The 55,033-nt window shown below is 68.0% G+C and carries 54 protein-coding genes, 1 pseudogene and 2 riboswitches (1 of these 57 only partly in view); of the genes and pseudogenes, 38 read left to right on the forward strand and 17 right to left on the reverse strand.

What is annotated here, in order from left to right:
- Positions 1-9: 9 nt before the first annotated feature.
- Both AC0GNO_RS14940 and speB read right to left on the reverse strand, forming a co-directional pair.
- Positions 10-1,320, reverse strand: a complete 1,311-nt coding sequence (locus AC0GNO_RS14940) for an NAD(P)/FAD-dependent oxidoreductase (RefSeq protein WP_472904509.1) — start codon at positions 1,318-1,320, stop codon at positions 10-12.
- A gap of 3 nt (positions 1,321-1,323) precedes the next feature.
- Positions 1,324-2,268, reverse strand: coding sequence for an agmatinase (speB, locus tag AC0GNO_RS14945; RefSeq protein ID WP_472904510.1), 945 nt, complete (start codon positions 2,266-2,268; stop codon positions 1,324-1,326).
- 221 nt (positions 2,269-2,489) lie between these two features.
- Here speB and gstA point away from each other — a divergent pair, with 221 nt between their 5' ends.
- The 3 genes from gstA (at position 2,490) to AC0GNO_RS14960 (ending at position 3,983) form a co-directional block, all read left to right on the forward strand.
- The gene (gene gstA / locus AC0GNO_RS14950) at positions 2,490-3,098 is read left to right on the forward strand and encodes a glutathione transferase GstA (protein WP_472904511.1); all 609 of its coding nucleotides are present in this window, start codon (positions 2,490-2,492) and stop codon (positions 3,096-3,098) included.
- A gap of 133 nt (positions 3,099-3,231) precedes the next feature.
- Positions 3,232-3,531, forward strand: coding sequence for an AbrB/MazE/SpoVT family DNA-binding domain-containing protein (locus tag AC0GNO_RS14955; protein ID WP_472904512.1), 300 nt, complete (start codon positions 3,232-3,234; stop codon positions 3,529-3,531).
- Complete coding sequence (locus tag AC0GNO_RS14960; RefSeq protein WP_472904513.1) at positions 3,528-3,983, forward strand: putative toxin-antitoxin system toxin component, PIN family; 456 nt, start codon at positions 3,528-3,530, stop codon at positions 3,981-3,983. The genes AC0GNO_RS14955 and AC0GNO_RS14960 overlap by 4 nt, the downstream gene beginning before the upstream one ends.
- Before the next feature lie 8 nt (positions 3,984-3,991).
- Here the strand turns inward: AC0GNO_RS14960 and AC0GNO_RS14965 are convergent, their stop codons facing one another.
- The 4 genes from AC0GNO_RS14965 to AC0GNO_RS14980 form a co-directional block, all read right to left on the reverse strand.
- A complete protein-coding gene (locus AC0GNO_RS14965; protein WP_472904514.1) occupies positions 3,992-5,239 on the reverse strand; it encodes a YbfB/YjiJ family MFS transporter in 1,248 nt (415 codons plus the stop codon).
- 56 nt (positions 5,240-5,295) lie between these two features.
- Positions 5,296-5,811, reverse strand: coding sequence for a hypothetical protein (locus AC0GNO_RS14970; protein ID WP_472904515.1), 516 nt, complete (start codon positions 5,809-5,811; stop codon positions 5,296-5,298).
- Between the two features lie 251 nt (positions 5,812-6,062).
- Entirely contained in the window at positions 6,063-6,659 is a 597-nt protein-coding gene (locus AC0GNO_RS14975) for a hemerythrin domain-containing protein (RefSeq protein ID WP_472888929.1), read from the reverse strand.
- Between the two features lie 163 nt (positions 6,660-6,822).
- On the reverse strand, positions 6,823-9,390 hold the full coding sequence (locus AC0GNO_RS14980) for a heavy metal translocating P-type ATPase (RefSeq protein WP_472904516.1): 2,568 nt from the start codon (positions 9,388-9,390) through the stop codon (positions 6,823-6,825).
- A gap of 126 nt (positions 9,391-9,516) precedes the next feature.
- Between AC0GNO_RS14980 and AC0GNO_RS14985 the strand changes: the two genes are divergently transcribed.
- The 6 genes from AC0GNO_RS14985 to AC0GNO_RS15010 all read left to right on the forward strand — a co-directional run bounded on the left by AC0GNO_RS14985 (position 9,517) and on the right by AC0GNO_RS15010 (position 16,389).
- On the forward strand, positions 9,517-9,717 hold the full coding sequence (locus AC0GNO_RS14985; RefSeq protein WP_472888927.1) for a heavy-metal-associated domain-containing protein: 201 nt from the start codon (positions 9,517-9,519) through the stop codon (positions 9,715-9,717).
- Positions 9,714-10,178 carry a Cu(I)-responsive transcriptional regulator gene (cueR, locus tag AC0GNO_RS14990; RefSeq protein ID WP_472904517.1) on the forward strand — a complete coding sequence of 155 codons (465 nt, stop codon included), beginning with the start codon at positions 9,714-9,716 and terminating at the stop codon, positions 10,176-10,178. The genes AC0GNO_RS14985 and cueR overlap by 4 nt, the downstream gene beginning before the upstream one ends.
- 242 nt (positions 10,179-10,420) lie before the next feature.
- Positions 10,421-11,086, forward strand: a complete 666-nt coding sequence (locus tag AC0GNO_RS14995) for a Spy/CpxP family protein refolding chaperone (protein WP_472904518.1) — start codon at positions 10,421-10,423, stop codon at positions 11,084-11,086.
- 102 nt (positions 11,087-11,188) lie between these two features.
- Complete coding sequence (ubiM, locus tag AC0GNO_RS15000; protein WP_472904519.1) at positions 11,189-12,403, forward strand: 5-demethoxyubiquinol-8 5-hydroxylase UbiM; 1,215 nt, start codon at positions 11,189-11,191, stop codon at positions 12,401-12,403.
- A 342-nt stretch (positions 12,404-12,745) separates the two neighbouring features.
- A complete protein-coding gene (locus tag AC0GNO_RS15005) occupies positions 12,746-13,672 on the forward strand; it encodes a histone deacetylase family protein (protein WP_472904520.1) in 927 nt (308 codons plus the stop codon).
- 38 nt (positions 13,673-13,710) lie between these two features.
- Positions 13,711-16,389, forward strand: coding sequence for a bifunctional acetate--CoA ligase family protein/GNAT family N-acetyltransferase (locus tag AC0GNO_RS15010; protein ID WP_472888922.1), 2,679 nt, complete (start codon positions 13,711-13,713; stop codon positions 16,387-16,389).
- A 712-nt stretch (positions 16,390-17,101) separates the two neighbouring features.
- Here AC0GNO_RS15010 and AC0GNO_RS15015 read toward each other — a convergent pair.
- Positions 17,102-17,989, reverse strand: a complete 888-nt coding sequence (locus tag AC0GNO_RS15015) for a UbiA family prenyltransferase (protein WP_472904521.1) — start codon at positions 17,987-17,989, stop codon at positions 17,102-17,104.
- Positions 17,990-18,307: 318 nt separating this feature from the next.
- Here AC0GNO_RS15015 and minC point away from each other — a divergent pair, with 318 nt between their 5' ends.
- From minC to infA, 7 genes are all read left to right on the forward strand, one after another.
- On the forward strand, positions 18,308-19,102 hold the full coding sequence (gene minC, locus AC0GNO_RS15020; protein ID WP_472904522.1) for a septum site-determining protein MinC: 795 nt from the start codon (positions 18,308-18,310) through the stop codon (positions 19,100-19,102).
- Between the two features lie 50 nt (positions 19,103-19,152).
- On the forward strand, positions 19,153-19,968 hold the full coding sequence (gene minD / locus AC0GNO_RS15025; protein ID WP_305361873.1) for a septum site-determining protein MinD: 816 nt from the start codon (positions 19,153-19,155) through the stop codon (positions 19,966-19,968).
- A 2-nt stretch (positions 19,969-19,970) separates the two neighbouring features.
- Complete coding sequence (gene minE, locus AC0GNO_RS15030; RefSeq protein ID WP_472888919.1) at positions 19,971-20,231, forward strand: cell division topological specificity factor MinE; 261 nt, start codon at positions 19,971-19,973, stop codon at positions 20,229-20,231.
- Positions 20,232-20,294: 63 nt separating this feature from the next.
- Positions 20,295-21,995, forward strand: a complete 1,701-nt coding sequence (locus AC0GNO_RS15035) for an ABC1 kinase family protein (protein ID WP_472904523.1) — start codon at positions 20,295-20,297, stop codon at positions 21,993-21,995.
- A gap of 333 nt (positions 21,996-22,328) precedes the next feature.
- Entirely contained in the window at positions 22,329-22,784 is a 456-nt protein-coding gene (locus AC0GNO_RS15040) for a hypothetical protein (protein WP_472904524.1), read from the forward strand.
- Positions 22,785-23,179: 395 nt separating this feature from the next.
- Positions 23,180-23,491, forward strand: a complete 312-nt coding sequence (locus tag AC0GNO_RS15045; protein ID WP_472888916.1) for a hypothetical protein — start codon at positions 23,180-23,182, stop codon at positions 23,489-23,491.
- Between the two features lie 16 nt (positions 23,492-23,507).
- Positions 23,508-23,762, forward strand: a complete 255-nt coding sequence (gene infA, locus AC0GNO_RS15050; protein WP_056265133.1) for a translation initiation factor IF-1 — start codon at positions 23,508-23,510, stop codon at positions 23,760-23,762.
- Positions 23,763-23,834: 72 nt separating this feature from the next.
- Here the strand turns inward: infA and AC0GNO_RS15055 are convergent, their stop codons facing one another.
- The 5 genes from AC0GNO_RS15055 to AC0GNO_RS15075 form a co-directional block, all read right to left on the reverse strand.
- The gene (locus AC0GNO_RS15055; protein WP_472904525.1) at positions 23,835-24,638 is read right to left on the reverse strand and encodes an SDR family NAD(P)-dependent oxidoreductase; all 804 of its coding nucleotides are present in this window, start codon (positions 24,636-24,638) and stop codon (positions 23,835-23,837) included.
- Between the two features lie 166 nt (positions 24,639-24,804).
- The gene (locus AC0GNO_RS15060; RefSeq protein ID WP_472904526.1) at positions 24,805-25,911 is read right to left on the reverse strand and encodes a 3-deoxy-7-phosphoheptulonate synthase; all 1,107 of its coding nucleotides are present in this window, start codon (positions 25,909-25,911) and stop codon (positions 24,805-24,807) included.
- A 37-nt stretch (positions 25,912-25,948) separates the two neighbouring features.
- Positions 25,949-26,419, reverse strand: coding sequence for a C40 family peptidase (locus AC0GNO_RS15065; RefSeq protein ID WP_472904527.1), 471 nt, complete (start codon positions 26,417-26,419; stop codon positions 25,949-25,951).
- A 43-nt stretch (positions 26,420-26,462) separates the two neighbouring features.
- Positions 26,463-27,095 (reverse strand): 3'-5' exonuclease, encoded by a 633-nt coding sequence (locus AC0GNO_RS15070; RefSeq protein ID WP_472904528.1) that lies wholly within the window; start codon positions 27,093-27,095, stop codon positions 26,463-26,465.
- On the reverse strand, positions 27,092-27,445 hold the full coding sequence (locus AC0GNO_RS15075) for a zinc ribbon domain-containing protein YjdM (RefSeq protein ID WP_472904529.1): 354 nt from the start codon (positions 27,443-27,445) through the stop codon (positions 27,092-27,094). The genes AC0GNO_RS15070 and AC0GNO_RS15075 overlap by 4 nt, the downstream gene beginning before the upstream one ends.
- 192 nt (positions 27,446-27,637) lie before the next feature.
- A riboswitch (guanidine-I (ykkC/yxkD leader) is annotated at positions 27,638-27,738 on the forward strand.
- A 52-nt stretch (positions 27,739-27,790) separates the two neighbouring features.
- Between AC0GNO_RS15075 and AC0GNO_RS15080 the strand changes: the two genes are divergently transcribed.
- From AC0GNO_RS15080 to AC0GNO_RS15120, 9 genes are all read left to right on the forward strand, one after another.
- Positions 27,791-28,831, forward strand: a complete 1,041-nt coding sequence (locus AC0GNO_RS15080) for an ABC transporter substrate-binding protein (protein ID WP_472904530.1) — start codon at positions 27,791-27,793, stop codon at positions 28,829-28,831.
- A gap of 88 nt (positions 28,832-28,919) precedes the next feature.
- Complete coding sequence (locus AC0GNO_RS15085) at positions 28,920-29,933, forward strand: fatty acid desaturase family protein (protein WP_472904531.1); 1,014 nt, start codon at positions 28,920-28,922, stop codon at positions 29,931-29,933.
- Positions 29,934-29,935: 2 nt separating this feature from the next.
- Positions 29,936-30,715: an SDR family NAD(P)-dependent oxidoreductase gene (locus AC0GNO_RS15090; RefSeq protein WP_472904532.1), complete on the forward strand. Its 780-nt coding sequence runs from the start codon at positions 29,936-29,938 to the stop codon at positions 30,713-30,715.
- Positions 30,712-31,473 (forward strand): SDR family NAD(P)-dependent oxidoreductase, encoded by a 762-nt coding sequence (locus AC0GNO_RS15095; RefSeq protein ID WP_472904533.1) that lies wholly within the window; start codon positions 30,712-30,714, stop codon positions 31,471-31,473. The genes AC0GNO_RS15090 and AC0GNO_RS15095 overlap by 4 nt, the downstream gene beginning before the upstream one ends.
- A gap of 2 nt (positions 31,474-31,475) precedes the next feature.
- Positions 31,476-32,393, forward strand: coding sequence for a DMT family transporter (locus tag AC0GNO_RS15100; protein WP_472904534.1), 918 nt, complete (start codon positions 31,476-31,478; stop codon positions 32,391-32,393).
- Position 32,394: 1 nt separating this feature from the next.
- Positions 32,395-33,189, forward strand: a complete 795-nt coding sequence (locus AC0GNO_RS15105; RefSeq protein WP_472904535.1) for a creatininase — start codon at positions 32,395-32,397, stop codon at positions 33,187-33,189.
- Positions 33,186-33,857 carry a cysteine hydrolase family protein gene (locus tag AC0GNO_RS15110; protein WP_472904536.1) on the forward strand — a complete coding sequence of 224 codons (672 nt, stop codon included), beginning with the start codon at positions 33,186-33,188 and terminating at the stop codon, positions 33,855-33,857. The genes AC0GNO_RS15105 and AC0GNO_RS15110 overlap by 4 nt, the downstream gene beginning before the upstream one ends.
- Positions 33,854-34,654 (forward strand): hypothetical protein, encoded by an 801-nt coding sequence (locus tag AC0GNO_RS15115; protein WP_472904537.1) that lies wholly within the window; start codon positions 33,854-33,856, stop codon positions 34,652-34,654. The genes AC0GNO_RS15110 and AC0GNO_RS15115 overlap by 4 nt, the downstream gene beginning before the upstream one ends.
- On the forward strand, positions 34,651-35,436 hold the full coding sequence (locus tag AC0GNO_RS15120) for an MBL fold metallo-hydrolase (RefSeq protein ID WP_472904538.1): 786 nt from the start codon (positions 34,651-34,653) through the stop codon (positions 35,434-35,436). Before AC0GNO_RS15115 ends, AC0GNO_RS15120 begins: the two co-directional genes overlap by 4 nt.
- Positions 35,437-35,440: 4 nt before the next feature.
- Here AC0GNO_RS15120 and AC0GNO_RS15125 read toward each other — a convergent pair whose 3' ends face one another.
- Positions 35,441-35,989, reverse strand: a complete 549-nt coding sequence (locus AC0GNO_RS15125; protein ID WP_472904539.1) for a DUF6036 family nucleotidyltransferase — start codon at positions 35,987-35,989, stop codon at positions 35,441-35,443.
- Positions 35,970-36,647: a helix-turn-helix domain-containing protein gene (locus AC0GNO_RS15130; RefSeq protein ID WP_472904540.1), complete on the reverse strand. Its 678-nt coding sequence runs from the start codon at positions 36,645-36,647 to the stop codon at positions 35,970-35,972. Before AC0GNO_RS15130 ends, AC0GNO_RS15125 begins: the two co-directional genes overlap by 20 nt.
- Before the next feature lie 117 nt (positions 36,648-36,764).
- On the opposite strand from AC0GNO_RS15130, the gene AC0GNO_RS15135 reads away from it, so the two are divergent.
- The 7 genes from AC0GNO_RS15135 (at position 36,765) to atzF (ending at position 46,569) form a co-directional block, all read left to right on the forward strand.
- Positions 36,765-37,388, forward strand: a complete 624-nt coding sequence (locus AC0GNO_RS15135; RefSeq protein ID WP_472904541.1) for a DUF6198 family protein — start codon at positions 36,765-36,767, stop codon at positions 37,386-37,388.
- A 115-nt stretch (positions 37,389-37,503) separates the two neighbouring features.
- Positions 37,504-37,622, forward strand: a riboswitch (guanidine-I (ykkC/yxkD leader).
- A 57-nt stretch (positions 37,623-37,679) separates the two neighbouring features.
- Positions 37,680-38,558, forward strand: a complete 879-nt coding sequence (locus tag AC0GNO_RS15140) for an ABC transporter permease (RefSeq protein ID WP_472904542.1) — start codon at positions 37,680-37,682, stop codon at positions 38,556-38,558.
- A gap of 4 nt (positions 38,559-38,562) precedes the next feature.
- Positions 38,563-39,405, forward strand: coding sequence for an ABC transporter ATP-binding protein (locus tag AC0GNO_RS15145; protein WP_472904543.1), 843 nt, complete (start codon positions 38,563-38,565; stop codon positions 39,403-39,405).
- Between the two features lie 150 nt (positions 39,406-39,555).
- Positions 39,556-40,254 carry an urea amidolyase associated protein UAAP1 gene (locus tag AC0GNO_RS15150; protein ID WP_472904560.1) on the forward strand — a complete coding sequence of 233 codons (699 nt, stop codon included), beginning with the start codon at positions 39,556-39,558 and terminating at the stop codon, positions 40,252-40,254.
- 32 nt (positions 40,255-40,286) lie between these two features.
- Positions 40,287-40,931 (forward strand): urea amidolyase associated protein UAAP2, encoded by a 645-nt coding sequence (locus AC0GNO_RS15155; RefSeq protein WP_472904561.1) that lies wholly within the window; start codon positions 40,287-40,289, stop codon positions 40,929-40,931.
- An 80-nt stretch (positions 40,932-41,011) separates the two neighbouring features.
- Positions 41,012-44,695, forward strand: a complete 3,684-nt coding sequence (uca, locus tag AC0GNO_RS15160) for an urea carboxylase (RefSeq protein ID WP_472904544.1) — start codon at positions 41,012-41,014, stop codon at positions 44,693-44,695.
- Between the two features lie 32 nt (positions 44,696-44,727).
- The gene (atzF, locus tag AC0GNO_RS15165) at positions 44,728-46,569 is read left to right on the forward strand and encodes an allophanate hydrolase (protein WP_472904545.1); all 1,842 of its coding nucleotides are present in this window, start codon (positions 44,728-44,730) and stop codon (positions 46,567-46,569) included.
- Positions 46,570-46,612: 43 nt separating this feature from the next.
- On the opposite strand, the pseudogene AC0GNO_RS15170 reads toward atzF, so the two are convergent.
- Positions 46,613-46,687 (reverse strand): annotated as a pseudogene (locus AC0GNO_RS15170) (VOC family protein); the annotation flags it as partial.
- A 357-nt stretch (positions 46,688-47,044) separates the two neighbouring features.
- Between AC0GNO_RS15170 and AC0GNO_RS15175 the strand changes: the two are divergent.
- Genes AC0GNO_RS15175 through AC0GNO_RS15185 form a run of 3 tightly spaced genes read left to right on the forward strand, consistent with a single transcriptional unit; the run spans position 47,045 to position 50,257 of the window.
- Positions 47,045-48,292, forward strand: a complete 1,248-nt coding sequence (locus AC0GNO_RS15175; RefSeq protein ID WP_472904546.1) for an efflux RND transporter periplasmic adaptor subunit — start codon at positions 47,045-47,047, stop codon at positions 48,290-48,292.
- Between the two features lie 13 nt (positions 48,293-48,305).
- Complete coding sequence (locus AC0GNO_RS15180; RefSeq protein ID WP_472904547.1) at positions 48,306-49,526, forward strand: ABC transporter permease; 1,221 nt, start codon at positions 48,306-48,308, stop codon at positions 49,524-49,526.
- A complete protein-coding gene (locus tag AC0GNO_RS15185) occupies positions 49,523-50,257 on the forward strand; it encodes an ABC transporter ATP-binding protein (protein ID WP_472904548.1) in 735 nt (244 codons plus the stop codon). Before AC0GNO_RS15180 ends, AC0GNO_RS15185 begins: the two co-directional genes overlap by 4 nt.
- Before the next feature lie 267 nt (positions 50,258-50,524).
- On the opposite strand, the gene AC0GNO_RS15190 is transcribed toward AC0GNO_RS15185, so the two are convergent.
- Positions 50,525-52,435, reverse strand: a complete 1,911-nt coding sequence (locus AC0GNO_RS15190; RefSeq protein WP_472904549.1) for an FAD-dependent monooxygenase — start codon at positions 52,433-52,435, stop codon at positions 50,525-50,527.
- Positions 52,436-52,592: 157 nt separating this feature from the next.
- Between AC0GNO_RS15190 and AC0GNO_RS15195 the strand changes: the two genes are divergently transcribed.
- Complete coding sequence (locus AC0GNO_RS15195; RefSeq protein WP_472904550.1) at positions 52,593-53,012, forward strand: MarR family winged helix-turn-helix transcriptional regulator; 420 nt, start codon at positions 52,593-52,595, stop codon at positions 53,010-53,012.
- A gap of 50 nt (positions 53,013-53,062) precedes the next feature.
- On the opposite strand, the gene AC0GNO_RS15200 is transcribed toward AC0GNO_RS15195, so the two are convergent.
- The gene (locus tag AC0GNO_RS15200; protein ID WP_472904551.1) at positions 53,063-53,308 is read right to left on the reverse strand and encodes an ATP-binding protein; all 246 of its coding nucleotides are present in this window, start codon (positions 53,306-53,308) and stop codon (positions 53,063-53,065) included.
- A gap of 20 nt (positions 53,309-53,328) precedes the next feature.
- Between AC0GNO_RS15200 and AC0GNO_RS15205 the strand changes: the two genes are divergently transcribed.
- Both AC0GNO_RS15205 and AC0GNO_RS15210 read left to right on the forward strand, forming a co-directional pair.
- A complete protein-coding gene (locus tag AC0GNO_RS15205) occupies positions 53,329-53,796 on the forward strand; it encodes a CoA-binding protein (RefSeq protein WP_472904552.1) in 468 nt (155 codons plus the stop codon).
- Between the two features lie 4 nt (positions 53,797-53,800).
- A protein-coding gene (locus tag AC0GNO_RS15210) for an O-acetylhomoserine aminocarboxypropyltransferase/cysteine synthase family protein (protein ID WP_472904553.1) crosses the window boundary here: on the forward strand, positions 53,801-55,033 show its 5' portion. Its footprint extends 51 nt past the window's final position; the window shows 1,233 of its 1,284 coding nt (coding positions 1-1,233); the start codon lies at positions 53,801-53,803; its stop codon lies beyond the right edge, outside the window.

Consider the following 55,033-nt stretch of genomic DNA (forward strand, 5'->3'; position numbering starts at 1 on the left):
CACCGGCCCTCAGAACGCGTCGCGCAAGCGGTACCAGAGCATGCCCAGCGCCAGGCTGGGCGTGCGCAGCAGGGAGCCGCCGGGAAACGGGCGGTGCTGCAGGCGGCTGAAGACATCAAAACGGCCCGCCTGCCCGGCCACCGCCTCGGCCACGAGCTGGCCCGCCAGCCCGGTGAGCGCCACGCCGTGGCCGCTGAAGCCCTGCAGGTAATACAGGTTGTCGCCGAGTCGGCCGAAGTCGGGCGCACGGTTCATGCTGATGTCCACGAAGCCGCCCCAGACGTATTCGATCGGGACGCCCTTCAAGGCCGGGAACACGGCGCACAGGCGCCGCGCCATCACGCCCTTCAGGTCGTGCGGCGTCATGGTCGTGTAGCTCACGCGCCCGCCGAACAGCAGTCGGTGGTCGGCGCTGAAGCGGAAATAGTCGAGCACGAAGTTGTTGTCGCAGACCGCCGCTTTGTGCGCGATCAGGCGCTCGCACAGGGCCGGGTCCAGCGGCGCGGTGCCCACCATGTAGGTGCCCACCGGCATCACGCGCGGCGTGATCTCGGGCGCCACCTGCGGGCCGTACTCGGGCAGCATGCAGTTGCCCGCCAGCACACCAAAGCGCGCCGTCACCTGCCCGTGCGCGGTCGTGGCCACCAGCGCCGGGCCGCGGCGCAGGGCGGTCACCGGCGTGTTCTCGAACAGGCGCACGCCCGCCGCCTGCGCCACCCGCGCCAGACCGAGCGCGTACTTCAGCGGGTGCAGATGACCGGAGCGCCGTTCGTACGCCGCGGCCACATAACGCGGGCTGTCGATGAGACGGCGCACATCGTCGCCGGTGGCCACATCACAGGCCACGCCGCGCCGCTGCAGATCGTCCACCTCGGCCTGCAGCGCGCGCGCCTTTCGGGCCGATTCGGCCACATAGGTGTAGCCGCGCTGCCAGTCGCAGTCGATGCCGAGTGCCAGGGACCGCTGCTCGATCAGGTCCACCGCCTCGACCGACATGTCCCAGGCACACTGCGCATCGGCCTCACCCAGCTGCGCTTCAAACGGCCCCTGCCCGCTGGCATAACCCACGATGGCCTGACCGCCGTTGCGCCCGCTCGCGCCGCTGCCCACGCGGTCGGCCTCCAGCACCACCACGCTCAGGCCCTGCTGCGCCAGCTCCAGCGCCGCGCTCAGGCCCGCAAAACCCGCGCCAACCACCACCACGTCGGCCTGCACCGCGCCGTACAGAGGCGCATTCGGCAAGGGCCGGACCACGCTGGCTTCGTAATAACTCTGCTGGTTGAGCTGGGTGTCGGAGCCCAGCAAGGAGCGCGAGAACATGGTTCAGCCCCCTTTCGACGCTTGGGCCACTTTGGCGATCTGGCCACACAGGTAGGTCCAGACAAAGTTCGCCGCGGCGTTGCTGGTGAGCTCGGCGTGGTCGTAGGCCGGGGCCACCTCCACGCAGTCCATGGCGATCCAGTTCAGCCCGGCCAGCTCCTCGATGAAGCTCAGCACCTGCGAACTGGTCAGCCCGCCGGGCTCGGGCGTGCCGGTGCCGGGCGCAAACGCCGGGTCCAGCACATCGATGTCCAGCGTCAGGTAACAGGGCCGCTGGCCGATGCGGGCGCGGATCGCGTCGATGGCGGGCCGCAACCCCGCACCGTCCAGACCGCGCAGCGCGCGCGCGGTGAAGATCTGCCCGCCCTGGTGTGCCACGTACTCGCGCGCGGCGCGCTCGCCGCTGGAGCGGATGCCAATCTGCACCGTGTGCGCCGGGCTGATCAGCCCCTCCTGCAGCGCTTCATAGGTCCAGGTGCCGTGGCCCGAGGGTTCGCCGAAGTGATCGCTCCAGGTGTCGCAGTGCGCGTCGAAATGCACACAGGCCAGCGGCTCGCCGCCGCCGTATTGCGCCTTCGCCGCGCGCAGCAGCGGGAGCGTGACCGAGTGGTCGCCGCCGAGGAACACGCTGTGGTGCTTCGCCATCAGCGCCGCGGCCTGCGCCTCGATGGCGCGGCGCACCTCGGGCAGCGGCGAGGCGTTCGGCAGGCGCATGTCCAGCGCATCGCCCAGCTGGCCCAGCGGCGACACGTCAAACACCGGGTGGATGCCGTCGCACAGCATCAGGCTCGCCGCGCGGATCGCCTGCGGGCCGAAACGCGCCCCCGGCCGGTTCGTCACCACGCCGTCGTACGGCACACCGGCCACGGCAAACGGCTGTGCGCCCAGTTCGGGCGCGGCCAGAAAGCGGTTGGTGTTGTTGGCGTAGGCAAACTGTCCCGTGGCCATGGCGGTCCTTGGTGTGGCAAAGCTCGAAATTGGAACCTCAAGATACCAACAACTTAACAGCCTCATGAGTCCAATTGACGCACCGACCCACCGTCCACCAGGCCACACAGCGCCAAAGCCCTCGCGCCCAGCAGAAAACCGGCCCGTCCGCTAGCATCCCGCCACCCGGTGCCCCGCTCCGGGCCGGCCACCACACCAGAAACACCCGAGGCAACCACCCCATGAAGCTCTATTACTCGCCCGGCGCCTGCTCGCTGTCGCCCCACATCGCCCTGCACGAAGCCGGCCTCGCCTTCGAAGCCGTTGCTGCGCCCACCAAGACCCACAAGCTGCCCGACGGCAGCGACTACTACCTCGTCAACCCGCTGGGCTACGTGCCCTTCCTCGCGCTCGACAGCGGCGAGACCCTGCGCGAAGGCCCGGCCATCGTGCAGTACATCGCCGACCAGGCGCCCGAGAAAAACCTCGCCCCCGCCAACGGCACCCTGGCCCGCTACCAGCTGCAGTCATGGCTCAACTTCATCGGCACCGAACTGCACAAAGGCGGCTTCAGCCCCCTGTTCAACCCCGCCCAGCCCGCCGAAGCCAAGCAGATATTCAAAGACCGCCTGCTGCAGCGCCTGACCTGGGTGGATGGCCAACTCGCCGGCCAGCAGTACCTGATGGGTGACCAGTTCACCGTGGCCGACGGCTACCTTTTCACCGTCACCAACTGGGCCAAGCCGCTGGGCCTGGACGTGAGCGGCCTGGCCAACCTCGCCGCCTACCGCGAGCGCGTGGCGGCCCGCCCGGCGGTGCAGGCCGCGATGAAGGCCGAGGGTTTGATCTGACGCCTGCAGCGTTCTGAATCACGACAAGGGGCTCTACGGAGCCCTTTTTCATGGGGACCCGATCGCAGCAAACCACTGGCGCATCCGGACGGTGTTTGCTAGAGTAAGGATTCCTTGTTTCCGGAAAATCCAGATGCTGGCAAAAATCACCGCCAAAAACCAGCTCACGCTGCCCAAGAGCGTGATGAAACAACTCGGCTCGCCCGATTACGTGGACGTGCAGACCCGCGACGGACAGATCGTGCTCACCCCCGTGCGCATCCAGCGCGCCGACGAAGTGAGGGCCAAGCTCGCCCAACTCGGCATCACCTCTGACGACGTGAGCGATGCCCTCGTCTGGGCGCGCACCCAGGCACCCGCCACCGCGGTGGCCGCTGAACCCAGCCCGCGGTACAAGGCCGCCCCCGCCAAACGCAGCAAAAAATCCGCATGAGCCCGACCGCGGGCGAAACCAGCCCCCTGCGCGTCGTGCTCGACACGAACGTCGTGCTGTCTGCGCTGGTGTTCAACAGCGCCACATCCCGGCAACTGCGGGCCGCCTGGCAAAGTGGCCAGCTGCTGCCCTTCGCCTGCACGGCCACCGTGCAAGAGCTGATGCGGGTGCTGGCCTACCCCAAGTTCAAACTGACGCCCACCGAACAGCGCGAACTGCTGGCGGACTACGTGCCGTTCGTGGCCGTGGTCCAGAGGCCCGACCCTCCACCCGGCGTGCCGGCTTGCCGTGACACGCAGGACGAGGTTTTCATGCAGCTGGCGCTGGTGGCAGGCGCTGAGGCCCTGGTTTCCGGTGATCAGGACCTGTTGGCGCTGGCGGGCACCATGGAGCGCGAACTGGGCTGTCCGATCTGGACCGTGCAGCAGATGCTCCAGCGCATCCCTGGCTGAGCATCAGCTCACAGCGCCCGCTGCCGCAGCGCCAGCGCCGCCCCCACCCACAGCGCCAGCGCTGAAAACACCAGCCCGCGCGCCAAGCCGCCCGGGCCGTCGGCGATGAGGCCGACCACCGTGGGGCCGACGATCTGCCCGGCGGCGAAGATGACGGTGAAGGCGCTGATGCCAGCGGCCCATTGCGCGGGTGGCAGGTTGTGCCGCACCAGCGCCGTGGTGGACGCGACCACCGAGAGGAACACGCCACCAAACAACACGCCCGAGGCGATCACGAGCGGCCAGGCGGTGGTGAGCGCGGGCAGGATGGCGGCCACGCCGAGCAGGGCGTTGAGCCGCGCCAGCGCCTGGCCGCTTTGGTGGCGGTCGAGCAGGCCGGCCCAGATGCGCGAAGAGGCGACGACCGCGACGCCGAGCAGCGCATAAAACAGGGTGATCGCGCCGGGGCTGCTGCCTTGCTCACGCAGCAGCGCGATCACGAAGGTCATGTAGCCGATGTAGCCGACGCCAAAACCGGCATAGCCCGCCAGCGCGAAGGCGAAGTCGCGCATGCGGAACACGCGGCTGGCGGGCGGGCCTGCGGCTTGCCCGGAGGACGCGGCCACGGCCGGGCGGGCGGCTTCGCTGGCCGCGAGCACGCGCGCGGGCCAGGCCAGCAGCGCCGTCGCCAGCGCGCACACCAACGACAGGCCCCACCACGCCCAGGCCCAGCCGTGGGGCTGGCCGGCCGCGCGCTCCAGCAGCCAGGGCACGCCGAGCGCGGAGACCACGATGCCCAGGCCGGTGCCGCCGTAATACAGCCCGAGCAGGAAACCACTCCGGTGCGGTTGGCGCGCGCCCAGCCGCGCGGCCAGCAGCCCACCGGTGCTGAACACCAGGGCGCTGGCCACGCCCGCCAGGCCACGCTGCAGCAGCAGCGCCGTGGCGCTGGTGAAAAACCCGCTGGCGGCCATGAACAGCGTGGCCAGCACCGAGCCCGCCAGCAGCACACGCATGGGCGACAGGCGTTTGAGCAGCCACGACATGGCCAGCGCACCGATGAGGTAGCCGACCGCGTTGGCGGTGTTCATGGCGCCAGCCAGGGTGTAGCTCCAGCCCAGGTCGTCGCGCATGGGCGGCAGCAGCAGGCCGTAGGCAAAACGCGTGATGCCCAGTGACACGGCCGCGCCGAGTGACAGCGCGAGCGCCAGGCGCAGATAGGGCGTGCGGTCGGGCGCGTCAGACGCCAGGGAAGCGGGCAAGGGGTGGCGGGACATGGCCGGCCATTGTGGGCCAAAGCCCGCCCACGCTGGCGGGTGGCCGACGCGCCGGTTCAGGCAGCGGGGGGCATGGCGGGTTCAGCGCCATCTGACCGCTGGTTCGGGTAGGCATCGGGCTCGTTGGCCGCAGCCCGGTGTTCCGCGCCAACCTGCCCCAGCCGCAGCGTCCAGAACCGGTTGAGTGGGTTGATATCGACCGCGGCGACTCGCTGGCTGCGCGCCGTTGCGACGGCCAGCACGGGCACATCCGACACCTGCCAGAACAGGCGCAGGTGCCGGTCCAACAGCCGCCGCAGCGTCGCCGTCAGCTGGGTGCGACGCTCGCCGTCCAGAAAGCCGTGGGCCCGCAACAATGGCAGCAGATCGGAGACCAGTGGATCGTTTTGCAGGGGCTGGCGCTCCAGTTGGGCAACGGCCAGCATGACCAAGGCATCGGCGCCCGGCCGCTGCTCGGGGATCGCGGCACAGACGTCGACCAGCCCCGCCCGCAGGACGTCGAAAAAAGCGGCGTGCCCACCCTGTCCCCGGGTGTCGGGCACCCGCTGAAACCATTGCACCAGGGTGTGCAACTGCCGTGAGAGCTCATGGGATGCGTCGAAGCGAGGAAGCAGGACAGGATGTGACATGGCGAGCCCGCATCTGGCGGGAACTGGTACTGGACAGTTCCCAGCATCCCCGATCGGACCGCGGCGGGCATTGACCCTGGTCACGCAAACACCACTCTGGTGTTCATCCTCAGCCGTCAAACCACCGCCCTCGCACACCACGTTACGCTGTTTCACCGGTGGCGGTACCGCCACCACGCCCCGGAGAACGGCGATCAGCCCTGACCCAGGCCCACCGGCGCGGGTGCACGCATCACGATGCGGGTGAACAGGCGGTCGAACTGCGGGTCGCGCGGTACGCGGCTGTTCAGGGGGTCCTGGTTGGTGGCGAACGCGGCGTTGAGCGCGTGCCAGTCGGCGTCGGTCAGGCTCTTTTCGGCTTCCGGCAGGATCACCGACTCTTCCAGCCGCATGTGCTCCAGGTAGAAATCCACATAGCGGGTCACCTCGTCCTCGAACGCCTGGCGCCGGGTTTCGCCCAGCAGTTCCCAGGCCATCAGCAAATGCATGAGTTCGCGCACACGCAATTCACCCTGCATGTGGTCGCGCTCGAGCTGGTCAATGGCGGCCATGGTGTGCGGCGCCACGCGCGCCACGCGGGGAAACAGCAGGTCCGATTCCTTGGGGTGGTGGTGCTTCTCGGGAAACTCGTCGATGTAGAACAGCATCGCCCGCAACACGTCAAAAAACAGCTCGGTCTGGCCGGTGCCTTCGGGATCGGGACCGCGCCGGACCATCTGCATCAGCGATTGCAGCATCGCCGCCAGCGAGGCGTGTTCGTCGCGGATGACCCGCAGGGCTTCGTGATTCATGGTGTTTGTCTCCTCAGGGATCAAAACCAACCCAGCGGTCGGTTAACTCGCCCCAAGACTATCACCGAACACGGCGCGAACCAGATTGACGCAAATCAACCCTGACCACCAAGTAGCAGCGCCCGGACGGCAGGCGACGCACAGCCGCCCACCCCACGGCGTTTCACCGCTGCACTGGCGGCTTCCAGCGCTTGAGCAACAGGGCGTTGCTGACCACGCTCACCGAACTCATCGCCATCGCCGCACCCGCCAGCACCGGGCTCAGGTAACCCAGCGCGGCCAGCGGAATGCCGGCGGCGTTGTAAGCGAAGGCCCAGAACAGGTTCTGCCGGATCTTGCTCACGGTGCGGCGCGAGATGTCGAGCGCGGCGGCCACCAGCATCGGGTCGCCGCGCATCAGCGTGATGCCCGCAGCGTGCATCGCCACGTCGGAACTGCCACCCTGGCTGTGGCTCATGGCCATGCCGACATCGGCCGCTGCGAGCGCCGGCGCGTCGTTCACGCCATCGCCGACCATCGCCACGGTGTGATGGCCCCCATGCGTCTGCCCGCCTGCGGCGTTCATCCGGGGCTCCACCGCTGGCGCGGGTCGCTGCCCCCCGAGGGGGCTGACCCCGCCTTGGGGCGGCCCGGCGGCGGGGTCACCGCTTTCCCTCGCCAACAATGCGGGCGGCGTGCCACCCTCCACCGCCGCCAGCGCCACCAGGCCCGGCGGCGGTTCGCGTTCGCCCAGCTTCAGGCGCTGAACCACCGCCGCCTTGTCGCCCGGCAGCACCTCGGCGATCACCTCGCCTTCGTCGGCCCGCAGGCCCAGCGTGTGGGCCATGGCCAGCGCGGCGCCGCGGTTGTCGCCCGAGACCATGAAGAGCCGCAGGCCCTGGGCCCGCAGCCCGGCCAGCGCAGCGGCCGCGCCGGGCTTGGCTTCGTCGGCGAAGGCCAGCAGGGCCAGCGGTGCCCATTGAATCAGCCGTTCGCCGGGCCGCCCCAAGTACGGCTGCACCCCCTCGGGGGGCCTGGCGGAGCCAGGGTCGGGGGCACTGCTCTCGCCCTGCGCCGCCAGCACCGACACCGTGGCGCCTTCGTCCTGCAGCGTCTGCGCGCGCGCCGCCAGCGGGCCCATCGCCGCGCCCAGCTCGTCCATCCAGCGCAGGCTGCCCAGCGCCAGCTTCGCGCCCTGCACCGTGCCCAGGCTGCCGCGGCCCGACACCGCCTGCACATCCTGCGCCGCATCGGCAGCCACCGTCAGTCCACGCGTGGCCGCGGCCTCCAGCACGGCGCGCGCCAGTGGGTGCGCGCTCTGCGCCTGCAGCGCGCTCGCCGCCTGCAACACCGCCACCTCGTCCACGCCGGCAGCGGCCTCGATCAGCCGCAGCCGCGGATGGCCAACGGTCAGCGTGCCGGTCTTGTCAAACGCCACGGTGTCCACGCGGTGCGCGATCTCCAGCGCCTGCGCGTCCTTGATCAAAATGCCGTGTTGCGCCGCCACGCCCGTGCCGGCCATGATCGCCGCGGGCGTGGCCAAGCCGAGCGCGCAGGGGCAAGCGATCACCAGCACCGACACCGCGTGCAGCAAAGCCTCTTCCACCGGCGCGCCCACGTACAACCAGCCGCCCAGCGTGAACAGCGCAATCACCAGCACCACCGGCACGAACACCGAAGCCACCTTGTCCACCAGACGCTGCACCGGCGCCTTGCCCGCCTGCGCGTCCTGTACCAGCGCGATGATGTGCGCCAGCACGCTCTGCGCGCCCACCGCGCGCACGCTGACCTGCACCGCGCCCTCGCCGTTGAGCGCACCGCCCGTCACGCCATCGCCCACCGCCTTGGCCACCGGCATGGCTTCACCGGTGAGCATGGATTCATCGGCCTGTGTGCTGCCCTGCGCCACCGTGCCGTCGGCCGGAAAACGCTCACCCGGCCGCACGGTGATCAGGTCGCCCGGCAGCAACTCGTCGACCGGCACGTCGGTCTCCTCGGTGCGCTTGATGTCATCGGGCAGCAGGTGCGCCCACTCGGGCCGCAGCGCATGCAGTGCGCGGATGGCGCTGGTGGTCTGGCGCTTGGCGCGCGCTTCCAGCCACTTGCCCAGCAGCACCAGCGTGATCACCACCGCAGAGCCTTCGTAATACAGGTGCACCATCTCGCCCGGCTCGGAGCGCCACCACAGCCAGGTGGACAGCATCCAGCCCGCCGTCGTGCCGATGGCCACCAGCAGCTCCATGTTGCCGGTGAGCGCCTTCAGCGCATGCCAGCCGGCCTTGTAAAAACGCGCGCCAAGCCAGAACTGCACCGGCGTGGCGAGCAGGAACTGCATCCACGAAGGCAGCATCCAGTGTTTGCCGAACAGGTCGCCCACCATGGGCAGGGCCAGCGGGGCCGAGAGCAGCAGGCCCGCGAGCACGGGCAGGAAGTCGGTGGGGATGCCGTGCCAGCGTTCGTTGCTGTCCTCGTCCATGGCGGCCATGGACCGTGGTTCGTAGCCGGCGTCGCGCACCGCGCGCTTGATGCGCGCCAGGGTTTCGGCGTCGTCGGGGCCGGAGAGCATGACGCGCGCCGACTCGGTGGCCAGGTTCACGCTCGCACCGCTCACGCCAGGCTGCTTCTTCAGCACCTTTTCCACGCGCGACACACACGACGCACAGGTCATGCCGCCGATGCCCAGGTCGATCTGGCACAGCTCGAGGGATTCGGGCACGACGCCGGAGTCGGCCACTGCGGTCAGGGTATTCATGGGTCAAGGATAAGCTTTACCCCCATGGGAAGGTCAAGCGACAAGGTGTATCGTTCATCGCCTGGGGACTTGACCTTGACAGCGTGTCAAGGCTGAAGATGCAAGCTTTCAACTTGAGGAACCACCATGAGCCAACAAACCTTCACTGTCCAGGGCATGACCTGCGGCCACTGCGAAAAAGCCGTCACCACCGCCATCAAGACCCTGGACCCGCAGGCCGAGGTGCGCATTGACCGCAGCCAGAACCTGGTGGAAGTCAAAACCGAACAGCCGCGCGAGGCGGTGGCCGCGGCCATCAGCGAAGAAGGCTACACCGTCGCTGCATGAGACACACCGGCGGTACCGCGCAGCCCAACGAAGCAGTCGAGGCCCCATTGGATGCCGCGGGCGCCTGGCCGGTCAACATCGGTACCGCCGCCAGCCTGAGCGGGATTTCGCCCAAGATGCTGCGCCACTACGAAGCGCTCGGCCTGCTGGGCACGGTGGCGCGCACCGACAGCAACTACCGGCAGTACAGTCTGGCCGACGTGCACACCCTGCGCTTCATCCGCCGTTCGCGCGACATGGGCTTCGGTCTCGACGCCATCACCGAACTCGTGAGCCTGTGGCACAACCGGCGCCGCAGCAGCGCCAGCGTCAAGCGCATCGCGCAGAAGCACCGCGACGAACTCGGCCAGCGCATCGAAGCGCTGCAGGCCATGCAGCGCACCCTGGACGAACTGCTGTGCCATTGCCCCGGCAACGACCGGCCCGACTGCCCGATCCTCGACGACCTGGGAAGTCTCTGACCCCCCACGCTCCACCGCTGCGCGGGTCGCTGCCCCCAGGGGGGCTGATCCACCTTGGGGCGGCCCGGCGGTGGATCCTTGATCTGCCGCAAGCGATCCAGGCGTTAGCGGAACAAATCTTTACAAACCGGCATCACTCCGGCACAGAGCAGATACAGCCGCTGCTCACACTGAAGCCATTCCAGAAACAGAAACCTCTGAGACATCTGGAAAGCTTTTCATCAACCGTTCAGGAGTGATTCATGAAACTGTTCAGCCAACGCACCCTCATCGCCGCTGCCCTCGCCACCGCCTTCGTCGGCGTTTCTGCCACCGCCATTGCCCAGGGCATGGGTCCAGGCGCCCTGTCGCAAGACATGCGGGCACAACACATGGCCCAGCGTGTTCAGGCCGGCACCGAAGCCGGTCCGGGCTCGGCAGAGATGTCGAAGAAGCAGGCCTGGCGCATGGAACGCATGCAAAAGCGCATGGCCGAGCGCCAGGCCCAACTCAAGGAAACCCTGAAAATCACACCGGCTCAGGAAGCCGCGTGGAACGCCTTCGTGGCCCGCACCGCACCCGAACCGCGCATGGCCCGCAGCCAGAGCCGGGAAGACTGGGCGAAGCTGACCACGCCGCAGCGTCTCGACAAGATGCAGGCCCTGAAAGCCGAGCGCAACGCCCGGATGGACAAGCGCATCGACGCCACCAAGAGCTTCTACGCCGCACTCACGCCCGAACAGCAGAAGGTGTTTGACACCCAGCGCCACGGCGGCTTCCAGCGCGCCGGCATGAAGGGTGAACGCGGCATGCACGGCGAGCGCGGCATGATGGGCAAACACGGTCATGGCGGCCATGGTGGTCACCACCGCATGGGCGGCATGGGTGGCGGTGCCGGCTGCGATGCCCCGGCGCAGCCCCGCAGCTGAGCCTGACTCGTACACTTTCCAAAGCCCCGCCTGTCGGGGCTTTTTCATGGGCTTGACCTGAGTCAAGCCCCGCCAGCCAGCCACCCGATAAGCTGCCCCGCCATGGACTTCGACCTCATCATCATCGGCGCCGGCCCCGCCGGCCTGAGCCTGGCCCGGGCGCTGCGCGGCTGCGGACTGCACATCGGCCTGATCGAACAGCAGACACGGGAGTCGTTGCAAAACCCCGCTTTCGACGGCCGCGAAATCGCCCTCACCCAGCACAGCGCCGAACGGCTGCGCCAGCTCGGCATCTGGCCCCTGCTGGGCGACGCCAACATCGCTCCGCTGCGCGATGCGCTCGTGCTCGACGGCGGCGCCGGCCCCGGCCAGCAGCGCATGCTCATCAGCCACCAGCTCAGCCACAAAACCGAGCTCGGCTTCCTCGTCGCCAACCACCATATCCGCCGCGCCGTCTTCGAAGCCGCCATGGCGCCTGACGACGCCAGCGGCACCGCCCCCAGCCTGGTTTGCGGCGAACAGGTGAGCCAGATCCACACCGACGCCAGCGGCGCCCACCTCACGCTCGCCAGCGGCCAGCGCCTGAGCGCCCAGCTCGTGGTGGCCGCCGACAGCCGCCATTCCAGCACCCGCCGCGCCATGGGCATCCCGGCGGATATGCACGACTACGGTCGCACCATGCTCGTTTGCAACATGACGCACGAGCAGCCGCACTTTGAAACCGCCTGGGAGTGGTTCGACCACGGCCAGACGCTCGCCCTGCTGCCCATGAACCCCTGTCCGCAGACCGGCCTGCCGCGCTCCTCGATCGTGCTCACCCTGCCCAGCCAGGAATTGCAGCCCCTGATGGACCTGCCGGAAGACGCGTTCAACGCCGCCATGGCGCAACGCTTCGGCCACCAGCTCGGCACCATGCGGCTCAGCAGCACACGCCACGCCTACCCATTGGTGGGCGTGTGGTCGCGCCGCCTGGTGGCGCAACGCTTCGCCGTGGTGGGCGATGCCGCCGTGGGCATGCACCCGGTCACAGCCCACGGCTTCAACCTCGGCCTGCGCAGCATCGACACGCTGTCCCAAGCGCTGATCCAGGCGCATCAAAAAGGGCAGGACATCGCCTCGCCCGTCCTGCTGCAGCGCTACCAGCGCACCCACCAGGGCGCCAGCCGCGGCCTCTACATGGCCACCCACGCCCTGGCCACGCTCTACACCCGCGAAGAGACGCCGGCCCGCCTGCTGCGCCAGGCCATGGTGGGCCTGGGTGAACGTTTCACGCCCTTCAAGCGCGCGGTGGCGGCGTCCCTGACGGGACTTCATTGAGGGTTCCCCCGCGCCGCTTCGCGTGCCTTGCAGGCCGCAGCTTCGTCAGAGCCGAAGCTTCTTCGGGCTGTCCGAGCCTGCGCAGGCAGGCTTGGAGCCGCAGCCCCCAACCCCCCAAGGGGCAACGCGAGTGGCCCGGCGAAGCCGGTTCCACCGCATCCTGGGTGGCAGGCACGCGCTCCGGTCGTGCCGCGTTCTGCGTCTGAGGTGTTCGCTCCGGCAAGGTCTTGTTGCGGTGCGTCAAGATGCTTGTCAGCATTCGGGTCTAGATTGATGCATGTCAATCCGCACGGGCACGCAGAGGCCCGGCCGATCACCACCGCCCGAGGAGACCCCAAAACCATGCTGTCCGCCTACATCACCCACGCCGACTGCGCCCGCCACGACATGGGCGAGCACCATCCGGAATGCCCCGAGCGCCTGGGCGCCATCAACGACCACCTGCTGGTCAAGGGTCTGCTGGATTACATGATCCCGTACGACGCCCCGCTGGCCACCGAAGAACAGCTCGGCCGCGCGCACGCCTCGCTCTACGTGCGCGAAATCTTCGAAGCCTCGCCCAAGGATGGCCTGCACGCGGTGGACCCGGACACCAACATGTGTCCCCACACCCTCAGCGCCGCGCTGCGCGCCGCGGGCGCAGCCGTGCAGGCGACCGACCTGGTGCTGGCGGGCAGCACCACCACCGCCTTCTGCAGCGTGCGCCCGCCCGGTCACCACGCCGAGCGTTCAGCCGCCATGGGCTTCTGCTTCTTCAACAACATCGCCGTGGGCATGCGCCACGCGCTCGACGTGCACGGTCTGGAGCGCGTGGCCCTGATCGACTTCGACGTGCACCACGGCAACGGCAGCGAAGACATCTTCCGCGGCGACGAGCGCGTGTTGATGTGCTCCATCTTCGAAAAGGGCCTCTACCCCTTCAACGGCGAAAACGCCGTCGGCCCGAACATGGTCAACGTGGGCCTGCCCAGCCGCAGCGGCAGCGACGCCTTCCGTGCCGCCGTCACCGACCACTGGCTGCCCGCGCTCGACGCCTTTGCACCGCAACTCATCTACATCTCGGCCGGCTTCGACGCCCACCGCGAAGACGACATGGGCAACCTCGGCCTCGTGGAGGCCGACTACGCCTGGGTCACCCAACAGCTCGTGAAGATGGCCGAAAAGCACTGCCAGGGCCGCATCGTTTCCTGCCTGGAGGGCGGCTACGTTTTGAGCCCCCTCGCCCGCAGCGTCGCGGCCCATGTGCGCGTGCTGATCGGCGCCGACTGAACACGAACAATCCCAATTTTCAGCAACCTGAGTCCCTCATGGACAAACATTACCTCACCCCGCTTTTCCTGCCCGAAACCATCGCCGTCTTTGCCGGCAGAACCGACGACCCCGACAGCCAGATACCGCAAGCCCGGGCGCTGGTCAACGCGCTGACCGCCCAGCGCTTCACCGGCAACCTGGTGTTCCTCGACATCCACACCACCGGCACCCTGGCCGACCTGGCCCAGACCCGGGCCGATCTGGCCATCATCGCCCTGCCACCGACCGAAGCCCTTGCGGCGCTCGAAGTCGCTGGTCGCATCAAGTGCAAGGCCGCGCTGGTGGTCGGCAGCGGCACCTCGGCGGACATGGCCGGCGACATGCACCGCGTCGCGCGCCGCCACGGCATGCACCTGCTCGGCCCCAACAGCCTGGGCTTCCAGCGTCCGCGTGCCGGCCTCAACGCCAGCGTGGTCGGTCCGCTCGCGGCCGTCGGTCCGCTCGCGCTGGTTTCGCAATCGGGTGCGCTCACCGCGTCCATCCTGGATTGGGCGAGCCAGAACGCCGTGGGCTTTTCCACCGTGGTTTCGCTCGGACCCAACACCTCGGTCGACATCGCCCAGGTGCTCGATTTCCTCGCTTCCGATGCCCAGACCCACAGCATCGTCGTCTACATGGAAGGCATCTCCAGCGCTCGCCGCTTCATGAGCGCGCTGCGCGCCGCCGCCAACGCCAAGCCGGTGGTCGTTCTCAAGGCCGGGCGCAAGACCGCGGGCAACATGGCCGCGCAGACGCACTCCGGCACCATCGTCGGCAGCGACGACGTGTTCGATGCCGCCCTGCGCCGCGCCGGCGCGGTGCGCGTGCGCTCTTTTGTCGAGCTGTTTTCAGCCGCCAAATGCCTGGCCTCACGCTACCGCCCGGTGGGCAAGCGCCTGTCCATCGTCACCAACGGTGGCGGCCCCGGCGTGCTGGCGGCCGACTGGGTGAGTGAAATCGGGCTCGAACTGGGCCAGATCTCTCCCGAAACCGCTGCCGGGCTCAAACCCCGGCTGCCTGCCCTGGCTTCGCTCACCGACCTGATCGATTTGTCCGAAGAAGCCACAGCCGAACACTACCGTGCCGCCATCGACGCCGCCGGCCATGAAAAAACGGTGGACGGCATCCTGGTGGTGCATTCGCCCAAGTCCGGCATCAACGCGGCCGACGTGGCGCGCGCCATGGCCGAGCTCAAACCCCGCCTGGGAAAACCGCTGCTCTGCTGCTGGATGGGCGATGCCTCGGTGGGTGAAGCGCGCGCTGTATTGGCCACGACCAACATCCCCAGCTTCCGCACGCCCGAAGCCGCCGTGGGCGCCTTCGGCAACATCGCCAGCTTCTACCAGAACCAGCAGCTCTTGCAGCAGACCCCGCCGCCGCTGTCCACACTGGCCAAGCCCGACATCGAGGGCGCGCGCCTGCTGATCGAAAACGTGCTCACCGAGCGGCGCAAGATCCTCACCGAAATGGAGTCCAAGGCCCTGCTGTCGGCCTTCCACATCCCGGTCACGCAGACCATCCTGGCGCGCAGCGCCAACGAGGCCATGCTGATCGCCACCCAGCTGGGCTACCCGGTGGCGCTGAAGATCGACTCGCCCGACATCAGCCACAAGAGCGACGTCAACGGCGTGGCGCTCAACGTGCTCAACGCGGTCGGCGTGCGCGATATCTACAACACCATGATCCAGGCGGTGGCAAAAGCCCAGCCCGGCGCACGCATCAACGGCGTCACGATCCAGAAGATGGCGCGCAACAAGCGTGGGCGCGAGCTCTACATCGGTCTCGTGACCGACGACCCCTTCGGCCCGGTGATCGCTTTCGGTGCCGGCGGCACCATGATCGAGCTCATCAACGACCGCGCGATGGAGCTGCCCCCGCTCAACCAGTTCCTGGCGCGACGGCTCATCGAGCGCTCGCGCGTCGCCGAAACCCTGGTCAAGTGGCGCGGCGCCAGCGCGGTCGACATGGACGCGCTGGAACACGTGCTGTTGCGCGTCTCGGAAATGGTCTGCGAGCTGCCGCAGCTGCGCGAGATGGACATCAACCCCATCATCGTGGACGAATCGGGCGCGGTGGCGGTCGACGCCCGCATCGTGATCGACAGCGCCCCCGCCACGGCCCGCAACTACGCTCACCTGGCCATCCTGCCCTACCCGGCGCGCTACGAGCAGATCTGGCCGTTGCGCGGCGGTGGTGAGTACACCATCCGCCCGATCCACCCCGACGACGCCCAGATGCTGCAGGACCTGGTGCAGAACCTCTCGCCCGAGAGCCGCTATTTCCGTTTCGTGTCGTCGCTCAAGGAACTGCCGCCGTCGATGCTGTCGCGCCTGACCCTGATCGACTACGACCGCGAAATGGCGCTGGTGGCGATCCACCGCACCCGCAAGACCGGTGCCGATGGCGAGATCGTGGAAACCGAGCGCATCGTGGGTGTGTCGCGCTACATCACCAACCCCGACAAGGCCAGTTGCGAGTTTTCGCTGGTAGTGGCCGACGACTTCAACGGCAAGGGCCTGGGCTCGCGTCTCATGCTCAGCATCATGGAAGAAGCGCGCGACAAGGGCCTGGCCGAGATCGAAGGCCTGGTGCTGGCCAACAACCCGGGCATGTTGCGCCTGATGAAGGGCCTGGGCTACAGCGTCAAACCGTTCCCGGAAGACCCGGACTTCAAACTCGTCACACACACGCTCTGAAACGCTGCGCGTCTTCAGCGCCGCGTTTTTTGCCACCACCGCCCGGTCCCCCGGGCGGTTTTTTTTTGGCTTTCTTATTCTTCTATATCTTTATTTCAAATTAGTAGGAGTAGTAGAGCGGGCGCTTTTGTGTGGACAAGCATTTTTTCCCCAATGCCATCAAGGACTTGATGACCGTACAAGCCTGTGAAGGCGCCCCTGTTGCCATCGGACAGAAAAGGGGATAACCCGGCACCTGACCACAGTTCTGTGGATAACATGAAACTTGTTAAAAAGTTATACACAGGATTGTGAGCAACAGGCGCCGACAGCCGATCTTCGGCCGCAGTTCCCGCGTGTTTCGCTGGTGGAACACCTTCTGGACCCAAAACAACCGGAACCTGTTTCCAACACCGACCGGTGTCACTTTTTTTGGACTTGTCCGTCCGGGCGCCGGACGGGATTTCCCCGGTTGTTCTTACTCTTCTATATCTTTATTTCAAATTAGTAGGAGTAGTAGAGCAGGCGCTTTTGTGTGGACAAGCGGCTTTTTTACTGGCCAATCAAGGACTTGGCGCCAGTACAAGCGTGTGAAGACGGCCCTGTTGCTGCTGAACCGAAACGGGGATAACCCCGCGCTGGAGCAGCATCCTGTGGATAAAGTGGTGTTTATTAAAAAGTTACGCACAGGGTTGTGCAAAACATCCCTGTGCAACCGCCAAAAACCGGGGGTTCAGTGCAGGCCCGCCATCTGGGCAAAGCCCCAGGCCATGCCCAGACCGTGCAACAGCGTGGCCGCCACGGTGAGGGCCAGGGCGGGCTTCAGCTGCTGTGGCTGGTGCAGATGGGTCAGCAGCCAGACCAGGGCCGCCAGCGAGAAGGGCAGCGAAACCAGTCCCCAGAGCGCCGGCATCGGCGGAATCAGCAGCCACACACTGGCCGCCAGCCACGCATGGGCACCCAGCACCAGCGCGCCGTACAGCGCGCCCGCGGCCACAGGACCCAGCCGCACCACCAGAGTGCGTTTGCCCACCCGGGCATCGGCCGCGGCGTCCGGAAAGCCGTTGATCAGCAGCAAGGCCCCCACCATCAGCGCAAAACCCGCCGCGGCGCTGGCCGGGATCACGAAGAACTGGCGCCGTTGCACATAGTCCGCGCCCACCACCACCAGGAACCAGACCAGCGCCACCGTCAGCTCGCCCAGCCCGCGGGACATCAGCTTGAGCGGTGGCGCCGAATATGCCCAGGCCAGCAGCAGTCCGGCCATGCCCAGCAGCAACACACCACCGCCGGCCTTCACCGCCAGCAACAGGCCGGCAGGCACCAGGAACACCAGCAGCGCCCTGGCCAGCTCGGCCGTCTGCTGCTCGCTCACCGCGCCGGTCTGGATCAGCCTCGAACCGCCGGTGAAGGGGGATATGGCGTCCGTGTTGGCGGCGTCGGCGCCGTTGCGGGCGTCGTGCAGGTCGTTCAACACATTGCCCGCCGCGTGCGCCAGCACCGCCAGCGCCATCGCGCCCAGCGCCAGCGGCAGATCCAGGCCACAGCCGCAGGCGGACGCCGTGGCGGTGCCCAGCACGCAGGCCACCACGGTCAGCAGCAGGAAAGCCGGCCGCGTCATGCGCCATACCAGCGACACACGGGTCCACGCAGAAACCGGCGTACCGGAGGCCGGTTTTTCAGGGGAAACGGGGGTGCTTTTCATACGGGTTTCAGTATGCCCAGACCTGCTGCATCCTGCATTGCCTCGCGCAAGCCGACGAACGGCGCGCCACGGGGCTTACAGCCCCTCACACCGCCACACACCTGGGCACAAACGCGCACCCCCCGGCTGGTAAGATGCGCGGCGCGCAGTGGGCCCGGGTCTTGCTGTGCGGCTTCGCCCTTTGCACATCCGCTGGGACCTCGTTTTTCCCTCCAGCCACCGAGCCTGCCCTTCATGTCCGTTGCCCTCGCTGCCAACGCGCCCGCCACTTTCGAGATCAAGAGCGCCAACCTGCCCCTGGTGGCCTTGCTGCTCAAGTCCGCCGACCTCGTCCGCCTGAGCGAAGAACTGGCCCAGCGATTCGGCGACATGCCCGATTTTTTTGACCAGGACCCACTGGTCATTGACCTCTCGCCCCTGCAGGGCGCCGAAGCGGCCGGTCTCGAGTCCGAGTCCGACTTCGCCGCACTCGCAGACCTCCTGCGCCAGTACCGGCTGCAGCCCATCGCCGTGCGCGGCGGCAGCGATGCCCAGACCGCCGCCGCCCTGGCCGCGGGCCTGATCCTCGCGGCCGACGCCACCGTCCAGCGCAGCCCTGCGCCCCAGCCCGCGCCGAGTCGTGCGCCGGCCCGGACCGAGGCACCCGCCCCGGTGGTCGCGGTGCCGCCCCCGGTGGCGCCGGGGGCGATGGTGGTCGACAAACCGCTGCGCTCCGGCCAGCAGGTCTACGCCCGCGGGCGCGATCTGGTCGTCATGGCCATGGTCAACCCCGGGGCCGAAGTCATCTCCGACGGCCACATCCACGTCTATGCACCGCTGCGCGGCAGAGCCATCGCCGGTGCCCGCGGCAACGCCGACGCGCGCATCTTCGCGCTCGTCATGGACCCCGAACTCATCTCCATCGCCGGCATCTACCGCACCAGAGAAACCGATCTGCCGCCCGAAGTGCGGGGCAAGGTCGCCCAGGTGCGGCTCATGCCCGGCCCGGATGGCGAAGACAAACTGGTTATCGATCCCCTGTCTGCCTGACGGCTGCCAGCAGCCCTTCAGCCATTTCCCACCTTCACAGGAACCTCCACATGACCCAAATCGTTGTCATCACTTCAGGCAAGGGCGGCGTGGGCAAGACCACCACCAGCGCCAGCTTCGCCTCCGGCCTCGCCCTGCGCGGCCACAAGACCGCCGTCATCGACTTCGACGTTGGCCTGCGCAACCTCGACCTGATCATGGGCTGCGAGCGGCGCGTGGTCTACGACCTGATCAACGTCATCCACGGTGAAGCCAACCTGAACCAGGCGCTCATCAAGGACAAGCAGTGCGACAACCTGTTCGTGCTCGCCGCCAGCCAGACGCGCGACAAGGACGCGCTCTCGCAGGACGGCGTGGAGAAGGTGCTGAACGATCTGTCGGCCATGGGTTTTGAATACATCGTCTGCGACTCGCCCGCCGGCATCGAAACCGGCGCGCTCATGGCCATGCACTTCGCCGACGAAGCGCTGATCGTGACCAACCCCGAAGTCTCCAGCGTGCGCGACTCCGACCGCATCCTGGGCATGCTCGGCAGCAAGACCAAACGCGCCATCGAAGGCAAGGACCCGATCAAGGAACACCTGCTGATCACGCGTTACAACCCCACGCGCGTGGCCGACGGCCAGATGCTCAGCCTGGAAGACATCCAGGACATCCTGCGCATCAAGCTCATCGGCGTGATCCCCGAGAGTGAAAACGTGCTCACCGCGTCCAACCAGGGCATGCCCGCGATCCACCTCAAGGGCACCGACGTGGCCGAGGCCTACAGCGACGTGATCGACCGTTTTCTCGGTGCCGAGAAACCGCTTCGTTTCGTCGAAGCCGAAAAGGCGGGTTTCTTCAAGCGCGTGTTCGGAAGGAAGTGAGCATGTCCTTTCTTTCCTTCTTTCTGGGCGAAAACAAGAAGACCGCCAGCGTCGCCAAGGAGCGGCTGCAGATCATCCTGGCGCACGAGCGCAGCGGCCGCAACGCCGCCGAACCCGACTACCTGCCCGCGCTGCAGCGCGAGCTGGTGGCCGTGATCGGCAAGTACATCAAGATCAATCCGGACGACATCAAGGTCATGCTGGAGCGCCAGGACAACCTGGAAGTGCTCGAAGTCAAGATCGAGCTGCCTGACCGCAAGTAAGGCATCGCCCCCCCTTTCAGGGGGGACGCGCGCAGCGCGGCGGCGGGTCTTTATGATCCACGCATGCTGATCGAAACCCTGGGCGCCGCCCGAGACATGGGCCGCCTGAACACCATTCTGGGCGTGCTCATCCGCCATGGCTTTGGCGACAGCGTGCGCCGCCTGGGCCTGGCCGACCGGCTGGAACGTGCGGGCCACGCTCTCAAATGGGACAACGCGGCCGAGCTGGCGCGGCTCGAACCCCCGGTCCAGCTGCGCCTCACGCTGGAAGAACTCGGCCCCACTTTCGTCAAGCTCGGTCAGATCCTGGCCGGCCGCGCCGACCTGTTCGGCCCCGACTACATCGCCGAGTTCGAGAAGCTGCACAGCCAAGTGCCTGCCGTGCCGCTGGAATCGCTGCGTTCGCAGCTGCGCGAAGACCTCGGCGGCGAGCCCGAAACCATTTTTGCCCGTTTCGATACCGAACCGCTCGCCGCCGCCTCCATCGCCCAGGTTCACCGCGCCCGGCTGCACGACGGCACCGAAGTGGTCGTCAAGATCCGCCGTCCCGGGATCACCGACACCATCGAAGCCGACCTGCGCCTGCTCGGCCGCCTGGCCGCCATCGCCGAGGCCGAAATCCCCGCCCTCAAACCCTACCGCCCGCAGCAGCTGGTGCGTGAGCTCGCGCGCTCGCTCAGGCGCGAACTCGACCTCGCCAGCGAATGCCGCAACGCCGAACGCATCGCCGCCAACCTGGTCAGCCTGCCCTGGATCGTGGTGCCGAAGGTGCACTGGATGCACACCAAGGAACGCGTCAATGTGCAGGACTTCGTGGATGGCATCGCCGGCAATCAACTCGACCAGCTTGACACCCAGGGTCTGGACCGCAGTCTGCTGGCGAAACGCGGCGCACAGGCCGTGCTCAAACAGATCGTCGAAGACGGGCTCTTCCACGCCGACCCGCACCCAGGCAACGTCATCTACCTTGAAGGCAACCGCATCGCCTTCATCGACTTCGGCATGGTCGGCCGCCTCTCGGTGCGTCGACGCGAAGAACTCCTGAACCTGTTGCTGGGCCTGGTGGAGCGCAATCCGCAGACCGTGGCCGACGTGCTGCTCGACTGGACCGGCGACGAGCACGGCGTCAACCTCGGTGCGCTCGAAACCGAGATCGAAACCTTCGTCGACCAGTACCACGGCACCCCGCTGGCCCAGCTCAACCTCGGCGAGATGCTCGCCGACGTCACCACCATCCTGCGCGAACACCACCTCGGCCTGCCGTCCGACATGGCCCTGCTCATCAAGGCCTTCATCACGCTCGAAGGCATGGGCCGCAGTCTCGATCCCGAGTTCCACATGACGACCGAGGCCCTGCCGCTGCTCAAGCAGGTGGTGCGCGCGCGCTACCAGCCCAAGGTGATGGCCAACCGGGCCTGGCAGACCCTGCGCCGCACGCTCGCCGTGGCCGAACAGCTGCCGCACGACGTCTCGCGCCTGCTGCGCAACGCGCGCCGCGGCAAGGTGCATGTGGGCATCGAGCTCGCGCACCTCAAGCGCGTGGGCGACCAGATCGACCGCGCCGCCAACCGCCTCACCATGGCGCTGGTGATCGCCGCGCTCATCATCGGCTCGTCCATCGTCATGACCGTCAAGGGCGGCCCCACCCTGTTTGGCCTGCCCGCCTTCGGTTTCCTCGGCTTTGCCAGCGCGTTCGTCGGTGGGCTGTGGCTGGTGCGCGCGATCTGGCGCAGCAGCAAGGGGCGGGATGTGGGGGAGGATTGAATGAGCAGTGACTGGATGCGCGAAGGTGTTCAAAGCGATGCCCCTTTCCGGCCACCGGAACCCGGAAAACTGGGGACTGTGCTGTCTGTCGCCGCCGCCATCGCCGTGCTGGTCGCTTTCTATGTGGGCTATGGCTGGTGGGATGCCCGTAGAGTCGTTGCATCCCGGTCTGACGGCGCTCAACCTTTCAGTGTTCAGTTGCCGACAGCCGCCCGCACCGTCGCAGCGCCCGGTTCTGCGCCAGCGCCTCCAACGCAGAGGACCAGTGTGGCACCGGTGGTCCCACCCAGAATGGCTTCGCCAGGCATGCACAAGTGCGTCGTGCAAGGCCAGGTGCTCTACACCGATGACCATTGCCCTCCAGGTGCCGAGGCCTCCACCGTGGCGCACGCGTCCGCTCCGTCGCGTCCCAGCACGATCACCCTCTACCTGTGCAAAGCGACCGACGGGGGCTTGTTCTGGACGCGTCAACACTGTCACCAGCGCAGCGCGTTGGTCGATCGAACGGTGACCGTGCCCGCAGACCGTTCGTTTGACGAACAAGTGGCCTGGGCGCGCGCACGTCGCGCCGAGTTGGCTGTTCCCGTCACCTCGAACCCTGCTCCGGTGTTTCAGGAACAACGTGACACCCGCGCTGCCTGGAACAAAGCCTCGCGATGCAAATACCTGAATGAACGGGTCGCGGTGCTGGATTCAGAGGCGCGACAACCCCTGTCCGCGTTGAGGCAAGACCGTATCCGGGTGGAGAAAAAAGAGGCCCGCGACGAGCAGTTCAGGCTGCGCTGCTGAAGTCGCACGGCTTGTTCGCTGGCGATGCTTCACCCGTGCATGTTTTTCCACATCGTGGTACATTAACTGGTTCGCCTTGGGCGACCAGCCGCGTCCGGGTTTTCCGACCCTGATGCACCGCCCCCGGCAGAGGGGCCGCCGGTCCAGCCCCTCCATCGCGAGCCGCGCCAGCCCCGCACCCTTTCCAGGTCGGCGCCGTCGCAATATTCTCCCTGCTGTTGCCGATGCCCCTGCCGTGGCGCGTGCACCGGTTCTGGCGTGGTGTTCCCGACACCGCGTCGGCGCCGGCTGATTCAGTCGGGCACCCCGGCGCCTGGGGCTGCCAATGTGTTTTTCGGGCGTTTTCCTGCTGTGCGGTCCATGAGACCGCAGCGTTTCGCCCTTTGATGTTTTTGATGATTCATACGATTTCCACGACCACAACAACGAAGAGACTGTCGCCTCTCACTCTGGACAAGTACCGCATCGCGGCTTGCCCCCGGCCGCTGCCGTGCGGCCGTTTTGCCGCGCAGGTGTCCATCGCCAGCGGCTCCGGCAGCGCCTGCACCGACCGTGTCATGCGCTTCCACGATGATTTCCCCACACACGACGCAGCGGCGCATTTCGCCGTGGCGCAAGGCATCGACTGGGTGAACGACGCGTTGCGCGCCCGCGTCCGCCCGGCCACCGTGGCAGCGACGGTGCCTTCTCCCCAGATTTGTATTTGAAGCAAAGGAGCCTCACATGGCCAAGGAAGAACTGATCGACATGATGGGCATCGTCAACGAGGTGCTGCCCGACACGCGCTTTCGCGTGACGCTGGACAACGGTCACCAGCTGATTGCCTACTCCGCCGGCAAGATGAAGAAGAACCACATCCGCATCCTCGCGGGTGACCGGGTTTCCCTGGAACTCTCGCCCTACGACCTGACCAAGGGCCGCATCAATTTCCGCCACATCGAGGGCCGCGGCCCGATGGTGCCGCGCAAGCCGCGCTGAGCACCTGAGAGCCACCGCGCGCTGACCAGCGCGCGGGGTTTGTCTTCTGGTGGAGGCGGACTCCGGGGGCGCTCAGGTGCCCATGCCACCGTCCACCGGCAGGCCCGCGCCGGTGATGAAGCGCGATGCGTCGGAGCACAGAAAGACCACTGCATCGGCCATGTCGCTGATGGTGCCGAGGCGCCCCAGCGGCGTCTGTTCCACGATGGCCATCACGGCCGCATCGGGCGAGGCGAACAGGCCCGCGCTCATCACGTCACTGGCGAGCTTCAAGCCCATGTCGGTGGGCACAAGCCCGGGATAGACGCAGTTCACCCGCACGCCATATCCGAGCTTGCCCGATTCCGCGGCTGCCACGCGCGTGAGCCGGTCCACGGCGGACTTGGTCGCCGAATACCCGGCGATCGCCGGAAATGCGATGGTCGCCGCCACCGACGAAATGTTGACCACGGCACCGCCCTGTCCGGCCAGTCCCCCCGGGCGCATGGCGCGAAAGGCGTGCTTGATGCCCAGCGCGGTGCCCACGATGTTGACGTCGAGCATGCGGCGCAGTTCGTCGGGGTCGATGTCGGTCACCAGTGCCGTGACTTCCACGCCGGCGTTGTTGATCAGGATGTCGAAGCCGCCCAGTGCGTAGTGGGTGGCGCTGATGGCGGCAAGCCAGTGGGCTTCGTCGGTCACGTCCATGTGCACAAACGCGGCACGGGCGCCGGTGGCGGCGAGTGCCCGCGCAGTTTCGCGGCCCTGCTCTTCAAGCACGTCACCAATCATCACCGCGGCCCCGGCGGCGGCCAGCGCCACGGCCATGCCGGCGCCCAGGCCCCGGGCGCCGCCGGTCACCAGGGCCTTGCGCCCGGTCAGATGGAATGGGGACATGGAAACCTCCTGAATGCTGTTTATGGGTGTAAGAGGCGCCAGCCAAAGCCAGCGACTGGCGCACTCTAGACACTCCGCGCAGGAGCGGGATCAAATCCCTGTAAAAGTTGACAGTGTCGTCAACGGCGAGCCAGTCTGGACGGGCCCGTTCGTCGGGCACCGGGGATCAGCGGCCGGTTTTCGAGCGCCGCGCCCGCACCGCTTCGGCCAGCCCCTGCAGCACCGGCACGGTCTGTTCGAAGCTGATGCAGGCGTCGGTCACGCTCACGCCGTGCTGCAGCGGCTGGCCGGGCACGATGTCCTGGCGGCCTTCGTTCAGGTGGCTTTCGATCATCACACCGGTGATGCGCGTGTCGCCCGCGGCGATCTGCTGCGCCACGTCGGCGGACACGTCGATCTGCCTGCGGTGCTGCTTGCTGCTGTTGGCGTGCGAGACGTCGATCATCACCTGCTCGCGCAGGCCCGCGGCTTTCAGCAGCGCGCAGGCGGCGTCCACATCGGCCGCGCTGTAGTTGGTTGCCTTGCCACCACGCAGGATGACGTGGCAATCCGCGTTGCCACGCGTTTCGAAGATCGCGGCCTGACCCATCTTGGTCATGCCCATGAAGGCGTGTGGCGCCTGCGCCGCCTGGATGGCGTCGCTAGCCACCTTGATGCCGCCGTCGGTGCCGTTCTTGAAGCCCACCGGGCAGGAGAGGCCGCTGGCGAGCTGGCGGTGGCTCTGGCTCTCCGTCGTGCGCGCGCCGATGGCGCCCCAGCTCACCAGGTCGCTGATGAACTGCGGGCTCAGCAGGTCCAGGAACTCGGTGCCTACCGGCAGGCCCAGCGCCAGCACGTCCAGCAGCAGCTGGCGCGCCAGTTCCAGCCCTTCGTTGATGGCGAAACTGCCGTCCAGGTGCGGGTCGTTGATGTAGCCCTTCCAGCCCACGGTGGTGCGCGGCTTCTCGAAGTACACCCGCATCACCACCAGCAGGTCTTGTGACAGCGCATCGGCCTGTTCCTTGAGCAGCCGCGCGTATTCCATGGCCTGCCCGTGGTCGTGGATGGAGCACGGCCCGACCACGACGATGAGGCGGTCGTCCTGACCGTGCAGCACGCGCGAGAGCGCGCCGCGGCTGCTCTCGACCAGCGCCAGCGCCTCGGGCGGCGTGGGCAGCCATTCCTGCAGCAGGGCGGGCGTGATGAGCGGGCGCACCGCGCCGATGCGCAGGTCGTCGATGCGGGTCGTGTCCTGGGTGGACAGCGGGGTGGATGTGCGGTGGGCGTGGGTCATAGCCCGGTATTGTCGCGCGGCCGCCATGGGCCGCCCTTCAGGGGCGGCGGAAGGCGGTGTGCTGGCGCGCCCAGTAGCGGTTGTCCAGCCGGTCCAGCCGCACCGTGCCGCCGGTGGACGGCGCGTGCACGAAGCGGCCTTCGCCGACGTAGATGCCGGCGTGGAACGGCCGTCCCGAACCAAAGATCACCAGGTCGCCGGTGCGCAGCTCGCGGGTGCCCACCGGCTGGCCGAAGCCCGACAGTTGGGCCACCGTGCGCGGCGGCGCCACACCGGCGCGGCTCTTGTACACGTAGCCGATCAGGCCGCTGCAGTCGAAGCCGCTCTCCGGCGTGTTGCCGCCGTAGCGGTAGGGCGTGCCCACCAGCCCCAGCGCGTGGATGGCGATATCGCTCGACTGCTCGGCCGACAACGCGCGGTACGCTGGCCCGTGCGACGGGGGCGTGCTGCCGCAGCCGGCGATCAGCAAGGGGATGGTCAGGGCAAGGAGGGGCAGGAAACGGCGCATGGGTGCAAAGCGTAACGGATGCGGCACCCAATCCGGCCCGGTTTCAGACCGTTACGGAAGGTCTGGCGACCGTGGCGCGCGCCAGAAAGAACTTCGGCAGCGCCGCGCGCGTGCAGGCCTGCAGCGCACAGAGGAAGGCGTGGTCCGGTTCGGCCACACCGTGGCGCGTGCGCAGGTCGTGCTGGATGCGCTGCAGCAGCTCGGCCGCCATCTCGGCGTCGGCCAGTGCGCGGTGGGCGCGGCCGGTGCGCGGCAGCTGGAACCAGTCCACCAGGTTGCCGAGCTTGTGGCTCGGCGCTTCGGGGTAGAGCCGGCGCGAGAGCAGCACGGTGCAGGCAAAAGGCTGCGGTGCCGGCACACCGGCGCGTGCGAGCTCGGCGATCCAGTAGCGGCGGTCGAAAGACGCGTTGTGCGCCACCATCGGCAGCTCGCCGACGAAGCGCGCGGCGTCGGCCATCACGGCCTCGGCCGGCGGCGCGCTGGCCACCATGGCGTTGGTGATGCCGGTGAGCTGGGTGATGAAGGCAGGAATATGCACGCCCGCGTTCATCAGGCTCTGGAAGCGGTCCACCACCTGGCCGCGCTCCAGCAGCACGATCGCCACCTCGGTGGCGCGGTCGCCCTGGCCGGGCGAGATACCAGTGGTTTCGAAGTCGATGACGGCGATACGGCTCATGCCTTCTTCAGGAACTCCGACTTCAGCAGCATGGGCCCCAGCTCGGTCTTGCAGTCCACGTTGTGGCCGTCGTTGCCATCGACCAGGTGGATGCCCTTGATCTTGCTGCCCTTCTTGAGCACGGTGGACGAACCCTTGACCTTCAGGTCCTTGATGAGGATCACCGAGTCGCCGTCGGCCAGCGGGTTGCCGTTGGCGTCTTTCACGCTGCCGTCGCCGGCGGCTTCGTCTTCGGCACCTGCGGCCGCTTGCGGCCACTCGAAGGCGCAGTCCGGGCAGACAAAGTGGTCGCCGTCGGGGTAGGTGTTTTCAAGGCCGCATTGCGGGCAGGCGGGGATGGTGTGGGGCATGGTGAGCGCGGGTATGCGGTGGTGCAGGGGATTCTAGGCCCCGGCCCATGCACCAATTTCAGCGTCGAGGCCGGTGCGTGGGGAGCGGCGTGCCGCGATTTGGTGCAAAAACGGGGCCACGGGGCTGGCACGATCCATGCTTCCGGGGGTATCAGCATGGAGAGCGGTCTGCACACAGGGGCAGCGGCTTGTGCGTAGGTCCACTAGGGTTCCGTCCGCTTCACCGCGGGGTCTGGTCCGAGAGTGGACCGGCCTCATCGCAGGCTCCACGGAGGGACAAAAGCCCGGGAGAACGACGTCAGATCGGTTCTCCTGCGCCCATCCCTCATCAAACGGAGCTTCATCATGAAACTGGCTGGTCTCTTCTCCTCTCCCGCAGGTTCCACCACATCCTCTTCCGTGCTCGGCAGGCTGTTCAAGCCGGCGCTGGGTGCCGCGCTCGCGCTGGCCACCGCCACGGCGATGGCCGCGCCCGCCAACATGAAACTGGCCACCGTGGTCTGGATCGGCTACGGGCCCTTCTATGTGGCCGAATCGCTGGACCTGTTCAAGAAATACAACCTCAAAGTCTCGCTGCAGGTCTTCAACGACCCGGCGCTGATCCCCGCGGCCATCGCCTCGGGTGCGGTCGACGGCGGCATGCTGACCTACGACCAGGTGGTCGGCCAGGTGGCGGCAGGCCGCGCCATGAAGGTGGTGATGCCCATCGACTACTCCAACGGCGGCGACGCCATCGTGGCCGACAGCAGCATCGCCAAGGTGGCGGACTTCAAGGGCAAGAAGATCGGCTACAACCCGCTCTCGCCGAGCGACTTTTTGCTCTCCTACGCCCTCAAGACGGTGAACCTGAGCGAGAAGGACATCAGCCCCGTGAGCATGACGCCCGAAGCGGTGCCCGCGGCCATGGCCTCGGGCGCACTGCCCATCGGCGTGACCTACGAGCCCAGCCTGTCGCAGATCCTGAGCCAGGGCGGCGGCAAGAAATTCAAGGTGATCTTCTCCTCCAAGGACGCGCCCGGCCTGATCGCTGACGTGCTGGTGTTCGACGAGAAGGTCATCAAGGCCAAGCCCACCGAGATCACCGGCGTCATGAAGGCCTACCTGGACGGCATGGCCTACATGAAAGCCAAGCCCGATGAGGCCGCCAAGATCATTGGCAAGTTCATGGGCGTCTCGGCCAAGGAAGCCAAGGAACAGATGAGCGGTGTCTACAACATCCCGCTGGCCGAAATGCCCAAGGCCTTCCTGCCCGCCAAGGAAACCACGTCCTACTACGCCAGCGGCGACATCATCGGCCAGCTGCTCAAGGCCAAGGGCCAGATCACCAAGATCCCGGCGACCGAAGCCACCTTCGACGCCTCGCTCGTCAAGGCGCTGGCCAAGTAAATCCGCTCAGAGATCTCCGCCGCCCGTGCCGATGGCACCGGCGTGCGGAGCGCTGGCCACCTCGCGTTTTCCGCATGGAGTTCCCGCCATGAAACAAGCCCTTTTCCGCCACGCCGACGGCGTCTGGCCCAACACCGCCGCCCTGGCGTTCACCGTGCTCGGCTGGCCGCTCGGCATCGCCCTGCTCGGTCAGACGCACTGGGCGCTCAACGCGCTGGGCGTGCTGCTGGTCGCGCTCACGCTCACCTGGTCGGCCTACTTCATCCACGAGTTCGCCCACCACGCCATCTTCCGCACGCCACAGGCCAACGAGCGCTGGGGCCAGTTCATGAGCTGGATCAACGGCAGCGCCTACGCCAGCTTCGCCGACCTGCGTCGCAAACACATGCGCCACCATGTCGAACGCGCTGACGTCATCACCTTCGACCTGCAGGGTTTCCTGCGCGCCCACCCGCTGGTGCGGCGGATGGTGCTGGCGCTCGAATGGCTGCACATCCCTGCGGTGGAGTTCGTCATGCGCGGCTTCGTGATCGCGCTGCCCTTCCTGGGTGACCGCAAAAAGCAAGCGCGTGGCCGTGTGATCGGTGTCGCCTTCGTCCGGCTTGCGGCCTGGGCGCTGCTGGCCTGGTGGTCGCTCAAGGCCGTGGCCCTCTACGCGCTGGCCTACCTGCTGTTCGTGCACCTGCTGCGTTTTGCCGACTGCTTCCAGCACACCTACGACGCCTACCCCATCCTCGACGAAACGCCGATCCCCAAAGACAAGCTTCGTGATCGCGCCTACGAACAGGCCAACACCTTCAGCGACGTGGTGGGCCTGGACGCTCCGTTGCTCAACCTGGTCTGGCTCAACTTCGGTTTCCACAACGCGCACCACGAGCGCCCGGTGGCACCCTGGTACCAGTTGCCCCGGCTGCATCGCGAACTGTACCCCGCGGGCAATGCCCAGGTGGTCACGGTGGGCGAACTGCTGCGCGCCTACCACCGCCACCGCGTGACCCGCGTGCTCGCCAGCGACTACGGCGCGGTGCTGCCACCCGGCGTGCCGCACCGCGCCGACGGGTTCATCGGGGCTGTCGGCGTCTCCTTTTTGACGGCGGTGTGACCGTGAACTACGGCCTGCAGGGAAAAACCGTGCTGATCACCGGCGCGGCCGGCGGCATCGGCAGCGCGCTGTCGCGCGCCTTTCTCGCACAGGGCGCGCGGCTGATGCTGCTGGACCGCGCGGCCGCGCCGCTGGACGCGCTGGTGGGATCGCTGCACAGCAGCCAGGTGCACAGCGCGGTGTGCGATCTCGGCAGCGATGCCCAGGTGACGGCGGTGGCGGCCCAAGTGCAGGAGCGCATTGGCCAACTCGACGTGTTGATCAACAACGCCGGCATCGAATACCCCACCCCGCTGGCCGATGCCGAAGCGGGTTTCATGGCGTGCTGGACCGGTCTGCTCGACAACAACGTGAGCAGCATGGTGCGGCTCACGCAGGCGCTGCTGCCACTGTTGCCGCGCGGCGCGAGCGTGATCAACCAGTCGTCCATCTGGGGCCGCATCGGCGTGGCCGGTTTCTCGGCCTACAGCGCGAGCAAACACGCAGTCGTCGGCCTTACCCGCTCGCTCGCGCTGGAGCTGGGGCCGCGCGGCATCCGCGTCAACGCGGTCTGCCCCGGCTGGGTGCGCACCGACGCGGCGATGCGTTCGCTGACCGCGATGGCCGCAGAGAGCGGTCGCAGCGAGGCCGAGGTCGAGCGTGAGATCCTCGCGCGCCAGGCCGTGCCGACGATGCTCACGCCCGATCAAGTCGCGGGCGTGTTCCTCTTCCTTGCCAGCGAAGGCGCCATGCCGCTCACCGGCCAGTGTCTGGTGGCCAGCCACGGTGAGGTGATGGCATGAGCTTCTCAGTGTCGTTGCAGGGCCAGACCGCGCTGATCACTGGCGCCGCCACCGGCATCGGCCGCGCCACCGCGCTGCTGTTCGCGCAGGCCGGCGCGCGCGTGGTGGTCAACCACCGGGGGCAGGACGCCGAAGCCGATTCGCTGGTGCAAGCCATCGAGGCCGCAGGCGGCCAGGCCACAGCCCTCGATGCCGACGTGAGCGATGCCACCGCCGTGCAGCGCCTGGTGGACGAGGCCATCGCCGCCTGCGGCGACCTCCACATCCTGGTCAACAACGCCGGCATCATCCAGGAGAAGGCCTTCCTCGACACCACCGAAGCCGACTGGGACCGCATGCTCGGCACCGACCTCAAGTCGGTCTTCCTGATGTGCCGCGCGGTGCTGCCCGGCATGGTGGCGCGCGGCAGCGGCGCCATCGTCAACATCGCCTCCGACCTCGGCATCCTCGGGCGCGAGCGCTACGCGCCCTACTGCACCGCCAAGGCCGGCGTGATCGGCCTCACACGCTCATTGGCGCGCGAGTTCGCGCCGCACCAGATCCGCGTCAACGCCATCGCGCCCGGGCCGGTGGCCACCGCCATGGTGTCGCTCGAACACATGAGCGCCGAGTGGGTGGAGAAAGAACTCGCGATCCCGCAGCACCGCCTGGGTGCGCCGGAAGAGATCGCCGCCACGGCACTGTTCCTCGCGTCCGACCTGTCGCGCTTCTACTGCGGCCAAATACTCAGCCCCAACGGCGGCTCGGTGATGCCATGAGGATGAAACACCCCTCCGATCGCACCGCCACCGGCGTGCTGCTGTTCTCTGCCTCGCTCTGGGGCTTGTCGTGGATGCCGCTGAAATGGTTCATCGCGCAGGGCCTGAGCGGGCCGGTGGTGTCGCTGCTGTCGTATGGGCTGGTGGGCCTGTGCGCGCTGCCCTTCATCTGGCACGACCGCGCGGCCTGGCGCTCGCAGTGGGGCTATGTGCTCGCGCTGGCGCTGGTGGGTGGCTGGGCCAACACCTCGTTCGTCAACGCGCTGATGATGGGCGACGTGGTGCGGGTGATGTTCCTGTTCTACCTCTCGCCCGTGTGGTCGGTACTGGGTGGCCGGCTTTTCCTGAAGGAGCGCATTCCGCCCCTGCGCTGGGCTGCGGTGGTGGCCGCCATCGTGGGCCTGTGGATGGTGCTCGGCGGGCCGGGCGCCGCGAACCTGTCGCTCAGCTTCGTGGACTTCCTCGCGCTTTCGGCCGGCTTTGCCTTCGCGGCCAACAACATCCTCGCGCGCGCCGCGCAGGCCGTGCCCATGCGCACCAAGACGCTGTCCGTGTTCGTCGGCTGCGGTGTGATTTCGCTCGCGGCCACCAGCGCACTGGGCCACAGCGTGCCGGCCATGGGCGCGGGCGTGTGGCTCGGCATCCTGGGCTACGGCTTCGGCTGGCTGCTGCTGGCCACCGCCACCTGGCAGTTCGGCGTGACGCACCTGGAGAGCAGCCGCGCCGGCGTGATCCTGCTGGCCGAACTGGTGGTGGCCGTGCTCACCGCGCTCTGGTTCGGTGGCGAAAGCCTCACGCCCATGGGCTGGGCGGGTGGTGCGCTCATTGCGACAGCGGCCCTGGTGGAAGCGCTGGGCAGCAGCGGCACCGATTCACCCGCGCCCGGCAACGACCCAAGCCATGCAACAACCGGAGTCTGAGATGACAAGCCCCAACACCGTTTGGATGAACCAGCTCTCATGGCTGGATTACCAGGCCCGCATCCAGCGCGAGCACCCGCCCGTGCTGCTGCCCGTGGGCGCGCTCGAACAGCACGGCCCGCACCTGCCGCTGGGCACCGACGGCCTGCTCGCCAGCGCCGTGGCCGCCGACACGGCGGCGCGGGTGGGCGGCCTGGTCGCGCCGACAATGAGCTACGGCTACAAGTCGCAGCCCAAGTGCGGTGGCGGCCAACACTTCTGCGGTACCACCAGCGTGGACGCCGCCACGCTCATCGGCCAGGTGCGCGACGCGGTGCGCGAATTCGCGCGCCACGGCCTGAACAAACTCGTGATCGTGAACGGCCACTACGAAAACCAGTGGTTCCTGATCGAAGGCATCGACCTCGGCCTGCGCGACGCCCGGGCCGCCGACCCGGCCTGCGCGCTGCAGGTGATGCGGCTGGAGTACTGGGACTTCATGACGCCCGAGACCCTGGGCGACGTGTTCCCCGACGGTTTCCCCGGCTTCGCGCTGGAGCACGCCGCGGTGCTGGAAACGTCCATGATGCTGCACCACCACCCCAACCTGGTGCGCATGGACCTGCTGCCCGATGACGGCCCGGCCGACTTCCCGCCCTACGACATGTACCCGCCACGCACCGACTGGGTGCCGCCCTCGGGCGTACTGTCTTCGGCCAAAGGCTCCGACGCCGCCAAGGGCAAGCTGCTGGCCGACGAGGTGGCGCGCCGCATGGCCGAAGCCATCACCACCGGGTTCACCCGCCCCGCGCCATGAACGCCCCGACCACCTTCGACCCCGCCACCACCGCGCTGCTCGTCATCGACATGCAGCGCGACTTCTGCAGCCCCGGTGGCTACGCCCACCAGGCCGGCATCGACATCGCGCCCATGCAGGCCGTGGTGCCGCAGGTGCAGCGCCTGCTGGCCGCCGCGCGCGCAGCGGGCCTGCTGGTGGTGCACACACGCGAAGGGCATCTGCCCGACCTCTCGGACTGCCCGGCGCCCAAGCTGGCGCGCAGCGTGGCGGCCGGCGCACCCATCGGCAGCCACGGCCCGCTGGGCCGCCTGCTGGTGCGCGGTGAACAGGGCCACGACTTCGTGCCCGCGCTGCGCCCGCTGGTCAGCGAGCATGTGATCGACAAACCGGGCTACGGCGCCTTCCACCAGACCACGCTGGGTTCACTGCTGGCCACCTTCGGCATCGGCCAGCTCATCCTCTGCGGCGTGACCACCGAGGTTTGCGTGCACTCCACGCTGCGCGAGGCGGTGGACCGCGGCTACACCTGCACCACCGTGGGCGACGCCACCGCCGCCAGCCAGCCCGAGCTGCAGGCGCCCGCGCTCGCCATGATCGGGGTCGAAGGCGGCATCTTCGGTTCGGTGATGGGCACCGATGATTGCGTGCTGGCGCTGCAAGCGCTGCACGTGCAAGCCACCGCATGAACACCCCCGACCACCCCGGTGTGCCCGCCACGTACCACGGCGTGTGGGCGCGCACCCTGCTCGAAACACCCGAAGGCCGCGACACCACCACCTGGGTGCGCTGGCTGCAGACCGGCCTGTGGCACGGCGATTTGCGCGTGCCGCCCGATGCGCCGCGCGACACGCCCGAAGGTCTGGCGCTGCAACAAGGCTTTGGCGGCACCACCGCCATCACCCGGCCCGACGCGGCATTGCCCGAGGTCTGCACCTGGCAGCGAACCATCGACTTCCAGCCCCCGCGCAGCACGCCCGACGCTGGCCACATGGTGTTCGAGACCCCGGCGCGCGTGGTCGAAACCGGCATCCACGGCCGTTACCTCGAAGTGTGGGAACGCCTGCCCGGCTCGCTCGGCCGGCGCATCGCACTCGCGCGGCTCGACGCCGGCGGCCAGCCCGGCGCCGAGCGCCTGCTGGTGGCCGGCCTGTACCTCATGCACCTGCGCCCGCGCGCTGCCGCCTGGCCGGCCGATCTTCGGCCCGACGAGACTCTGGCCAGCGTGGTGCAACGCCACCCAGCGAAAGCCTCCCCGCTGCTGGACTTCACCATCAGCTTTGGCACGCTGGCGCACGGCGTATGGACGCTGGAGCGCGCGGCCCAGCCCGCGCTGGAAGGCCAGGCCCTGCCCTGCGCGCTGCACCGGGTGGACGCCGCGCGCGCCCGTGTGGAACGCGGCCCGCTGGCGGGCGGGTGGCAGGTGCTGGAGTGGGTCGACGACACGCGGAATGAGGCCATCGCCGAAATGCACGAACGCCCATGACCACCCCACTCAAACCCATCGACGGCGACTGGTTCCAGTTCCGCAGCCTCGGCGAGGGCATCACCCTCATCACCGAGCCGCACGTCATCCCGCTGCTCCGCTGCAACATCTGGCACGTCCGCGGGCGCGGTCTCGACCTCATGGTCGACACCGGTCTGGGCGTCAGCAGCCTGCACGCCGCCTCGCGCCACCTCTTCGGCCAGCGCGTGGCCGCGCTCGCCACCCACGTGCACCTCGACCACGTGGGCGGCCACCACGAGTTCGCCGAATGCTGGTGCCACCGGCTCGAAGCCGATGCGCTGTCGAAGGCCGACCCCAACGGCACGCTGGCCGACTTCGATCTCAGCGAGGTGAACATCGAAGTTCCCGGCTATCAAACCGGCGGCCCCGCCCTCACCGCCCTGCCCACGCCCGACTACGACCTCTCGGCCTGGGAGATCAAACAGGCCACTGTCACGCGCCGGCTCGACGAAGGCGACGCCATCGACCTCGGCAACCGCCACTTCGAGGTGCTGCACCTGCCGGGCCACTCACCCGGCAGCATCGGCCTGTGGGAAGCGAAGAGCGGCACGCTGTTTTCAGGCGACGCGATCTACGACGGCCCGCTCATCGACGACCTGCACCACTCCGACCGCACGGCCTACGCACGCACCATGGAACGCCTGCTGACCCTGCCGGTGAACGTGGTGCACGCAGGCCACGACCCGAGCTTCGGGCGCGAGCGGCTGCGCGAGCTGGTGCGGGCGTATCTGGAGCGGGTGGGAGACCAGGCCGGTCGCTGAGGCCTTACAAACCCGCTTCTTTCACCCAACGCCTGATCCGGCTCTTCACCCGATCGATGTCTTGCGCGGAGCGCGGTAAATCGTTCGCTCGGGTCAGTGCCTCCGCTGGCGCCACCAGCCCGGCCCGCAGCAGAGCCTTGTTGAATGGGCCGTCCTTCTCGCGGTTGGCCACACCCTTGGCAAGGAACAGGTCGGTCGGGTCGATGCACCATGCCGCCCGCCCGTCGGTGCCCTCGTTCTGAAGCGCCGTCAGCCGCTTCTCCCATCCGGCGGGCAGCACCGCGGTGTGCGAATCGACCCCTTGCGCATAGACGCCGAACCGGACGTGAAAGGCAGAGCCTTCGCCGATGCTTGCGTCAATCTTGTCCAGCAGGTGCTGGATGTCACCATCGACGTTGTACGGGTAGATGTCGGCCTCCATCGACATCAGGCATTCCGCCGGCGGGTACCTCACCGCGCCCAGGATGGACTGGCTCCCGATGACGATGAAGTCGTACTGGTTCGTGATCACCCCAGCCGCACGAATGATGTGTTCAAGCTGCTCGCGCTGCATGCCCGTTTCCTTCGGTCGCGAGCTGCGCATGTTCATCCCGCAGCGCCCGGACCTGCTGCAGGATCTGCATGCGGTCCTCCGCGGCCAGCAGACCTGGCAGGGGCGACGCCTGGCGCAACTGGTTGGCCTTCTGCGACCGGCTCAGCGCCTTCTTCCAGTCGCTGTCCTGCAAGATCCTTTGCCATTCATCGAGCAGTGGCTGGGCGTTGAGGTCGTTGTGGGTGCGCCAGCTGTCGAGGATGCCCAGCGCGCGGGTCCGCTGCGCGGGGTCGTTCTTGATCAGCGACACGGCCTTTTCATGCATGAGCAGGCTCTGCAGATCCTGCAAGGCGTGGGGCTGCGGCTCACGGCGCGCCGGGCTGACAGCGTAGGTGGGCGTGTTCTGTCGGGCTTCAAGCGCCTGCGGCGCGGCGGGGTTGCCCAGCGAAGGCAGGTTGGCGCCCACGCCCAGCTCCGTCATGACCCGCAGGTATGAACCCATGGTCACCGATGGATCACCCAGCTCGATCGCATACAGCGTCGTGCGTGAAATGCCCGCATCGCGCGCCAGCGACTGGGCCGACACCCTGCGCGCCGTGCGGGTGGCGCGCAGGTTCTCCCCGAGGCGCATGAGCAGGTCGCGCTCGCCGGCGGTGGGGAGCTGGATATGGGCTGGCATGTCCAGCATTTTATACAGATGGACCGCGATTTGTCCAATATGCTGGACATCCATGATGGGGTACAGAGCCTTTCTGCACGCGCGCCATCACGGCACGCCCCATGCTTGTTCCCCCGCATGGACTCCGCCACCCCCATCGCATCCACCCCCAACGCCCACTCCTGGTTCGACGACACCCACGCGCTCATCGCTGGTTCGCTCTTCGTTGCACTCGGCATGACCATGTTCGGCCACGCCGGCCTGCTCACCGGCGGCGTGGCGGGCGTGGCTTTTCTGGCGGGCTACGCCACCGGTCTCCCCTTCGGCCTGTTCTTCTTCCTGTTCAGCCTGCCGTTTTTCGTGCTCTCCTGGTACCGGCTCGGCCCGGCGTTCACCTTCAAGAGCTTCGGCGCCGTCGCCCTCGTGTCCGCCTGCACCACACTGGCGCCCAAGGTGGTGCGCTTCGAACTGCTCAACCCCTGGGTCGCCTCCGTGCTCGGCGGCTTTCTGATCGGCTTCGGGCTGCTCGCCCTGCTGCGCCACCAGGCCAGCGTGGGCGGCGTCAACATCCTCGCGCAATGGCTGCAACAGGCCAAAGGCTTCAGCGCCGGCAAGGTGCAGATGTCTGTGGATCTGGTCGTCGTGCTCGCGGCGTTCGGGGTGCTGCCGCCCATCCAGGTGGCGCAATCGGTGGTGGGCGCCGTCGCCATCGGCGCCATCCTCGCGCTCAACCACCGGCCGGGGCGCTACCTGGGGGTTTGAGCGGCACCCTCAGGTGGCTGAGCACGGGCCGCCAAGTCCTGTGCTCGACACTGGCACCAAACCTGCTTATACCTACCCACAGAGAGGCGAGTGCACCAAAACGGTGATTCGCTGCCTTGAAGACCGCTAGGGTTCCGGGTTCAGACCACTTCACCAAAGAAGTCTGAGCCGTCTGGTCCGAGAGCAGTCGGCCACGATCGTGTGGCTCCACGGAGGGACAAAAGCCCGGGAGACGCTTCGCTGCTTGCGCACGAGCCTCTCTCGCCGTTTGTCCCCCGTCAGGAGCCCCGCATGTCCCGCCTTCCTCCGCCTGCATCGATTCCGCCACCGGCCCGCGCCGGTGCGCCCAGCGCCGTTGCGTCTGTGCGCCCGCCGCGGCGCAATGGCTTCTGGACGGTGCGCACCGGCATCTCGCGCCGCGCCTACTGGGTGTTTGCGCTCACCGGCCTGATCACCCCGCTGCTGATGTGGGCCGCGCTGGCCGCCTGGGGCGGCATGGACCCGACCTTCCTGCCTTCGCCCACGGCGGTGCTGGCCAAGACCTGGACCTGGGCCACCGAGACCGGCCTGCTCGAAGACATGGGCATCAGCATCTACCGCGTGGTGGCGGGCTTTGCGCTCTCGGCGGTGATCGCGCTGCCGCTGGGGTTGCTGATCGGTACGTTCCGCTCGGTGCAGGCGCTGCTGGAGCCGCTGACGGACCTGATCCGCTACATGCCGGCGGTGGCCTTCATTCCGCTGGTGATGCTGTGGGTGGGCATCGACGAGGGTTCCAAGATCGCGATCATCTTCATCGGCACCTTCTTCCAGATGGTTCTGATGGTGGCGGAAGACGTGCGCCGCGTGCCGGCCGCGCAGGTGGAGGCGGCGCAGACCATGGGCGCGAACCGCCGCGAGCTGCTTGAAAAAGTGATCCTGCCCAGCGCCAAGCCGGCGCTGCTCGACACGCTGCGCATCACCATGGGCTGGGCCTGGACCTACCTGGTCGTCGCCGAGCTGGTGGCCGCGAACTCGGGCCTGGGCTACGCGATCCTGCGCGCACAGCGCTTCCTGCAGACCGACACCATCTTCGCCGGGATCATCGTCATCGGGCTCATCGGCCTGGTGACCGACCAGCTGTTCCGCTGGCTGCACCGCCGTGCTTTCCCCTGGCTGTACCTGAAAGGCTGATGCGATGAACACCCTTCCCAAAATCTCCATCCGCGGCCTCACCAAACACTTTGACGGCGCGCCCACCCACGCGCTGGAGAACGTGAACCTGGACATCGGCGCCAACGAGTTCGTCACCTTCGTCGGCGCCTCGGGCTGCGGCAAGAGCACGCTGCTGCGCACCATCGGCGGGCTGGAGGTGCAGACCGCCGGCGAGCTGCTGGTGGACAACCGGCCTATCACCGGCCCGGGCATCGACCGCGCCATGGTGTTCCAGCACTACAGCCTCTACCCGTGGATGACGGTGATGGAGAACATCAAGTTCTGCCGCCAGCTCGCCGCGCACACGCAAGACCGCAGCTCCAGCGACGTGGAAGCCGCCTCGGGCCGGGCCGACGCGCTGCTGCGCCTGATGGGCCTGGAGGCCTCGACCGGCGCATGGCCCAACCAGCTCTCGGGCGGCATGCAGCAGCGCGTGGCGATCGCGCGCGCGCTCATGGGCCGGCCCGACATCGTGCTGATGGACGAGCCCTTCGGCGCGCTCGACGCGCAGACGCGCGAGGTGATGCACGACCTGATCCGCTACGTGCACCGGCTGGAGAAAGCCACCATCGTCTTCGTGACGCACGACGTGGAGGAAGCGCTCTACCTCGGCAGCCGCGTGGTGCTGATGGCGCCGCGCCCGGGGCGCATTGACACCATCTACGAGGTGCCCTTCGGCGACCAGCGCACGCAGGACTTGAAGTTCGCGCCCGAGTTCGTGCGCTTGAAGCGCGACATCCTGGAGCGCATCCGCGAGACCTCGGGCATGAAGACCGATCTGGAACAGCTGCAGCGCCTGAGCGGCGCGGTGAGCGAACCCGCCTGAACCCTGGAGACACCCATGAACCTCAATCACATCCCCGATCCGCTGACCACCGTCTTGCCCAACCCGCCACTGGCCGCGCCGGTGGACGCGCCCGCGTTCTGGCAACGCTTCCCTGCGCCCGCGCTGGCCGGCGTGGACACGAGCAAAGTGATGTGGAGCGAGGTGGTGCCCGGCGGCAGCCACTGGAGCTGGCGCATGCCGCGCGGCAGCGCCATCCGCTTCGTGGCGCTGGACGCGGGCGCCAACCTGAGCCTGGTGCTCTACAGCGCGCAAGAGAAGCTGGAGCGCTACAACATGCCCGACAGCCTGAAGGCGCAGCACACCGCGCACTACACCAAAGGCCATGTGCTGATGAGCGACATGGGCCGCAGCATGGCCAGCGTCACGGCCGACAGCCTGGGCTGGCACGACCCGCTGGGCGCCCTGCTCGACAACGAATTGATGCAGCAGAAGTACGGCGAGCAGCGCTACGAGCAGGCGCGCAACGCCATGTACCGGTCCGGCAAGGACGGCCTGCTGATCGAGATCGGCAAATACGGCCTGACGCGGCGCGACCTGATCGCGCCGGTGAACCTGTTCAGCAAGGTCAGCGTGGACGCGCAGGGCCGCTTCGGCTTTGCGGCGGACCACGCGAAGGCGGGCGATTTTGTGGAACTGCGCTTTGACATGGACGTGATCCTCGCCGTGTCCAGCGCACCGCATGCGCTGGACCCATCGCCTGTGTACGCGCCCAAGAAAGTGGGCCTGCTGGCCTGGCGCTGCGGTGCGGCGCCGGCCGACGATTTCTGCCGCGCCTTCCGCCCGGAAAACGCGCGTGCCCTGCACAACAGCGACATGTTGTACCTGTGAGGAGAACCGAGATGACCACCACCGCCACCGACATCCGCATCCTCGAAAGCACGCTCGACCCGGCCCACGCCGTGATGGACCAGCGCCACCCCGCGGGCGAGCCCATCCTGTTCGCCGTCAACAAGGGCCAGACCCTGCGCATCGTCGACCTCGAAGGCAACCAGGCCGCCGACGTGATCTTCTACAACCGCGACGATCTCGCCGAGCACTACAGCGCGACCGACACCATGGTCCACCAGGGCGGCATCTACCTGACCACCGGCTCCATCATCCGCAGCAACGACGGCCGGCCCATGCTCACCATCGTGGCCGACACCTGCGGCCGCCACGACACGCTGGGCGGCGCCTGCGCGGCCGAGAGCAACACCGTGCGCTACGCGCTGCAGAAGAAGTACATGCACAGCTGCCGCGACAACTATTTGATCGCCCTGCAGCGCGCCGACATGGGCCTCACCAAACGCGACCTGGTGCCCAACATCAACTTCTTCATGAACGTGCCGGTGACGGACAGCGGCGACCTGAAGTTCGACGATGGCGTGTCCGGCCCGGGCAAGTACGTGGAGATGCGCGCCGAGATGGACGTGTGGGTGCTGATCAGCAACTGCCCGCAGCTCAACAACCCCTGCAACGCGTACAACCCGACGCCCATCCAGCTGTTGGTCTGGAACCCGGCCTGACCGATCTTGTGTGAACCGCTGCTGCGGGACGGCCCGCAGCTTCCAGCCCCATTTGCAGGACGGCCTGCCCCGGAGACTCCATGTTCAGCAAGGTCCTGATTGCCAACCGCGGCGCCATCGCCTGCCGCATCATCCGCACACTCAAAGAATTGGGCGTGCAGAGCGTGGCCGTGTATTCCGAAGCCGACGCGCAGGCGCGCCATGTGCGCGAGGCCGACGAGGCCTACCTGCTCGGCCCGGCGCCCGCGGCTGAAAGCTACCTGCGCGCCGACCGCATCCTGCAGATCGCCCAGGACTGCGGCGCGCAGGCCATCCACCCCGGCTACGGCTTCCTCTCGGAAAACCCGGGCTTCGCCGAAGCCTGCGAGGCCGCGGGCATCGCCTTCATCGGCCCCACGCCGGCGCAGATGCGCGCCTTTGGCCTGAAACACACGGCGCGTGATCTGGCGCAGGCGCGCGGTGTGCCGCTGCTGCCGGGCTCGGGCCTGCTGAGCGATCTGGCGCAGGCGCAAACCGAGGCACAGCGCATCGGCTTCCCGGTGATGCTCAAGAGCACGGCGGGCGGTGGCGGCATCGGCATGCGGCTGGTGTGGAACGCGGCCGAACTCGCCGACGCGTTCGAGAACGTGGGCCGCCTCGCGCAGGCCAACTTCAAGGACGCCGGCCTGTTCATTGAGAAGTACGTGGAGCAGGCGCGCCACATCGAGGTGCAGGTGTTTGGCGACGGCGCGGGCGGCGTGATCGCGCTGGGCGAGCGAGACTGCTCGGTGCAGCGGCGCAACCAGAAGGTGATCGAAGAGACCCCGGCCCCGGGCCTGAGCGAAACGCAACGCAGCGAGCTGCACGCCACCGCCGTGCGGCTGGCGCAGGCGGTGGACTACCGCTCGGCCGGCACGGTGGAGTTCGTCTACGACGCGGCCACCGGCGCCTTCTACTTTCTGGAGGTGAACACGCGCCTGCAGGTGGAGCACGGCGTGACCGAGCAGGTAACCGGCGTGGACCTGGTGGCCTGGATGCTGCAGCTCGCCGCCGGCGACCTGCCGCCGCTGGCCACGCTGCAACCTACATTGCGCGGTGCGTCGATCCAGGTGCGGCTCTACGCCGAAGACCCGGCGCGCAATTTCCAGCCTTGTGCGGGCCTGCTCACCGAGGTGGTGTTCCCCACCGATGCCCGCGTGGACGGCTGGGTCGAGCGCGGCACCGAGGTGCCCGCCTGGTACGACCCGATGCTGGCCAAGCTCATCGTCACCGCCGACACCCGCGAGCAGGCGCTGACAAAAATGGAAGCCGCGCTCGACGCGACGCGCCTCGCCGGCATCGAAACCAACCTGGGCTACTTGCGCCAGGTGGTGCGCAGCGCGGTGTTCCGCGAAGGCCAGCAGGTCACACGTTTCCTCAACAGCTTCGAGTACCGGCCCGCGACCATCGAGGTGCTGGAGCCGGGCGTGCAGACCAGCGTGCAGGACTGGCCGGGCCGCACCGGCTACTGGGACGTGGGCGTGCCGCCCAGCGGCCCGATGGACGCCTACGCGCACCGCCTGGCGAACCAGCTGGTGGGCAATGCGCCCGATGCCGCGGCGCTGGAAATCACGCTCGCCGGCCCCACGCTGCGCTTCAACACCGACGCCGTGGTCGCCGTGACCGGCGCGCCCGTGAAGCTCATGCTGGATGGCCAGCCGGTGGCGATGTGGCAGGCGCTGCCAGTGAGCGCGGGCAGCACGCTGGCCGTGGGCCGCACCGAAGCGGGCGTGCGCCTCGCGCTGGCCGTGGCCGGCGGGCTGGACGTGCCGGCCTACCTCGGCAGCCGCAGCACCTTCACGCTCGGCCAGTTCGGCGGCCATGCAGGGCGGCACCTGCGCGCAGGCGATGTGCTGCACCTGGTGTCCTCCACCGCATCCGTTCGGGCTGAGCTTGTCGAAGCCCCTGCGTCACGCGATGCCCTTCGACAAGCTCAGGGCGTACGGTTGTTGGTCACACCGCCTGCCTTGATCCCCACCTACGGCCACCACTGGGACGTGGGCGTGCTCTACGGCCCGCACGGCGCACCCGATTTCTTCCAGCCCGACGACATCGCCACCTTCTTCGCCACCGACTGGAAGGTGCACCACAACAGCAGCCGCACGGGCGTGCGCCTGATCGGCCCCCGGCCGCAGTGGGCGCGGGCCGACGGCGGCGAGGCCGGGCTGCACCCGTCGAACATCCACGACAACGCCTACGCCATCGGCGCGATCGACTTCACCGGCGACATGCCCGTGATCCTCGGGCCCGACGGCCCCAGCCTCGGCGGCTTCGTCTGCCCCGCCGTGGTGGTGAACGCCGAGCTGTGGAAACTGGGCCAGCTGCGCCCGGGCGACACGGTGCGCTTCCACCGGCTCTCGCTGGCGCAGGCGGGTGAGCGCGAAGCGGCGGTGGAGGCTGCGCTGTCTTCACTGGCCGGCGCGCTGCCTGCGACGCCAAGCGACGAAGCAGAGGCCCACACCACACCGGTCATCTACGAAGACCCTGCGCGTGAAGACGTGCCCGCCATGCTGGTGCGCCAGGCCGGCGACCGCTACGTGCTGCTGGAGTTCGGCCCGCTGGTGCTGGACATCGAGCTGCGCCTGCGCGTGCACGTGCTGATGACGGCACTGAAGGACCTGCAGGCCCAAGGCCAGCTGCCGGGCATCATCGACATGACGCCCGGCATCCGCTCGCTGCAGGTCCACTTCGACCCGGCGCTGATCACCCGAGACGCGTTGCTGCAAGTGCTGATCGCCACCGAGGCCGCGCTGCCGCCGGTGGACGACATGGTGGTGCCCAGCCGCACCGTGCACCTGCCGCTGTCGTGGGACGACCCGCAGACCAGGCTGGCGATCGAGAAGTACATGCAGTCGGTGCGGCCCGACGCGCCCTGGTGCCCGAGCAACATCGAGTTCATCCGCCGCATCAACGGGCTGGACAGCATCGACGAGGTGTTCAAGATCGTGTTCGAGGCGCCCTACCTCGTGCTCGGCCTGGGCGATGTGTACCTGGGCGCGCCGGTGGCCACGCCGCTGGACCCGCGCCAGCGCCTCGTGACCACCAAGTACAACCCGGCGCGCACCTGGACGCCGGAGAACGCCGTGGGCATCGGCGGCGCCTACCTCTGTGTCTACGGCATGGAAGGCCCTGGCGGTTACCAGTTCGTGGGCCGCACGCTGCAGATGTGGAACCGCTGGCGGCATGGCGAGGCGGGCTCGGTGTTCGAGCAACCCTGGCTGCTGCGCTTCTTCGACCAGATCCGCTTTTATCCCGTGAGCCAGGAAGAACTGCTGCGCATCCGCGCCGATTTCCCGCACGGCGGTTATGCGCTGCGCACCGAAGAAGGCAGCTTCAGCCTCAAGGACTACCGCCGTTTCCTCGCCGACAACGCCACCAGCATCGCGGCCTTCAAGGCCACGCAGCAGGTGGCGTTTGAGGCCGAGCGCGAACGCTGGGCCGCCGCCGGCCTGGCCGAGGTGGCGAGCGAGGCCGACGTGGAAGCGGCCGGCCCCGACAGCGAGATCGACCTGCCCGAAGGCGGCCGCCTGATCGCCACCAGCGTGCCCGGCAACGTGTGGAAGGTTGCGGTGAGCGAGGGCCAGCAGGTGCAGGCCGGCGACGTGTTGATGGTGATCGAGTCCATGAAGATGGAGTTCAACCTGCTCGCCCCCGCCAGCGCCACCGTGCACCGGCTCATGTGCGCCCAGGGCGGCTCGGTGGCCGCGGGGCAGAACGTGCTCGTGCTGATCGACGAAGCCGTCTGACCTTCATTCAAAAAACATTCAAGGAGCCCAACATGGACCTGAGCACCCTTTCCTTCGACATCGCCAACCTGCAGGCCGCCTACGCCAGCGGCGTGACCGTGCGCGCGGTGGTCGCCGAAGCCCAGCGCCGCTGCGCCAGCGACACCCACCACGCCTTCATCCACCGCCTGAGCGATGCAGAGATCGAACCCTTCGTCGCGCGGCTCGACGGCGTGGACCCGGCGAGCCTGCCGCTCTACGGCGTGCCCTTTGCGATCAAGGACAACATCGACCTCGCGCACATCCCCACCACCGCGGGCTGCCCACAGTTTGCGTACACCCCCGGCGAGAGCGCGTTCCTGATCCAGCAGCTGGTGGCGGCGGGCGCGGTGCCGCTGGGCAAGACCAACCTCGACCAGTTCGCCACCGGCCTGAACGGCACACGTTCGCCCTACGGCGCGTGCCAGAACGCCTTCAACCCCGAGTTCGTTTCGGGCGGCTCCAGCTCGGGCTCGGCGGTGAGCGTGGCCAAGGGCTGGGTCAGCTTCTCGCTGGGCACCGACACGGCCGGCTCGGGCCGCGTGCCCGCGAGCTTCAACAACCTCGTCGGCCTGAAACCCAGCATCGGCCTGCTCTCGGGCACCGGCGTGGTGCCGGCCTGCCGTTCGGTGGACACGGTGTCGGTCTTCGCGCTCACCGCCGCCGACGCGCAGGCCGTGCTCGCCGTGGCTGCGGCCTACGACGAAGCCGATGCCTTCAGCCGCAAAGCCGAGCCCTTCGGCGTGGACTTCTCGGCCGGCCCGTTCCGCTTCGGCGTGCCGCGCGCGCAAGACCTGGCCTTCTTCGGCAACACCGCCGCGCCCGGATTGTTCGAAGCATCCATCGAACGCCTGAAGGCGCTGGGCGGCACATCGGTGGAAGTGGACCTCACCCTCTTCCTCGAAGCCGCGCGCCTGCTCTACGAAGGCCCCTGGGTCGCCGAGCGCTACGTCGCCATCAAGGACTTCATCGAAGCCCAACCCGAGGCCGTGTTCCCGCCGGTGCGCACCATCATCGAAGGCGGCAAGAGCAAGACTGCGGCCGATGCGTTCGCGGCCAGCTACAAGCTCAAGGCGCTCAAGCGCGTGTGCGACGCGGTGTGGAAAGACGTGGACTGCCTGCTCACGCCCACGGCCGGCACCATCTACCGCATCGCCGACATGCAGGCCGACCCGATCCGCCTGAACTCGAACCTGGGCTACTACACCAACTTCATGAACCTGCTGGACTACAGCGCCGTCGCCGTGCCCGCCGGCATGTTGACCAGCGGCGACGCAGCCGGCCTGCCCTGGGGCGTGACCCTCGGCGCGCCGGCCCACAAAGACGTGCCCCTGCTGCGCCTGGCCGACCGCTTCCATCGCGCGCAGGCGTTGTCATTGGGGGCGACCGCAACGCCGCTGGCCAACACACCCGCCATCGGCGAAGTGCCCAAGAGCGCGCTCGGCGCGGGCACGGTCAAGGTGGCGGTGTGCGGCGCGCACCTCAGTGGTTTGCCGCTCAACTGGCAGCTCACGCAGCGGGGTGCGCGGCTGTTGGGTGCGGTGAAGTCCGCGCCCGAATACAAGTTCTACGCGCTCGCCGGCGGCCCGGTGCAGCGGCTCGGCCCGGTGCAGCGGCCCGGCATGGTGCGTGTGGCCGAAGGCGGCGCGGCCATCGACATGGAAGTCTGGGAGATGCCGGCCCAACACTTCGGCAGCTTCGTCGACGGCATCCCCGCGCCGCTGGGCATTGGCAAGGTGAAGCTGGCCGACGGCAGCTGGGTCAGCGGCTTCGTGTGCGAAGTGCTGGGGGCTGAGGGCGGCACCGACATCACGGCGCTGGGCAACTGGCGGACCTGGCTGGCGCAGCAGGCCTGATCGTCCCCCTCCGGCTGGCGTCAGCTCAGCCCCGCCGGGCCGGGCCGCCGTTGCCCACGATGGCACTCCACAGGCGGCCCGTCTCGGCCTGGTCGTCGGTCGCCACCTGGAACAAAAAATGCCTCGCCGCGCCTGAACGCCGGATCGTGTTCTTGCTGGTCATCTGGGTTCTCCTGAAGGGGTGTAGACACGGAGGTTCAGGCTGCGCAGGCAGCTGGACCGATTTTGCAATCCATCTCGAACCGGTGGAACCGTTGATGCGAAATCGATCGACCTATGCCCGACGCGGGCTTTCTCGGACGCAATGACAGCGACCGGCCCGTTGCCGATGTCGGACGAGTGATGGGGCGACTGCAAGCACTTCGGCAACCCCATCACAAGGCGGGCGGTGTGGTCGCGCCAGGGCGTCTGACGGCGCCCGATCTGATGGGGTGCAACAATCGAGGCAATGTCACGCCGCTCTGTTCTCGCAACCGTGGTTCTAGCCGTCGCGCTTCTTGCCGCCCTCGCCACGTGGTGGACGACACGCGCCCCGTTGGTGCCGGCGGTCAGCGCCCGCATGGCGCCGCTGGTGCGCACCCTGCAGTTTTCCGCCCGCGTGGCCACCGCGTCGCGTGTCGAGCTGGGCAGCACCCTCACCGGGCGCGTGCTGGCGGTCGCCGTGGCCGAGGGCGCGCTGGTCAAGGCTGGCGACGTGCTCGTGCGGCTCGAGAGCGACGAGTTGCGGGCCTCGCTGGCGCAAAGCCAGGCCAGCGAACGCCAGGCCGCCGCGCGCCTGGCGGGCTTGCGCAGCACCGGGCGCAGCGCGGCGCAAGCTGCTGTGGCGCAGGCGGAGTCGGTGCGGGTGGCCGCGCAGGCCGATCTGCAGCGCACGCTGGACCTCGTGTCCAAGGGCTTTCTCAGCGAAGCGCGATTGGACGAGGTGCGCCGCGCGGCGGCGGTGGCGCAGGCGCAACTGGACGCCGCACGCGCGCAGAGCGCCGCCAACGCCGAGCCGGGTACCGACGTCGCACAGGCACAGGCGCAGCTGGCGCTGGCCCGCGCCGCCCGCGCCGCCGCCGAGGCGCGCCTGGCCCAGGTCGTGCTCACCGCACCGGCCGATGCGCGTGTGCTCTCGCGCCTGGTCGAACCTGGCCAGATCGTGCAGCCCGGTCGCGCCCTGCTCGGCCTGGCGCTGGCCGGTCCGCTGCGGCTCGTGGCGCAGGTGGATGAGCGCTACCTGGGGCAGCTCCAGCCCGGCCAGACGGCCGACGTGCTGGCCGACGCCTACCCGACGCAGCGGTTCACGGCCCGCGTGCTGTCCATCGCGCCGCTGGTCGATGCCCAGCGCGGCGCGATCGAGGTCAAGTTCGCGCTGCCGCAGCCCACGCCGGATTTCCTGCGCGAGGACATGACGTTGTCGGTGGAAGTGGAGACCGCACGTCGCGAGCGGGCGCTGGTGGTGCCGGCCGACGCACTGCGCGGTGACGAATCGACGGGCACCAGCGTCTGGCTCGCGCGCGACGGGCGCGTCGAGGCGCGCAAGGTGCGTCTGGGGTTGCGCACGCTCGACGCGGCCGAGATCCTTGAAGGCCTGAGTGAGGGCGAGCTGGTGCTGATCGGCACGGCACCGCTTCCCAGCCAGCGCGTGCGTGTCGGCACCAGTGCTGCGCCGCCGACCCGGGCCGGCAAGGGCACGAAGGAAGACGCCGGCGCCGCGATGAGCAACGCGATGGGCCGATGAAGGCGCGCCAGTGATGCTCGGATTCGAAAGCCGCGTCGCGACCCGCTTCCTGCGCGAAGGGCGCATGCAGACGATGCTGATCATCATCGGCGTGGCCGCGGGCGTGGCTGTCGTCGCCTACATCTCGGCGCTGATCACCGGGCTGCAGCGCAACACGATCGAGAAGACCCTGGGCGCCCAGGCGCACCTGGCGCTGAGCCCGCTCGACGACGTGGTGCTGGCCGCGCGTGCACCGGCCAGCGCCGGTACCGCCGAACTGGTGCAGACGCAGCCGCGCGCGCAGCGGCCGCGCTCCATTGGCAACTGGCAGCTGCTGGTTCCCCTGCTCGAAGCCATGCCGGAGGTGGCGGCGGTTTCGCCGATGGTCTCGGCCGCCGGCCTGGCGACGCGCGGCGAGGCGTCCAAGGCGATCGCGCTGATGGGCGTGGACCTCGACCGCTACGACCGGATCGTCAGCCTGCGCTCCAAGGTCGTCGACGGAACGGCACGGCTGGAGCCCGGCGAGGGCATCATCGGCCGCGAGCTCGCCGACGACCTGGGTGTGCGCGTCGGCGACCGTGTCGGCATCGTCACCGGCGGCGTCAGCGACTCGCTGCGCGTCACGGCACTGGTGGACCTGGGTGTGCGCGAACTGAACCGGCGCACGGTGATCGTGCCGCTGCGCACGGCGCAGAGCCTGGTCGGCCTGCCCGGCGGCGCGACCGGACTGGACCTGACGCTGGTCGACATCTGGTCGGCGCAGACGCTGGCGGACGACCTCGCCGCGCGCTGGCCTTACAAGGCCGAGAGCTGGCAACAGGCCAACGCGCAACTCGTGTCCGCGCTGAATGCGCAGTCGGTGAGCACGGCGGTGATCCGCGGCGTGGTGATGGTCGTCGTGGTGCTGGGCATCGCCAGTGTGCTGGTGGTGTCGGTCGTGCAGAAGCGGCGCGAGATCGGCATCCTGCGCGCGATGGGCGCCACCCAGGGCCAGGTGCTGCGCATCTTCCTGCTGCAGGGCGTGATCGTTGGTGCGCTGGGCTCGGCGCTGGGTGTGCTGCTCGCGGTGCTGCTGATCTGGGCCTTCACGCACTTCGTGCTCGGCTCCGATGGTCTGCCGCTCTTCAACATCACGCTGGAGCCGGCGCTGGCGCTGCGCGTGGCCGCCACCGCCACGGCGTGCGGCGTGCTCGCGGCGGTGGCGCCGGCCCGGCGCGCCGCCAGGCTCGACCCGGCGGAGGCGATCCGCCTATGAGCGCATCCGCCTTGGCGGCGCCGCCCGCCGTGCTGCTTGAGCTCGACGGCGTCCGCAAGAGTTACAACGTCGGCTTGCCGAACGAGGCCGAGGTGCTGCATGGTCTGTCGTTTCGCATCGGCCGCGGCGAGTTCTCGGCCCTGATCGGCCCGTCAGGCTCGGGCAAGAGCACGCTCCTGAACATCGTGGGCCTGCTCGAGCACATGACGGCCGGCAGCTACCGCATCGATGGCGAAGAGGTGAGCGACCTTGACGACGCCGCGCTCACGCTGCGCAGGCGCTCCACGCTGGGCTTCATCTTCCAGTTCCACCACCTGCTGCCCGCCTTCAGCGCGCTGGAGAACGTGACTTTGCCCGCCCTGATGCGCGAGGGCCGCATCACCCCGGCCCAGCGCGAACGGGCGCGTGCCGTGCTGGCCGCCGTCGGTCTGGGCGATGCGATGGGCAAGCGCCCGGGCGAGTTGTCCGGCGGCATGCAGCAGCGCGTGGCGATCGCGCGTGCACTGGTGCTCGAACCCCCGCTGGTGCTGGCCGACGAGCCCACCGGCAACCTGGACACGGTCTCGGCCGAAGAAGTCTTCGCATTGATGCGGCAGATGCATGCCGAGCTGAAGACGTCCTTTCTGGTGGTGACGCACGACCCGCGACTGGCCGCCCGCTGCGACCGCGTGCTCGAACTGGTGGACGGACGGTTTGTGCATGACGGCGCAGCAGCTGGTCCGGCGGGGTAGGGGCGCGCGCAGCAGCGCGCGGGCTCGAGGTCACGATTTCCGCCGCAGCGGGGAATGATGCGGCCCCAGGCCTCGGCGTAGCGGCGGAAGGCGTCGCGCTGGAAGGGGTCGGTCTGGTAGCGGATGAAGCAGGTGATGGGGGTGTTGGCCATGGGGTCGTGCACGGGTGTGGAACAGGTGTCCACTGTGCGGCCGGCCGGCCCCCGCATGCTTCGGTCTGCGCCGAAGTGTGCGGGGTGCTCAGCCCATGTCCCGGTACCCGTTACCTCAGCGCAGCACCCCAGCGAAAAACGCCGACAGTTCGTCAAACCCGTCCAGTGGCAACACATTCGCGATGTACTGGTCCGGACGCACGACGATCAGGCAACCGCGTTCGCGGTCAATCCCCCGCATGTCATAGATGTCGCCCGCGCCTTTGTGGTCGACGCAGAAGATCTTCTCGTGGTCCTGCAGGCCGAGCCGGCCGGTCCGGGGCTTGAGCAGTGAGGGCATGTGCTCGTAGGCGAGCTGGTGAAAGGTCTGCTGGAACACGGCGCGCACGTCGATCACCGCGTCGATGTCTTCGCCCGGGCGGGTGTGTTTCACCACCGGGGACTTCGGGTCGGTCTCCAGCCAGTCCGCGAGTTTGTGGATCGCCGAGCCCGGGTTGGAGTTGTCGGCCTTGCCCGCGAAGGCGTAGATGCGCCAGCGCGCGTCGGCTTCGGCGGCGTGGCCGAGCTGCATCTGTTTGGCGTCGGACAGGCGCACCACGGGAGCGGAGTGGAAGCGGCGGCCGATCTCTTCGCCTTGGGCGAGCGCCTGGTGCGTCGGCGGCGCGAACAGGGTGGAGGTGTCGTACTTCACCGCGGTGCCGCCAGTGAATTCGAGGTTGGCCTTGAACTGGCGGATGATGCGCGGCTCCTCGGTGCCGTCGCGCTCGGCCTGGGTGGTGGGCGCCGACATGATGCGTGACCACTCGTGGTCGGTCTCGACCAGGCGCTTGGCTTCGGTCAGGCGTTCTTTGGAGTAGCTGCGCAGCAGGCTGGCGTCGGCGCGGCCCTGCAGCACGTGCACCAGCTTCCAGCCCAGGTTGAAGGTGTCCTGCATCGAGACGTTCATGCCCTGCCCGGCCTTGGGCGAGTGGGTGTGGCAGGCGTCGCCGGCGGTGAACACGCGGGGGCAACGGTCCGAGCCTTCGGGCACGTCGTCGAACTTGTCGGTGAGGCTGTGGCCGATGTCGTAGATCGACCACCAGACCACTTCCTTCACGTCGATCGAGTAGGGTTGGATGATGCGGTTGGCCGCCGCGATCATGTCGTCCTGCGTGAACTTGCGGCTCGCGGCTTTCTCGCCGTCCTTGAGCTTGTCGAGCTCCACGTACATGCGGAACACGTAGCCACCCTCGCGCGGCAGGATCAGCACGTTGCCTTCGCTGGCCGACGAGATCAGGCACTTCTGGCGCACGTCGGGAAAGTCGGTGTTGGCCAGGATGTCCATCACGCCCCAGGCCTGGTGCGCGGCGTCGCCGTGCAGTTCGCCGCCGATGGCTTTGCGCACGGCGGAGTGGGCGCCGTCGCAGCCGACCACGTAGTTCGCCCGCACCGTGCGCGTGGCCCACCAGTTCACACCGCTGGCGTCCTTGAGCGTCACCGTCACCGGGTGGTCGTCGGTGGTCGGGTCCACCGTCAGGCTCACGATCTCCCAGCTGTAGTCGGGCGCCAGGCGCGAGGGCGAATTCGCCATCACTTCGAGGAACAGCTCGTGCAGCCGCGCCTGGTTGATCAGGATGTGCGGCATTTCCGAGCTGTCGTCGGCCACGTCCTGCACCCGGCAGACGCGCTTGATGTGCTGCGGGTTGACGGGGTCGGGCATCCAGAAGTTGGTCTGGTTCACCCAGTAGGTTTCGCGCTTGACCTTGTCGGCGAAACCGAAGGCCTGGAACATTTCCATGGTGCGCGTGTTGATGCCGTCGGCCTTGCCCTTGATGATGTTGGTGGGCATGCGCTCGACGATCATCGTCTCGATATCCGGGAACTGCGCGAGCTGGGCGGCGAGGCACAGGCCGGCCGGGCCGGTGCCGGCGATCAGCACGTCGACCTTTTCCGGGAGGGGTTCGTTGACGCCCCGGTTGCGGCGGTTGGGCGCGGCCTGCTTGACGTCGGGGTTGCCGCCGCGGAAGCCATCTTTGTAGAACTGCATGGGTTGTCTCCTGGGTTGAATCGCACCGTGAACGCTGGGTGTGTGGGTAAATGATATCTATGCTTACTATTATTTGTCAAGACGGTACGTATACTTATCAAAACGGCATCGCTGAGGCACGCCGGTGTGCACATGAACCTTGATATGGAGCGCGTGGATGGACTCACTCGACATGGCCGGGCATCTGATCCGCCGCTTGCACCAGCAGTCCACCCTGGTCTTCGTGCAGCGCACGCAGGCCGCGGGTTTTGATCTGACGCCGGTGCAGTTTGCGGCGCTCGACGCGATCCACAACCAGCCTGGCACGGACCAGGCGCGGGTGGCCGAAATGATCGCCTACGACCGCGCCACCATCGGCGGCGTCATCGAGCGCCTGGAACAGAAGGGCTGGGTGCGTCGCGTCGTCAGCGAGCGTGACCGCCGGGCGCGCGAACTGTCGCTGACCCCCGAAGGGCAACGCATCTTCAAGGCGCTGGTCCCGGTCGTGCGGAACCTGCAGGATCACATCCTGCCGTCGCTGGGTGACGCCGACCGCGCGCGTTTTCTCAAGCTGGCCCGGCAGGCCGTGGGGCAGTAGCCGTACCGGATCGGCCGCGACCGCCCTTTGCCCGCCGGGTGCGGTCGATGCTAGGCGGTTTTCAGGCGTGGCGCTTCGTCGGTGACGCGCACCATCGTGATCGCGTCGAACGGGCACTTCAGCACGCACTTCGCGCAACCGGTGCAGCCCGCCGCGTCGTGCAGCGTGCTCTTTTTCTGCCAGTTCGGGGCCGTCTCCAGCGAGAGCACATGCGGCGGGCACACGCCCACGCACCAGCCGCAGCCGGTGCAGCGCGTCGGGTTGATGACAGGCAGGGCCTTGCGTTCGGTCGCCATGCCGTTATTGTGTGTGCACCATGCAAGACGACATCCCCACCCTGCGCCGCATCCTCGCGCGCGACCGCACCATCGCCGTGGTCGGCCTCTCGGCCGAATGGCACCGCCCCAGCCACTTCGCCGCCAAATACCTGCAGGAGCACGGTTACCGCATCGTGCCGGTGAACCCGCGCTACCCCGAGATCCTCGGTGAAAAGAGCTATGCGCGGCTGGAAGACATTCCTTTCCCGGTCGATATGGTCGACGTGTTCCGCAAGGCCGAAGAAATCCCGGCCGTGGCACGCAGCGCCGTCGCCATCGGCGCCAAAACCTTGTGGCAACAACTCGGTCTGATGAGCGAAGAAGCCGACCGCATCGCCACCGAAGCGGGCATGGACTCGATCTGGGACCGCTGCGTCAAGATCGAACACGCGCGCCTGTTCGGCGGGCTCAACTGGGCCGGGGTGAACACCCAGGTCATCTCGGCCCACCGGCCGAAGCAGGGCTGACACCATGGCCGACCGCAGCTTCCAGCCCGAAACCCTGGCCATCCACGCCGGCCAGATTCCCGACGCCGCCACCGGCGCGCGCGCCCTGCCGATCTACCAGACGACCAGCTTCGTCTTCGACAGCGCCGAACACGCGGCCAGCCTGTTCAACCTGCAGACCTTCGGCAACGTCTACTCGCGCCTCTCCAACCCCACCGTCGCCGCGCTCGAAGAGCGTGTGGCGGCGCTGGAGGGCGGGCGCGCCGCCGTGGCCACCGCCAGCGGCATGGCGGCCGAAGCGCTGGCGCTCACCACGCTGCTGCAGGCCGGCGACCACGTCGTCGCGGCCGGTGCGTTGTATGGCGGCAGCGTCACCATGCTCGCGGTGAATCTCAAGAAGTTCGGCATCGACACCAGTTTCGTCGACGCCACCAGCCCCGACGCTTTCGCCGCCGCCATCCGCCCCAACACGCGCGCCGTGTTCGCCGAGACGCTGGGCAACCCCAGCATGGTGGTGCTCGACATCGCGGCCGTGGCCGACGTGGCGCACGCGCACGGCCTGCCGCTGATCGTGGACAACACGGTGCCCAGCCCCTTCCTCTGCAACCCGCTGAAACACGGCGCCGACATCGTCGTGCACAGCGCCACCAAATACCTCGCCGGCCACGGCACCACGCTCGGCGGCGTGGTGGTCGAGAGTGGCAAGTTCCCGTGGGACAACGGCAAGTTCCCCGGCATGACCGAGCCCAGCCCCGGCTACCACGGCGTGAAGTTCTACGAAACCTTTGGCGATTTCGGCTTCACCATGCGCTGCCGCATGGAAGGCCTGCGCGTCTTCGGCGCCGCACTCTCGCCCACCAGCGCCTGGCAGATCCTGCAGGGCGTGGAGACGCTGCCGCTGCGCATGGAGCGCCACTGCAGCAACGCGCTCGCCGTGGCGCAGTACCTGAAGGACGACCCGCGCGTGGGCTGGGTCAACTACCCCGGCTTGCCTGACCACCCGCAGCACGACCTCATGAAAAAGCAGATGCGCGGCGCCTCGGGCCTGCTCGCGTTCGGCGTGAGAGGTGGGCTCGAACAAGGCGTGAAGTTCATCGAAAGCGCGCAGTTCATGAGCCACCTCGTCAACATCGGCGACACGCGCACCCTCATCAGCCACCCCGCCAGCACCACCCACCGCCAGCTCGACGCGGCCCAGCAGCTCGCGGCCGGCGTGCCGCCCGACATGGTGCGCATCTCCGTCGGGCTGGAGCACATC

The sequence above is a fragment of the Hydrogenophaga sp. L310 genome, assembly GCF_055703065.1.

What these genes read in the sequence shown, in the direction of transcription:
- AC0GNO_RS15125 (WP_472904539.1), bottom strand. Translation starts at nt 35,989, where the DNA reads ATGCAGCGCGAGCAGCTTGAACACATCATTCGTGCGGCTGGGGTGATC.
- gstA (WP_472904511.1), top strand. Translation starts at nt 2,490, where the DNA reads ATGAAGCTCTATTACTCGCCCGGCGCCTGCTCGCTGTCGCCCCACATC.
- AC0GNO_RS14975 (WP_472888929.1), bottom strand. Translation starts at nt 6,659, where the DNA reads ATGAATCACGAAGCCCTGCGGGTCATCCGCGACGAACACGCCTCGCTG.
- AC0GNO_RS15205 (WP_472904552.1), top strand. Translation starts at nt 53,329, where the DNA reads ATGCAAGACGACATCCCCACCCTGCGCCGCATCCTCGCGCGCGACCGC.
- AC0GNO_RS15085 (WP_472904531.1), top strand. Translation starts at nt 28,920, where the DNA reads ATGAAACAAGCCCTTTTCCGCCACGCCGACGGCGTCTGGCCCAACACC.
- AC0GNO_RS15095 (WP_472904533.1), top strand. Translation starts at nt 30,712, where the DNA reads ATGAGCTTCTCAGTGTCGTTGCAGGGCCAGACCGCGCTGATCACTGGC.
- infA (WP_056265133.1), top strand. Translation starts at nt 23,508, where the DNA reads ATGGCCAAGGAAGAACTGATCGACATGATGGGCATCGTCAACGAGGTG.
- AC0GNO_RS15010 (WP_472888922.1), top strand. Translation starts at nt 13,711, where the DNA reads ATGGACAAACATTACCTCACCCCGCTTTTCCTGCCCGAAACCATCGCC.
- AC0GNO_RS15075 (WP_472904529.1), bottom strand. Translation starts at nt 27,445, where the DNA reads ATGCCCCACACCATCCCCGCCTGCCCGCAATGCGGCCTTGAAAACACC.
- minD (WP_305361873.1), top strand. Translation starts at nt 19,153, where the DNA reads ATGACCCAAATCGTTGTCATCACTTCAGGCAAGGGCGGCGTGGGCAAG.
- AC0GNO_RS15145 (WP_472904543.1), top strand. Translation starts at nt 38,563, where the DNA reads ATGAACACCCTTCCCAAAATCTCCATCCGCGGCCTCACCAAACACTTT.
- AC0GNO_RS15005 (WP_472904520.1), top strand. Translation starts at nt 12,746, where the DNA reads ATGCTGTCCGCCTACATCACCCACGCCGACTGCGCCCGCCACGACATG.
- AC0GNO_RS15115 (WP_472904537.1), top strand. Translation starts at nt 33,854, where the DNA reads ATGAACACCCCCGACCACCCCGGTGTGCCCGCCACGTACCACGGCGTG.
- AC0GNO_RS15045 (WP_472888916.1), top strand. Translation starts at nt 23,180, where the DNA reads ATGATTCATACGATTTCCACGACCACAACAACGAAGAGACTGTCGCCT.
- AC0GNO_RS15070 (WP_472904528.1), bottom strand. Translation starts at nt 27,095, where the DNA reads ATGAGCCGTATCGCCGTCATCGACTTCGAAACCACTGGTATCTCGCCC.
- AC0GNO_RS14995 (WP_472904518.1), top strand. Translation starts at nt 10,421, where the DNA reads ATGAAACTGTTCAGCCAACGCACCCTCATCGCCGCTGCCCTCGCCACC.
- AC0GNO_RS15150 (WP_472904560.1), top strand. Translation starts at nt 39,556, where the DNA reads ATGTGGAGCGAGGTGGTGCCCGGCGGCAGCCACTGGAGCTGGCGCATG.
- AC0GNO_RS15140 (WP_472904542.1), top strand. Translation starts at nt 37,680, where the DNA reads ATGTCCCGCCTTCCTCCGCCTGCATCGATTCCGCCACCGGCCCGCGCC.
- AC0GNO_RS14985 (WP_472888927.1), top strand. Translation starts at nt 9,517, where the DNA reads ATGAGCCAACAAACCTTCACTGTCCAGGGCATGACCTGCGGCCACTGC.
- minE (WP_472888919.1), top strand. Translation starts at nt 19,971, where the DNA reads ATGTCCTTTCTTTCCTTCTTTCTGGGCGAAAACAAGAAGACCGCCAGC.
- ubiM (WP_472904519.1), top strand. Translation starts at nt 11,189, where the DNA reads ATGGACTTCGACCTCATCATCATCGGCGCCGGCCCCGCCGGCCTGAGC.
- AC0GNO_RS14965 (WP_472904514.1), bottom strand. Translation starts at nt 5,239, where the DNA reads ATGTCCCGCCACCCCTTGCCCGCTTCCCTGGCGTCTGACGCGCCCGAC.
- AC0GNO_RS14955 (WP_472904512.1), top strand. Translation starts at nt 3,232, where the DNA reads ATGCTGGCAAAAATCACCGCCAAAAACCAGCTCACGCTGCCCAAGAGC.
- AC0GNO_RS14960 (WP_472904513.1), top strand. Translation starts at nt 3,528, where the DNA reads ATGAGCCCGACCGCGGGCGAAACCAGCCCCCTGCGCGTCGTGCTCGAC.
- AC0GNO_RS15015 (WP_472904521.1), bottom strand. Translation starts at nt 17,989, where the DNA reads ATGACGCGGCCGGCTTTCCTGCTGCTGACCGTGGTGGCCTGCGTGCTG.
- AC0GNO_RS15135 (WP_472904541.1), top strand. Translation starts at nt 36,765, where the DNA reads ATGGACTCCGCCACCCCCATCGCATCCACCCCCAACGCCCACTCCTGG.
- AC0GNO_RS15195 (WP_472904550.1), top strand. Translation starts at nt 52,593, where the DNA reads ATGGACTCACTCGACATGGCCGGGCATCTGATCCGCCGCTTGCACCAG.
- AC0GNO_RS15055 (WP_472904525.1), bottom strand. Translation starts at nt 24,638, where the DNA reads ATGTCCCCATTCCATCTGACCGGGCGCAAGGCCCTGGTGACCGGCGGC.
- AC0GNO_RS14940 (WP_472904509.1), bottom strand. Translation starts at nt 1,320, where the DNA reads ATGTTCTCGCGCTCCTTGCTGGGCTCCGACACCCAGCTCAACCAGCAG.
- AC0GNO_RS15120 (WP_472904538.1), top strand. Translation starts at nt 34,651, where the DNA reads ATGACCACCCCACTCAAACCCATCGACGGCGACTGGTTCCAGTTCCGC.
- AC0GNO_RS15105 (WP_472904535.1), top strand. Translation starts at nt 32,395, where the DNA reads ATGACAAGCCCCAACACCGTTTGGATGAACCAGCTCTCATGGCTGGAT.
- AC0GNO_RS15060 (WP_472904526.1), bottom strand. Translation starts at nt 25,911, where the DNA reads ATGACCCACGCCCACCGCACATCCACCCCGCTGTCCACCCAGGACACG.
- atzF (WP_472904545.1), top strand. Translation starts at nt 44,728, where the DNA reads ATGGACCTGAGCACCCTTTCCTTCGACATCGCCAACCTGCAGGCCGCC.
- AC0GNO_RS15080 (WP_472904530.1), top strand. Translation starts at nt 27,791, where the DNA reads ATGAAACTGGCTGGTCTCTTCTCCTCTCCCGCAGGTTCCACCACATCC.
- AC0GNO_RS15190 (WP_472904549.1), bottom strand. Translation starts at nt 52,435, where the DNA reads ATGCAGTTCTACAAAGATGGCTTCCGCGGCGGCAACCCCGACGTCAAG.
- AC0GNO_RS14980 (WP_472904516.1), bottom strand. Translation starts at nt 9,390, where the DNA reads ATGAATACCCTGACCGCAGTGGCCGACTCCGGCGTCGTGCCCGAATCC.
- AC0GNO_RS15065 (WP_472904527.1), bottom strand. Translation starts at nt 26,419, where the DNA reads ATGCGCCGTTTCCTGCCCCTCCTTGCCCTGACCATCCCCTTGCTGATC.
- AC0GNO_RS15130 (WP_472904540.1), bottom strand. Translation starts at nt 36,647, where the DNA reads ATGCCAGCCCATATCCAGCTCCCCACCGCCGGCGAGCGCGACCTGCTC.
- AC0GNO_RS15035 (WP_472904523.1), top strand. Translation starts at nt 20,295, where the DNA reads ATGCTGATCGAAACCCTGGGCGCCGCCCGAGACATGGGCCGCCTGAAC.
- AC0GNO_RS15200 (WP_472904551.1), bottom strand. Translation starts at nt 53,308, where the DNA reads ATGGCGACCGAACGCAAGGCCCTGCCTGTCATCAACCCGACGCGCTGC.
- AC0GNO_RS15180 (WP_472904547.1), top strand. Translation starts at nt 48,306, where the DNA reads ATGCTCGGATTCGAAAGCCGCGTCGCGACCCGCTTCCTGCGCGAAGGG.
- AC0GNO_RS15100 (WP_472904534.1), top strand. Translation starts at nt 31,476, where the DNA reads ATGAAACACCCCTCCGATCGCACCGCCACCGGCGTGCTGCTGTTCTCT.
- speB (WP_472904510.1), bottom strand. Translation starts at nt 2,268, where the DNA reads ATGGCCACGGGACAGTTTGCCTACGCCAACAACACCAACCGCTTTCTG.
- uca (WP_472904544.1), top strand. Translation starts at nt 41,012, where the DNA reads ATGTTCAGCAAGGTCCTGATTGCCAACCGCGGCGCCATCGCCTGCCGC.
- cueR (WP_472904517.1), top strand. Translation starts at nt 9,714, where the DNA reads ATGAGACACACCGGCGGTACCGCGCAGCCCAACGAAGCAGTCGAGGCC.
- AC0GNO_RS15110 (WP_472904536.1), top strand. Translation starts at nt 33,186, where the DNA reads ATGAACGCCCCGACCACCTTCGACCCCGCCACCACCGCGCTGCTCGTC.
- minC (WP_472904522.1), top strand. Translation starts at nt 18,308, where the DNA reads ATGTCCGTTGCCCTCGCTGCCAACGCGCCCGCCACTTTCGAGATCAAG.
- AC0GNO_RS15185 (WP_472904548.1), top strand. Translation starts at nt 49,523, where the DNA reads ATGAGCGCATCCGCCTTGGCGGCGCCGCCCGCCGTGCTGCTTGAGCTC.